The 55,921-nt window shown below is 72.7% G+C and carries 54 protein-coding genes and 1 pseudogene; 40 read left to right on the top strand and 15 right to left on the bottom strand.

Translation table 11 applies throughout. The features are described from left to right. Positions 1-237: 237 nt before the first annotated feature. The 4 genes from ABT300_RS08720 (at position 238) to ABT300_RS08705 (ending at position 3,090) form a co-directional block, all read left to right on the top strand. Entirely contained in the window at positions 238-705 is a 468-nt protein-coding gene (locus ABT300_RS08720; RefSeq protein ID WP_351673473.1) for a hypothetical protein, read from the top strand. Between the two features lie 7 nt (positions 706-712). Beyond that, complete coding sequence (locus ABT300_RS08715; RefSeq protein ID WP_351673471.1) at positions 713-931, top strand: hypothetical protein; 219 nt, start codon at positions 713-715, stop codon at positions 929-931. A 60-nt stretch (positions 932-991) separates the two neighbouring features. Further along, positions 992-2,536: an alpha/beta hydrolase gene (locus ABT300_RS08710; protein WP_351673469.1), complete on the top strand. Its 1,545-nt coding sequence runs from the start codon at positions 992-994 to the stop codon at positions 2,534-2,536. A 98-nt stretch (positions 2,537-2,634) separates the two neighbouring features. Then, positions 2,635-3,090 carry a hypothetical protein gene (locus ABT300_RS08705; RefSeq protein ID WP_351673467.1) on the top strand — a complete coding sequence of 152 codons (456 nt, stop codon included), beginning with the start codon at positions 2,635-2,637 and terminating at the stop codon, positions 3,088-3,090. Between the two features lie 73 nt (positions 3,091-3,163). On the opposite strand, the pseudogene ABT300_RS08700 reads toward ABT300_RS08705, so the two are convergent. Then, positions 3,164-3,613, bottom strand: a pseudogene (locus ABT300_RS08700) (aminotransferase class I/II-fold pyridoxal phosphate-dependent enzyme); the annotation flags it as partial. A 101-nt stretch (positions 3,614-3,714) separates the two neighbouring features. Between ABT300_RS08700 and ABT300_RS08695 the strand changes: the two are divergent. Next, positions 3,715-3,984 (top strand): type II toxin-antitoxin system Phd/YefM family antitoxin, encoded by a 270-nt coding sequence (locus ABT300_RS08695; RefSeq protein WP_005483715.1) that lies wholly within the window; start codon positions 3,715-3,717, stop codon positions 3,982-3,984. Then, a complete protein-coding gene (locus ABT300_RS08690) occupies positions 3,977-4,240 on the top strand; it encodes a type II toxin-antitoxin system RelE family toxin (protein WP_045558184.1) in 264 nt (87 codons plus the stop codon). Before ABT300_RS08695 ends, ABT300_RS08690 begins: the two co-directional genes overlap by 8 nt. 158 nt (positions 4,241-4,398) lie before the next feature. On the opposite strand, the gene ABT300_RS08685 is transcribed toward ABT300_RS08690, so the two are convergent. Then, complete coding sequence (locus ABT300_RS08685; protein WP_351673464.1) at positions 4,399-5,595, bottom strand: pyridoxal phosphate-dependent aminotransferase; 1,197 nt, start codon at positions 5,593-5,595, stop codon at positions 4,399-4,401. 140 nt (positions 5,596-5,735) lie between these two features. Between ABT300_RS08685 and ABT300_RS08680 the strand changes: the two genes are divergently transcribed. The 19 genes from ABT300_RS08680 to ABT300_RS08590 all read left to right on the top strand — a co-directional run bounded on the left by ABT300_RS08680 (position 5,736) and on the right by ABT300_RS08590 (position 26,524). Next, the gene (locus tag ABT300_RS08680; RefSeq protein WP_351673462.1) at positions 5,736-6,071 is read left to right on the top strand and encodes a hypothetical protein; all 336 of its coding nucleotides are present in this window, start codon (positions 5,736-5,738) and stop codon (positions 6,069-6,071) included. Between the two features lie 376 nt (positions 6,072-6,447). Beyond that, positions 6,448-6,984 carry a DUF2617 family protein gene (locus ABT300_RS08675; protein ID WP_351673460.1) on the top strand — a complete coding sequence of 179 codons (537 nt, stop codon included), beginning with the start codon at positions 6,448-6,450 and terminating at the stop codon, positions 6,982-6,984. 211 nt (positions 6,985-7,195) lie between these two features. Continuing rightward, positions 7,196-8,839, top strand: coding sequence for a polyamine aminopropyltransferase (locus ABT300_RS08670; protein ID WP_351673458.1), 1,644 nt, complete (start codon positions 7,196-7,198; stop codon positions 8,837-8,839). Between the two features lie 243 nt (positions 8,840-9,082). Further along, entirely contained in the window at positions 9,083-10,021 is a 939-nt protein-coding gene (locus ABT300_RS08665) for an SRPBCC domain-containing protein (protein WP_351673456.1), read from the top strand. 80 nt (positions 10,022-10,101) lie between these two features. Beyond that, positions 10,102-10,899 (top strand): aldose epimerase family protein, encoded by a 798-nt coding sequence (locus ABT300_RS08660; RefSeq protein ID WP_351673454.1) that lies wholly within the window; start codon positions 10,102-10,104, stop codon positions 10,897-10,899. A 10-nt stretch (positions 10,900-10,909) separates the two neighbouring features. After that, positions 10,910-11,482, top strand: a complete 573-nt coding sequence (pyrE, locus tag ABT300_RS08655) for an orotate phosphoribosyltransferase (protein ID WP_351673452.1) — start codon at positions 10,910-10,912, stop codon at positions 11,480-11,482. Positions 11,483-11,615: 133 nt separating this feature from the next. Next, positions 11,616-12,647, top strand: coding sequence for a class II fructose-bisphosphate aldolase (gene fbaA, locus ABT300_RS08650; RefSeq protein WP_256920821.1), 1,032 nt, complete (start codon positions 11,616-11,618; stop codon positions 12,645-12,647). Between the two features lie 124 nt (positions 12,648-12,771). Then, on the top strand, positions 12,772-14,238 hold the full coding sequence (locus ABT300_RS08645) for an MFS transporter (RefSeq protein WP_351673450.1): 1,467 nt from the start codon (positions 12,772-12,774) through the stop codon (positions 14,236-14,238). Between the two features lie 168 nt (positions 14,239-14,406). Further along, the gene (locus ABT300_RS08640) at positions 14,407-14,820 is read left to right on the top strand and encodes a DUF3151 domain-containing protein (protein ID WP_057577905.1); all 414 of its coding nucleotides are present in this window, start codon (positions 14,407-14,409) and stop codon (positions 14,818-14,820) included. Positions 14,821-14,990: 170 nt separating this feature from the next. Continuing rightward, positions 14,991-15,836, top strand: a complete 846-nt coding sequence (locus ABT300_RS08635; RefSeq protein WP_351673447.1) for a tryptophan 2,3-dioxygenase family protein — start codon at positions 14,991-14,993, stop codon at positions 15,834-15,836. Beyond that, positions 15,829-17,013 carry a kynureninase gene (gene kynU, locus ABT300_RS08630; RefSeq protein ID WP_351673445.1) on the top strand — a complete coding sequence of 395 codons (1,185 nt, stop codon included), beginning with the start codon at positions 15,829-15,831 and terminating at the stop codon, positions 17,011-17,013. The genes ABT300_RS08635 and kynU overlap by 8 nt, the downstream gene beginning before the upstream one ends. 238 nt (positions 17,014-17,251) lie before the next feature. Continuing rightward, positions 17,252-18,166, top strand: coding sequence for an alpha/beta hydrolase (locus tag ABT300_RS08625; RefSeq protein WP_351673443.1), 915 nt, complete (start codon positions 17,252-17,254; stop codon positions 18,164-18,166). Positions 18,167-18,494: 328 nt separating this feature from the next. After that, positions 18,495-19,565: an alpha/beta hydrolase gene (locus ABT300_RS08620; RefSeq protein ID WP_502977896.1), complete on the top strand. Its 1,071-nt coding sequence runs from the start codon at positions 18,495-18,497 to the stop codon at positions 19,563-19,565. Continuing rightward, positions 19,558-20,775: an acyltransferase family protein gene (locus ABT300_RS08615; RefSeq protein ID WP_351673441.1), complete on the top strand. Its 1,218-nt coding sequence runs from the start codon at positions 19,558-19,560 to the stop codon at positions 20,773-20,775. The genes ABT300_RS08620 and ABT300_RS08615 overlap by 8 nt, the downstream gene beginning before the upstream one ends. 10 nt (positions 20,776-20,785) lie before the next feature. After that, positions 20,786-22,261, top strand: coding sequence for a sensor histidine kinase (locus ABT300_RS08610; protein WP_351673439.1), 1,476 nt, complete (start codon positions 20,786-20,788; stop codon positions 22,259-22,261). After that, complete coding sequence (locus tag ABT300_RS08605; protein WP_351673437.1) at positions 22,258-22,935, top strand: response regulator; 678 nt, start codon at positions 22,258-22,260, stop codon at positions 22,933-22,935. Before ABT300_RS08610 ends, ABT300_RS08605 begins: the two co-directional genes overlap by 4 nt. Positions 22,936-23,061: 126 nt before the next feature. Further along, a complete protein-coding gene (locus tag ABT300_RS08600) occupies positions 23,062-24,453 on the top strand; it encodes a sensor histidine kinase (RefSeq protein WP_351673435.1) in 1,392 nt (463 codons plus the stop codon). Continuing rightward, positions 24,450-25,118 carry a response regulator gene (locus ABT300_RS08595; protein WP_351673433.1) on the top strand — a complete coding sequence of 223 codons (669 nt, stop codon included), beginning with the start codon at positions 24,450-24,452 and terminating at the stop codon, positions 25,116-25,118. Before ABT300_RS08600 ends, ABT300_RS08595 begins: the two co-directional genes overlap by 4 nt. A gap of 188 nt (positions 25,119-25,306) precedes the next feature. Beyond that, positions 25,307-26,524, top strand: a complete 1,218-nt coding sequence (locus ABT300_RS08590) for a cytochrome P450 (RefSeq protein ID WP_351673431.1) — start codon at positions 25,307-25,309, stop codon at positions 26,522-26,524. Here ABT300_RS08590 and ABT300_RS08585 read toward each other — a convergent pair. The 3 genes from ABT300_RS08585 to ABT300_RS08575 form a co-directional block, all read right to left on the bottom strand. Continuing rightward, positions 26,507-26,821, bottom strand: a complete 315-nt coding sequence (locus tag ABT300_RS08585; RefSeq protein ID WP_351673429.1) for a hypothetical protein — start codon at positions 26,819-26,821, stop codon at positions 26,507-26,509. The two genes, ABT300_RS08590 and ABT300_RS08585, sit on opposite strands and share 18 nt — an antisense overlap. 241 nt (positions 26,822-27,062) lie before the next feature. Then, positions 27,063-28,646, bottom strand: a complete 1,584-nt coding sequence (locus ABT300_RS08580) for an ABC transporter permease (RefSeq protein WP_351673427.1) — start codon at positions 28,644-28,646, stop codon at positions 27,063-27,065. Beyond that, positions 28,643-29,536 carry an ABC transporter ATP-binding protein gene (locus ABT300_RS08575; protein ID WP_351673425.1) on the bottom strand — a complete coding sequence of 298 codons (894 nt, stop codon included), beginning with the start codon at positions 29,534-29,536 and terminating at the stop codon, positions 28,643-28,645. The genes ABT300_RS08580 and ABT300_RS08575 overlap by 4 nt, the downstream gene beginning before the upstream one ends. 73 nt (positions 29,537-29,609) lie before the next feature. On the opposite strand from ABT300_RS08575, the gene ABT300_RS08570 reads away from it, so the two are divergent. Next, positions 29,610-30,110 carry a GbsR/MarR family transcriptional regulator gene (locus ABT300_RS08570; protein WP_351673423.1) on the top strand — a complete coding sequence of 167 codons (501 nt, stop codon included), beginning with the start codon at positions 29,610-29,612 and terminating at the stop codon, positions 30,108-30,110. Between the two features lie 135 nt (positions 30,111-30,245). Here the strand turns inward: ABT300_RS08570 and ABT300_RS08565 are convergent, their stop codons facing one another. Beyond that, positions 30,246-31,097: a diacylglycerol kinase family protein gene (locus tag ABT300_RS08565; RefSeq protein ID WP_351673421.1), complete on the bottom strand. Its 852-nt coding sequence runs from the start codon at positions 31,095-31,097 to the stop codon at positions 30,246-30,248. A 206-nt stretch (positions 31,098-31,303) separates the two neighbouring features. On the opposite strand from ABT300_RS08565, the gene ABT300_RS08560 reads away from it, so the two are divergent. Beyond that, the gene (locus ABT300_RS08560) at positions 31,304-32,587 is read left to right on the top strand and encodes an adenylosuccinate synthase (RefSeq protein ID WP_351673419.1); all 1,284 of its coding nucleotides are present in this window, start codon (positions 31,304-31,306) and stop codon (positions 32,585-32,587) included. 320 nt (positions 32,588-32,907) lie between these two features. After that, positions 32,908-33,201, top strand: coding sequence for a hypothetical protein (locus ABT300_RS08555; protein ID WP_351673417.1), 294 nt, complete (start codon positions 32,908-32,910; stop codon positions 33,199-33,201). Positions 33,202-33,214: 13 nt separating this feature from the next. On the opposite strand, the gene ABT300_RS08550 is transcribed toward ABT300_RS08555, so the two are convergent. The 4 genes from ABT300_RS08550 to ABT300_RS08535 all read right to left on the bottom strand — a co-directional run bounded on the left by ABT300_RS08550 (position 33,215) and on the right by ABT300_RS08535 (position 38,654). Next, on the bottom strand, positions 33,215-33,865 hold the full coding sequence (locus ABT300_RS08550) for a putative DNA-mimic protein (protein WP_057577891.1): 651 nt from the start codon (positions 33,863-33,865) through the stop codon (positions 33,215-33,217). Between the two features lie 56 nt (positions 33,866-33,921). Further along, positions 33,922-36,402, bottom strand: coding sequence for a glycosyltransferase (locus ABT300_RS08545; protein ID WP_502977895.1), 2,481 nt, complete (start codon positions 36,400-36,402; stop codon positions 33,922-33,924). Next, the gene (locus tag ABT300_RS08540; protein ID WP_351673413.1) at positions 36,399-37,100 is read right to left on the bottom strand and encodes a GntR family transcriptional regulator; all 702 of its coding nucleotides are present in this window, start codon (positions 37,098-37,100) and stop codon (positions 36,399-36,401) included. Before ABT300_RS08540 ends, ABT300_RS08545 begins: the two co-directional genes overlap by 4 nt. Positions 37,101-37,298: 198 nt before the next feature. Then, a complete protein-coding gene (locus ABT300_RS08535; RefSeq protein ID WP_351673411.1) occupies positions 37,299-38,654 on the bottom strand; it encodes an aspartate aminotransferase family protein in 1,356 nt (451 codons plus the stop codon). 210 nt (positions 38,655-38,864) lie between these two features. Between ABT300_RS08535 and ABT300_RS08530 the strand changes: the two genes are divergently transcribed. The 3 genes from ABT300_RS08530 (at position 38,865) to ABT300_RS08520 (ending at position 41,881) form a co-directional block, all read left to right on the top strand. Then, on the top strand, positions 38,865-39,476 hold the full coding sequence (locus ABT300_RS08530; protein WP_351673409.1) for a DJ-1/PfpI family protein: 612 nt from the start codon (positions 38,865-38,867) through the stop codon (positions 39,474-39,476). Then, positions 39,473-39,931 carry a MarR family winged helix-turn-helix transcriptional regulator gene (locus ABT300_RS08525; RefSeq protein ID WP_351673407.1) on the top strand — a complete coding sequence of 153 codons (459 nt, stop codon included), beginning with the start codon at positions 39,473-39,475 and terminating at the stop codon, positions 39,929-39,931. The genes ABT300_RS08530 and ABT300_RS08525 overlap by 4 nt, the downstream gene beginning before the upstream one ends. A 93-nt stretch (positions 39,932-40,024) precedes the next feature. Beyond that, entirely contained in the window at positions 40,025-41,881 is a 1,857-nt protein-coding gene (locus ABT300_RS08520; protein ID WP_351673405.1) for a serine/threonine-protein kinase, read from the top strand. A gap of 28 nt (positions 41,882-41,909) precedes the next feature. On the opposite strand, the gene ABT300_RS08515 is transcribed toward ABT300_RS08520, so the two are convergent. Then, on the bottom strand, positions 41,910-42,647 hold the full coding sequence (locus ABT300_RS08515) for an SLATT domain-containing protein (RefSeq protein WP_351673503.1): 738 nt from the start codon (positions 42,645-42,647) through the stop codon (positions 41,910-41,912). A 328-nt stretch (positions 42,648-42,975) separates the two neighbouring features. On the opposite strand from ABT300_RS08515, the gene ABT300_RS08510 reads away from it, so the two are divergent. The 3 genes from ABT300_RS08510 (at position 42,976) to ABT300_RS08500 (ending at position 44,654) form a co-directional block, all read left to right on the top strand. Then, a complete protein-coding gene (locus ABT300_RS08510; RefSeq protein ID WP_319275991.1) occupies positions 42,976-43,320 on the top strand; it encodes a YbaB/EbfC family nucleoid-associated protein in 345 nt (114 codons plus the stop codon). Positions 43,321-43,399: 79 nt separating this feature from the next. After that, complete coding sequence (recR, locus tag ABT300_RS08505) at positions 43,400-43,999, top strand: recombination mediator RecR (RefSeq protein WP_057577883.1); 600 nt, start codon at positions 43,400-43,402, stop codon at positions 43,997-43,999. Further along, a complete protein-coding gene (locus ABT300_RS08500; protein WP_351673403.1) occupies positions 43,992-44,654 on the top strand; it encodes a DUF5063 domain-containing protein in 663 nt (220 codons plus the stop codon). Before recR ends, ABT300_RS08500 begins: the two co-directional genes overlap by 8 nt. Before the next feature lie 105 nt (positions 44,655-44,759). Here ABT300_RS08500 and ABT300_RS08495 read toward each other — a convergent pair whose 3' ends face one another. Further along, positions 44,760-45,596, bottom strand: a complete 837-nt coding sequence (locus ABT300_RS08495) for a PhzF family phenazine biosynthesis protein (protein ID WP_351673401.1) — start codon at positions 45,594-45,596, stop codon at positions 44,760-44,762. 162 nt (positions 45,597-45,758) lie between these two features. On the opposite strand from ABT300_RS08495, the gene ABT300_RS08490 reads away from it, so the two are divergent. Beyond that, entirely contained in the window at positions 45,759-46,256 is a 498-nt protein-coding gene (locus ABT300_RS08490; protein WP_351673399.1) for an SgcJ/EcaC family oxidoreductase, read from the top strand. Between the two features lie 10 nt (positions 46,257-46,266). Here ABT300_RS08490 and ABT300_RS08485 read toward each other — a convergent pair whose 3' ends face one another. Together ABT300_RS08485 and ABT300_RS08480 are read right to left on the bottom strand one after the other, a co-directional pair. Then, entirely contained in the window at positions 46,267-47,619 is a 1,353-nt protein-coding gene (locus tag ABT300_RS08485) for a sensor histidine kinase (RefSeq protein WP_351673397.1), read from the bottom strand. Further along, positions 47,616-48,299 carry a response regulator transcription factor gene (locus ABT300_RS08480; protein ID WP_351673395.1) on the bottom strand — a complete coding sequence of 228 codons (684 nt, stop codon included), beginning with the start codon at positions 48,297-48,299 and terminating at the stop codon, positions 47,616-47,618. Before ABT300_RS08480 ends, ABT300_RS08485 begins: the two co-directional genes overlap by 4 nt. Before the next feature lie 192 nt (positions 48,300-48,491). Here ABT300_RS08480 and ABT300_RS08475 point away from each other — a divergent pair, with 192 nt between their 5' ends. The 4 genes from ABT300_RS08475 (at position 48,492) to ABT300_RS08460 (ending at position 53,069) form a co-directional block, all read left to right on the top strand. Continuing rightward, positions 48,492-49,769, top strand: coding sequence for an aspartate kinase (locus ABT300_RS08475; protein ID WP_351673393.1), 1,278 nt, complete (start codon positions 48,492-48,494; stop codon positions 49,767-49,769). Next, on the top strand, positions 49,769-50,827 hold the full coding sequence (locus tag ABT300_RS08470) for an aspartate-semialdehyde dehydrogenase (RefSeq protein ID WP_351673500.1): 1,059 nt from the start codon (positions 49,769-49,771) through the stop codon (positions 50,825-50,827). Before ABT300_RS08475 ends, ABT300_RS08470 begins: the two co-directional genes overlap by 1 nt. 389 nt (positions 50,828-51,216) lie before the next feature. Next, complete coding sequence (locus tag ABT300_RS08465) at positions 51,217-51,900, top strand: SigE family RNA polymerase sigma factor (RefSeq protein WP_351673391.1); 684 nt, start codon at positions 51,217-51,219, stop codon at positions 51,898-51,900. Between the two features lie 134 nt (positions 51,901-52,034). Beyond that, on the top strand, positions 52,035-53,069 hold the full coding sequence (locus ABT300_RS08460; RefSeq protein WP_351673389.1) for a hypothetical protein: 1,035 nt from the start codon (positions 52,035-52,037) through the stop codon (positions 53,067-53,069). Here ABT300_RS08460 and ABT300_RS08455 read toward each other — a convergent pair. Continuing rightward, positions 53,039-53,848 (bottom strand): SURF1 family protein, encoded by an 810-nt coding sequence (locus ABT300_RS08455; RefSeq protein WP_351673387.1) that lies wholly within the window; start codon positions 53,846-53,848, stop codon positions 53,039-53,041. The two genes, ABT300_RS08460 and ABT300_RS08455, sit on opposite strands and share 31 nt — an antisense overlap. Before the next feature lie 147 nt (positions 53,849-53,995). On the opposite strand from ABT300_RS08455, the gene ABT300_RS08450 reads away from it, so the two are divergent. Next, positions 53,996-55,810, top strand: coding sequence for a S9 family peptidase (locus ABT300_RS08450; RefSeq protein ID WP_351673385.1), 1,815 nt, complete (start codon positions 53,996-53,998; stop codon positions 55,808-55,810). The last annotated feature ends 111 nt before the right edge of the window (positions 55,811-55,921 follow it).

Here is a 55,921-nt window from a genome sequence, read left to right as displayed (position 1 = left end):
TCGGTCACTCGCGGCTGCACCCTCGACGTCCGTGCTGCCCCCACCGATTTCCCCATGTGGCAACCGGTTTCACGCCGCCTTTTTCGGATGAGTACGAGTACTCAGACGCCGTGGTGGCCGATACGGATGGGGCACGTGATGTAGGGGCGTTACGGTACTTCTCGATCCCGCGTTGCGGTCACAACAGATTCACGTCCGCTCGGCGGCGCACGATCAGGACGCGGGGAGGAACCACGCATGGCGTGGGATGAGTGGGAGCAGCTCAAGGCCGTAGCGGTCGAGCGGCAGGCCACGCAGATGCAGCTCAACCATGTGCCAGCCGACCTGGGAGGCGGCGGCACGAGTAACTCCGCTACTCCTGCTGGCAAGTTGAGGTCGGACAAGGCGGCATGGACCAAGGCGGGGGAGGACGTCGGGTCCTTGCGAGAGGACCTTGGCAAGGCGTCGGTGAAGATGGATTCGGGCCAGACGGGTCTCGGGAAGGGAACCGGGTGCCTGACCGCGGCGGCCCAGCAGGATGTGTACGAGTCCTGGAAGCGCTACGTCAAGGACGTGGGCGAGGTGTGTGACGGGCTTGCCGGTGTACTGGAGAAGGCGGGTAACGACCAGTTACGGACGGATCAGGCCATCGAGGCCGAGATCGCCAAGCTGAAGACCGAGTACTACGAGGACGCACCCTCCGGCGGTCAGGCCAAGGGGCGGTGACCCTGACGTGGACCACCTGACGCTCAAGGCGCTCACGCCGACCGAGTACACGGAGGCGGCTGACGGGTACCGCGCGATCAGCGGCTCGGCCGACGCCGCCATGGGCCGCATTGACAAACAGATCACCGCAGCCATGCGGAAGGCCAACGAGGGTGAGGCCGCGGGCGCGGCACTCAAGCAGCTGCGGAAGCTGTCGGAGAACTTTCATTACACCCATGTCGAGTGAGGCCTGATCACTGGAGCTCTCGACGGCTTCTCGTCCGAGATCACCGCCCCCAAACGGCGCTTGACTGAAGCACTGGACGATGCGGCAGCGCTGGCATACACCGTCAATGCGGACGGCGCCGTCGCATATCCCGCCGGCGGTAAGAACGAGCTCACCGGTGAGCCGATCCCTGGCGGGAAAGTCATGGGCAACAACGGCTTGATCACCGGAAACGACACAGGATTTCAAGCACCCGGGCTGGTGCCGAACAATCCGGAGTTCAAGAACCCGAACCCGCACCATGCCAAGGCCGTGGACATCGCCGACCGCATCGCCCACGCCGTACGGGAAGCGCAGGAGATCGACGATCGGTACAGCAGGGCGCTGAACAAGCTCAAGGCGGCGCCGGGGCTGAATGTCGACACCAAAACATGGGCGGACGTAGCATCAGATGTCGATGCTGTGAGCTCAGCGGCCAGCAAATACCTCCAGGATCATATCCCGTTGGACAAGTCGCCGGCCGACCGCAAAGAGTGGTGGGACAGCCTCAGCAATGAGGAGCGTGAGGAGTACAAGGCGGCCTTCCCAGAAATCATCGGCAACTTGGACGGGATCCCGTCCACGGTCCGTGACGAGGTCAACCGGGAGAACATCCACCTCCTCATAGCGCAGTTGGAGGGCCAGCCCGGAGAGGCGTCCAAAGAAAAACTCGAAGGACTGAAGGGCATACAGACGAAGCTCAATTCGGGAAGCCAGCCGCCCATGTTTCTTCTGGGTATCGGTCTCGAAGGAAACGGGAGGGCGATCGTCGCGTACGGGAACCCTGACACCTCGAAGAACGTGTCAGCCTACGTGCCTGGCCTGGGAACCAAGCTCGACGCCGGATTCGCCGACGGCACGGTGAAGCGAGCCTTCTCCACCGCGCAGGGCGCCCAGAAGTTCGATCCCTCCTCATCCGCGATCGTATGGCTCGGCTACGACGCGCCCCAATCGATCGACGTGATGACGACGGCCGACGCCGAGCGAGGCGCCCCCGCCTACAACAGTTTCATGAGTGGAATCTCGGCCACCAACGAGAACGCAGATCCCCATGTCACCGCCATCGGTCATTCCTACGGTTCGCGACTGGTGGGCGCCGCCACGCAGGAGGCGGGCGGGATCGCAGGCGCCGATGACATCATCCTCGTAGGAAGTCCCGGTGTCGGCGTGGACAAGGCGGAGGACCTCGGCGTGGGCAAGGAGCACGTCTGGGTGGGCGCGGCTGAGAATGACATCGTCACCAAGCTCCCTTCCTCGAAAGAGGCCACTGCAGGGACCATGGGGTTCTTCGGGGGCGGCCCGCTCGGCGCGTACCTGGCCGGCGACCTCGCCGACCAGGGTGACGACGACGTCTGGTTCGGCAAGGACCCGGCGAGCAAAGCGTTCGGGGCCAACCGGTTCCAGACCCTGCCCGGACCGGAGCTGGCGCAGCCTTCGTTCCCCGAGGTGTGGAACTCGACCCTGGATATCGAGGCTCACAGCAACTACTTCTCCCCGGAGGAAGGGAAGGACAAGGTTTCTGCGCGGAACATCGCTGCCATCGTCGCAGGGCAGCCGGGATACGTCGTGAGGGAGACGCCACGATGAGGGCGAGGGGTGCGGCGGCGGCTGCCGCGCTGGTGCTGGTTCTCTCCGGATGCGGCGCGGCAGGCGGCGCGTCGACGAGCAAGGAAAGTCGGTCGAAGATGAACCTGCAGGAGGCCGCTGACAGGGCTGACGCGATTCTGGACGAGGCGTTCGCGGCCATCAAGCCCCCAGTTCAGTGGACGCACCTGTACTCCATGCCGGGTGACTGCTACGTGGACCGTGACCGTTCCGTCATGACGGTCATCTCCGCCGAACGGCGCGGCAGCTTCCTCGGCGTCCTGGAGCGTCACTGGAAGAGCAGGGGTTACCAGCTCGTCGCCACGAGTCCGAACGGCCTGGCGGCGAATTTCGAGACTCAGGACGGGTACCAGCTGGAGGTTCTGATCGGGCCGAACGGCCAGGCCCATCTGAGCGTCACCACCCCGTGCGTGGAGAAGTCCGAGGTGGCTCAGCCGACGAGCAAGCCGAACGGCCCCGACTACTCGAGGGAGAAGCTGCCGGAGCCGAACGTGCGGTCCGCGTTCTGGTCGAGCACGACGCCCCTGTCCAGCTGACGGATGGGCGACGTCCGGAGGTCGGAACGACCGGGAGGTGCCCGCCCTCGACTCGCTCAGGCCTCCCTGTTCGTCAGCGTCGCCAGTGGGCGAATGCCTTGCGCAGCCGTTCCGTCGCGTCCGCCAGGACCTGCGTGCGCTTGCAGAAGGCGAAGCGGACGAACGGGGCGCCCGCGTCGCGGTGGTCGTAGAAGACCGCGTTGGGGATGGCGACGACGCCCGCGCGCTCGGGCAGGGCGCGGCAGAAGGCGACGCCGTCGGTCTCGCCGAGGGGGCGGATGTCGGTGGTGACGAAGTAGGTGCCGGTCGGTGCGAACACCCCGAAGCCCGCGTCCGTCAGCCCCGCGGCCAGCAGGTCCCGCTTGGCCCGCATGTCCTCGCGGAAGCCGTCGAAGTACGCGTCCGGCAGGCTCAGGGCCTCGGCGACCGCGTACTGGAAAGGGCCGGAGGACACGTACGTCAGGAACTGCTTGGCCGCGCGGACCGCCGACACGAGAGCGGGCGCCGCCGTGACCCAGGCGACTCCTCGTTCGCGCACTCATTCGCATGAGGGCCCACAGGGCTACACCCCCGAGCGACAGCGTGCTGTTGTGTACACATGGGACACTTGGTACCCTTGGGTGCATGACACAGCCCATGCCCATAGAGTCGATCCGTGATGTCCGGGCACACCTGGCCGAGGTCGTGGAGCGGGCCGACCGGGACGACGTACCTACCGTCATCACCCGGCGCGGCAAGCAGGTCGCCGCCGTGGTGTCCATCGAGGTGCTGCGCAAATACCAGGAGTGGGAAGAGCGCGAGATCAACCGGATCATCGACGAGCGCATGACCAACCCGGCACCCGGCATCCCGATCGAGGACATCATGAGGGAGACGCTGGCGCGCAGTGAGTGAGTACCGCACCGTCTTCCGAGCCGAGGCTCAGGCCGAACTCCGCAAGGTGCCGCGAGACATGGCCCTCCGCATTTTGGCCAAGTTGACCGAGCTGGAGAGCGACCCGATGGGGTTCAACACCACGGCCCTCGTCTCCCAGCCCGACCGGCGCCGCCTACGGGTAGGCGACTACCGCGTGATCTACACAATCGACAACGGCGAGCTGGTGGTGTGGGTCGTACACGTCGGGCATCGCTCCACCGTCTACGACACCTGAGCACTGAGAGCGGAGACCGCGCAGGAAGGGCGACGTGCAGTTTCGTGTCGCCGAAGCGCTCGCCGGCATTGTGGCCATGCGTCGCGATGGTGTCTGCTGACACGGGACTCCTCCGGTGCGGGGCTGAGGTACGCGGAGGAGCCCAGACCGTACGGCTGTTACGCGGCCAGCGACTTGAGCCGGGATGCCGCCTCCTCCAACACGCTGGTCCGTTTGCAGAAAGCAAATCGAACAAAGGGTGCGCCTTGCTCGCGGTGGTCGTAGAAGACCTCGTTCGGGATGGCGACCACCCCGCAGCGTTCCGGCAGGGCGCGGCAGAAGGCAGAGCCGTCGCTCTCGCCGAGGGGGCGGATGTCGGTGGTGACGAAGTAGGTGCCGGCGGGGCGGAAGACGGAGAAGCCCGCCTCCGTGAGGCCCGCCGCCAGCAGGTCCCGCTTGGCCAGCATGTCCGCGCGGAAGGCGTCGAAGTAGCTGTCGGGCAGCGCGAGGGCCTCGGCGACCGCGTACTGGAACGGCCCCGACGCCACGTACGTCAGGAACTGCTTGGCCGCGCGGACCGCTGAGACGAGAGCAGGCGCCGCCGTGACCCAGCCGACCTTCCAGCCGGTGAAGGAGAACGTCTTGCCGGCCGAGCCGATCGTGACCGTGCGCTCCCGCATCCCGGGCAGCGTCGCCGCCGGCACGTGTGCGGCCCCGTCGAAGACCAGGTGCTCGTAGACCTCGTCCGTGACGACGAGCAGGTCCCGTTCCACCGCCAGCTCGGCGATCGCGGTCAGCTCCTCGCGGGTGAGGACCGTGCCGGTCGGGTTGTGCGGGGTGTTGATCAGCAGCAGCCGCGTGCGGTCGGTCACCGCGCCGCGCAGCTCGTCCAGGTCGAGGCAGAAGCGCCCCTGCCCGGCGTCGGGGCGCAGCGTCACCGGCACGCGCGTGGCGCCGGCCATCGCGATGCAGGCCGCGTAGGAGTCGTAGTACGGCTCGAGGGCGATCACCTCGTCGCCGGGCTCGAGCAGGGCGAGCAGCGAGGCGGCGATGGCCTCCGTGGCGCCCGCCGTGACCAGGACCTCCGTGTCCGGGTCGAAGGAGAGGCCGTACCGTCGGCGCTGGTGGTCGGCGATCGCGGTGCGCAGCTCGGGCACGCCCGGGCCCGGCGGGTACTGGTTGCCGCGCCCGTCCCGCAGCGCCCGCACGGCCGCCTCCCGGACCTCCTCGGGGCCGTCCGTGTCGGGGAAGCCCTGGCCCAGGTTGATCGAGCCGGTCGTCGTGGCGAGGGCGGACATCTCGGCGAAGATCGTCGTCCCGAACTCGGCGAGACGGCGGTTGAGGAAGGGGCGCGCGGGAGAGGTCATGGCCGTCATCCTGCGCCGAAGCTCTGGAGTTCCTCAACTCCGCTTTGGTTGTGTGTCGGGGCGGGCATCCCCCGTTCACGCGGCGCTCGGGCGCCGCGCGAGGCGCCCACGGGGGGCCGCTTCGGGGGACAGGGAAGGAGGGTGACGCCATGTTCTTCGGCATCGTCCTGGCGGTGATCGTGATCGGTTTCGTGGTGGCCGTGGCGGCCAACGCGAGCAGGCGCAGCTCCGCGCGGTCCTATCGCGGCGGCAGGTCGCGCGGCAGCGGCTCCTCCAGCGGCTCCGGCAGCTGGTGGGCGGGCGGCGCGGCCGGCGGGAGCAGCGCCTCCTGCAGTTCCGGCAGTTCCGGCAGTTCCGGCGGGCACCACGGGGGCCATCACGGGGGGCACTCGTGCGGCGGCTCTTCCTCGTCCTGCGGCGGCAGCTCGTCCTGTGGCGGCGGATCGTCCTGCGGCGGGGGCGGCGGATGCGGCGGAGGCAGCTGACACGGGGCAGCTGAGCTCCCCGCGGGGGGAGCCGCATCCGGACCGCGGGGCCCGACCGACCACGGGCTCCGCGGTCACACCATGTGCCCGGGGCGGGAGCGAACGGCATGTGCCCGGCCCGCCTGGGCGTACGCCCTGGTTGAACAGTTGAGCTGTGGAGCCCCCCGAGGGATGGAAACCCCACGAAGTTGGGTAAAAACGCTGTGGCGGCACCACACTTCATGATTCCCTCTAAAACACCGACACAGCCCCTCACACCTTCGGGCGTCCCGAGCGGACGACCTCCCCAGACCGGGCTGGCCGGGACGGTTCCCGGTGTCGACCGGGGTGCGCCGGACCTTTCCTCCTTTTCTTTGCGTCTCCGCGGAGCCGATCCATGCTCACGACCCTGAACACCTCCTACACCGACACGCGCGCGGCCGATCTCGCCTGGGCCCTGGGGCGTGAACCGCTGCCCGCCCTCGCCACCCTCGACCTCGAACTGAACGGCGCCAAGCTTCAGTTGAGACTGCTCGGTGCGTCGCACCAGGTGCTGCTCGAAGAGGAGGAGGCCAGTTGTTCGGAGACGGTGGCCTGCATCCCCGGCAGCAGCACCCCGCTCCCGCTGGGCGTCGCCAAGCGGGTCGGCGGCTGGGAGTACGAGTTCGCGGCGCGCGTCGAGGAGCTCACGCCGGACCAGTTCGCGGGCCGCGCCCAGGAGCTTCTGGCGCTCGTCTCCGAGCATCCGCACGGTCTGGTCGGCGTCTTCCCCGGCAGCCCGCACGCCTTCACCGCCCTGCTCGCCCAGCGCCACGAGGGCCACGTCCACTGGCGCACCTGGCACGCGTATCCGCAGGACGGGCAGCTGGTCGCGACGAGAACGCGGGTGGGCGTGCGGGTGCCGGTGGGCAGCGAGACGCCGTCCGGCGGGTGACCCGTGGATCGGTGGGGCGGGGGCCGGCGAGGCGTGGTGGGCCGGTGGGGGCGGGCGGTGCGCGGGTGGGGCGAGCCCCGGGGGTCGAGGGCGGCGGGACGGGGCGGCGGCCGGACCCGACGGCGACTCAAACGTGTGACCGCCCGGACGCCCCGAGTTTCACACGTGTGGGTGACGAAGGGCGCCCATGCCGTGACGTAACGTCGCAGTCGTGATCGAACCGTACGCACCGGCGGCTCCGCCCGGCGCACCGCCGCCCTGGCGGGGTCCCCCGCGGCTCCCCGTCCGGCCGGACACCGGGCGGCTGCTGGTGCTCGCGTGCGTCTTCGTCTGCGCGGCCTGCGGTCTCGTCTACGAACTCGAACTCGTCGCCCTGGCCTCCTACTTGATGGGGGACTCCGTCACCCAGGCCTCCGTCGTGCTGTCGGTCATGGTCTTCGCGATGGGGCTGGGCTCCCTCGTCGCCAAACGGCTGCGCCGGTTCGCCGCGGCGGGCTTCGGCGCCCTGGAGGCGGCGCTCGCCCTGGTCGGCGGGTGCAGCGCCATGGCGCTGTACGCGGTGTTCGCCTGGACGGGCGACTGGGGCGGCCTGTGGGCCGACGGCTCCCGCATCCTCCTCGTGGCGTTCTCCCTCGCCATCGGCCTGCTCATCGGGGCCGAGGCGCCGCTCCTCATGGAGCTGATCCAGCGCATCCGGCGGCAGGACGCGGGCGGCGCGGTGGCGGACCTCTTCGCCGCGGACTACGTGGGCGCGCTGGTGGGCGGCCTCGCCTTCCCGTTCCTGCTCCTGCCGTTCCTCGGCCAGTTGACGAGCTCCCTGCTGGTGGGCGCGGTCAACGTGGTCGCCGGGGCCGCCCTGGTGCTGGGCCTGTTCCGACGCGACCTGACATGCCGGGCCCGCTGCCTCCTGCTCGTCGCCGACATCGCCGTCCTCGGCGTCCTCGCCTCCGCCGCCGTCCTCGTCGACGACTTCGAACGGGCGGCGCGGCAGGCGGTCTACGGGGGCGACGTGCGGGCGGCGGTGCAGACCGACGTCCAGGAGATCGTGCTGACCGGCGGCGCCGACGGCCGTCCCCTCGACCTCTATCTGGACGGCCGCCTGCGCTTCGCGGGCCGTGACGAGCGCAGGTATCACGAGGCCCTCGTCCAGCCGGCGATGAGCGGCCCGCACGCGCAGGTGCTGATCCTCGGCGGCGGCGACGGCCTGGCCGCCCGCGAGGCCCTCGGCCGTCCCGGCGTGCGCCGCGTCGACGTCGTCGCGCTCGACGCCGGTCTGGTCCGGCTGGCCCGCACCGACCGGGCCCTGGCGCGCCTCAACGACCACGCCTTCGGCGATCCGCGCGTCCGCGTGGCCGCCGGGGACGCCTTCCAGTGGCTGCGCGAGGCCCCTGCGGCGACGTACGACGTGGTCGTCGCGGATCTGCCCGACCCCGGCATCACGGCGAGCACCAAGCTCTACTCCCAGGAGTTCTACGGTCTCGCCCGCCGCGTGCTGGCCCCCGGCGGCCGCCTCGTGGTGCACGCCGGGCCGGTGGCGGGCCGGCCGCGGGTGTTCTGGACGGTGGAGGCGACGCTGCGCGCGGCCGGCCTGCACACCGCCCCCTACCAGGTGGACGGCCGCGGCGCCGGCCGTACCAGCGGTCCCGACCGCATCGCCGGCGACGACTCCCGGGCGCCCCGCGACTGGGGCTTCGTGCTGGCCGCCGCGGACGCCCGTCCGCCGATGCGCCTCGACGGGGGCGCACGCCCCCCGCGCACCCTGACCCAGGCGGCCCTGGCCGCGGACGCCCGGGCGGCCGAGGCGCACCGGGTGCCCGGAGTGCCGGCCTCGACGCTGGTGCATCCGCGGTACTGACGCCGGACCGTCGCGTCCCCGGCGGCGCCGGCGCGAACAGAGGGGACGACGTCACCGGCGGGAACGGCGTCGCGGCGGGGGTTCCGCGACGGATGCGTCCTCGGCGTCGAAGGGATCGGTCGCCGGAGGGGGCCGGCGCGGCGACGCGGCTCGGCGGGGGCGTAGCACGGCCCGGTCCCGGGGGAGGCCGGATCGTGGTTTCGCCGGGTGCGTTCGGGTCCCGCGTGGGTAGGCTCGGGACTTATGGAGCAAGAGGTGTTCGTTCCGGTTCCGGTCGAGCGACTGAGGGCGGCCCTCGCCGATCCCGCGCAGGTGGCCCGTGCGGTTCCCGGGCTCCAGCAGGACGCGGGCACCGAGCCCGTCGCGGGCCGGCTGAAGGTGCGGATCGCCGGCCACACCATCACCTACCGGGGGACGGCACGCGTCTCGCCGCGCGAGGACGGCGGCTACGCCGTGGAGGGCGACGGGACGGAGGCCCGCGGCAGCGGGTCGGTCAAGCTGAGCCTCGCCCTCCGGCTGCGGGAGGCCGACGCGGGCGCCACGCTCCGCTTCGAGGGGACGGCCTCGGCGGACGGCCGCGTCGCGGAACTGCCCTCCGAGGCGGTCGACTCGGCGGTGGCCCGGCTGCTCAGCCGTTTCGCGGCGAACCTCGCGGCGGCGGCCGCACCGGACGGGCAGCCCGACGCCGGGACGACCGCCGACGCCGGCCCCGCTGCCGCCGACGCCGAAAGCGACGCCGACGCGCGGGGTGCCGGCGCTGGCGCGCGGGATGCCGGTGCGCGCGATGCCGGTGCGTCCGACGACGTCGACGCTCCGGAGGCCGTGGACGACGAGGAGGCCGTGGACGACGGGGACGGCGTCGACGAACCCTTCGCTCCCGCTGACGACGTCGACGAATCCGACGTCCCCGCGGACCTCTTCGAGACGGCGGCGCTGCCCTCGGAGCTCGAGGACCTCACAGGCCCCCCGCAGCCGCCCGCCGAGGCCGCGCACGCGCGCCGCACGATGATCGGCCGCAGCGCCGAGGAGGTCGACCACGCTCCGCCGCGCGGGCGCTACGCGCCGGTCCCCGCCCCGCAGACCGTCATGCCGAACAGCGCGCTGCGGTGGGCCGCCCCGGCGGCGGCGCTGGTCGTGGCGTCGGCGATCGTGGTCGGCAGGGCGCTGCGCCGACGCGGGTAGGACCGGTCCGGGGCGCGGTGCGGACGGTCCGCGGGCCCTGCGTCTCGGGCGCCCCCGACCGCCCCAGTAGGGTCGGTCCCGTGAGTGACGAAGAGATCACGCTGACCGCGGGCGACGCGGAGGCGACCGTGCAGCCGGGCAACGGCGGCCGGGTCGGGGGCCTGCGCGTCGGAGGACTCGAACTGCTGCGCCAGGGCGAGCGGTTCGGCTGCTTCCCGATGGTCCCCTGGTGCGGCAGGATCCGCGACGGGTACTTCCGCAACGGCGCGACCGTCCACCGGATGCCGCTCAACGCCGCGCCGAACGCCATCCACGGCACCGCCCGCGACGGCGCCTGGAAGGTCGCCCGGCGCACGGCCGACGAGGTCGTGCTGACGTACCGACTGGTGGCGCCCTGGCCCTACCCCGGCCTGGTCACCCAGGTGGTCGCGCTGACCGAGGACGCGCTGACGATCCGGATGGCCGTGGAGACGTACGACTCCTCGTTCCCGGCGCAGATCGGGTGGCACCCCTGGTTCAACCGCAACCTGGGCGGCCAGGGCGCCCAGGACGTGCGGGTCGCCTTCGACCCGGCGTGGCAGGAGCAGCGCGGCGACGACCATCTGCCGACCGGCGAGCGCGTCGAGCCGAAGCCGGGCCCCTGGGACGACTGCTTCGGCATGCCCGGCGGCGTCGACGTCACCCTCACCTGGCCGGGCCAGTTGGAGCTGAAGGTGACCAGCCCCGAGAAGTGGGTCGTCGTCTACGACGAGCAGGAAGCGGCGGTGTGCGTGGAGCCGCAGACCGGCCCGCCGAACGGACTGAACACCCTCCCGCGCCTGGTCACGCCCCTGGAGCCGCTCGAGGCCGCGACGACCTGGTCCTGGTCGCGGCTCTAAGCTGAGGGGCATGACGGACGTCAACGGAACAACGCCGCCCGACGCACGCGGTGCGCTGCTGCAGCTGATCAAGGACAAGGCCGTGGTGCACGGCAAGGTCACCCTGTCGTCGGGGCTGGAGGCGGACTACTACGTCGACCTCCGCCGCGTCACCCTCGACGGGGAGGCCGCCCCGCTGGTCGGGCAGGTGCTGCTCGACCTCACCGCCGACCTCGACTTCGACGCGGTGGGCGGTCTGACCATGGGCGCCGACCCGGTGGCCGGCGCCATGCTGCACGCGGCCGCCGCCCGCGGCCGCAGGCTGGACGCCTTCGTCGTGCGCAAGGCGGCGAAGGCGCACGGGCTCCAGCGGCGCGTCGAGGGTCCGGAGATCAAGGGCCGCCGCGTCCTGGTCGTCGAGGACACCTCCACCACCGGCGGCTCGCCGCTGACCGCCGTGGAGGCCGTGCGCGAGGCGGGCGCCGAGGTGGTGGCGGTGGCGACCATCGTGGACCGGGCGACCGGAGCGGACGACAAGATCCGCGCGGGCGCGGGCGTGCCGTACCTGTTCGCCTTCTCGAAGGACGAGCTCGGCCTGGACTGACCCGCCCTGTGGACAGGGCCTGGACCATTCGCGCAGGTCTGGAAAGATGGGGCCGACGACGATGTCGAATCCCCAGGTCTAGGTCAGGGCCGTAGTACGCAGATCGCCAACCGCACAGTCAAGGAGCGGACAGATGCCCATCGCAACCCCCGAGGTCTACAACGAGATGCTCGACCGGGCGAAGGCAGGCAAGTTCGCCTACCCGGCCATCAACGTCACCTCGACGCAGACCCTGCACGCGGCGCTGCGCGGCTTCGCCGAGGCGGAGAGCGACGGCATCATCCAGATCTCCACGGGTGGCGCCGAGTTCCTGGGCGGCCAGTACAGCAAGGACATGGTGACGGGCTCCGTGGCCCTCGCCGAGTTCGCGCACATCGTCGCCGAGAAGTACCCGGTCACCGTCGCCCTGCACACGGACCACTGCCCGAAGGACAAGCTCGACGGGTACGTCCGTCCGCTGCTCGCGGTCTCCGAGGAGCGCGTGAAGGCCGGCCGCAACCCGCTGTTCCAGTCGCACATGTGGGACGGCTCCGCCGAGACCCTCGCCGACAACCTGGAGATCGCGCAGGAGCTGCTCGCCCGCGCCGCCGCCGCGAAGATCATCCTCGAGGTGGAGATCACCCCGACCGGCGGCGAGGAGGACGGCGTCTCGCACGAGATCAACGACTCCCTGTACACCACGGTCGACGACGCGGTGCGCACCGTCGAGGCGCTCGGCCTGGGCGAGAAGGGCCGCTACCTGCTGGCCGCGTCCTTCGGCAACGTCCACGGCGTGTACAAGCCGGGCAACGTCGTGCTCCGCCCCGACCTGCTCAAGGAGCTGAACGAGGGCGTCGCCGCGAAGTACGGCAAGCCGGCCGGCTCCCAGCCGTTCGACTTCGTCTTCCACGGCGGCTCCGGCTCCACCGCGGAGGAGATCGCGACCGCGCTGGACAACGGCGTCGTCAAGATGAACCTCGACACGGACACGCAGTACGCCTTCACGCGTCCGGTCGCCGACCACATGTTCAGGAACTACGACGGCGTCCTGAAGGTCGACGGCGAGGTCGGCTCCAAGAAGACCTACGACCCGCGCACCTGGGGCAAGCTGGCCGAGGCGGGCATGGCCGCGCGCGTCGTCGAGGCCACGCAGCACCTGCGCTCCGCGGGCCAGAAGATCAAGTAACCCCCTGCGGTCCCCCGACGGCCCCTCTGGGGTCCTCCTCGGGGGCCGCGCGGACCGGCGTCGCACCGGGCCCGGCGTGTCAGCATCCTGTCTGACACGCCGGGCCCGCTGTATACCTGGGGGCATGCCCGACGTCCGGCTGGCCTCACCCCGCGGCAGGTGGATCCTGCTCACCACCGTGCTCGGCTCCAGCATGGCCATGCTCGACTCGACCGTCGTCAACGTCGCGCTGCCGCGCATCGGCCGCGACCTGGACGCCGACCTCGCCTCCCTGCAGTGGACCGTCAACGCGTACATGGTGACGCTGGCCGGGCTGATCCTGCTCGGCGGCTCCCTCGGCGACCGCTACGGGCGGCGCAAGGTGTTCGTGGTCGGCGTGGTCTGGTTCGCCGCCGCCTCGCTGCTGTGCGGGCTGGCCCCGAACGCGGGCGTGCTGGTGGCCGCGCGGGCGCTGCAGGGCGTCGGCGGGGCCCTCCTCACGCCGGGCTCCCTCGCGCTCATCCAGGCATCCTTCCACGCCGACGACCGGGGACGGGCGGTGGGGCTGTGGTCCGGGTTCGGGGGCGTCGGCGCGGCCGTCGGGCCGTTCCTCGGCGGCTGGCTGGTGGACGGTCCGGGCTGGCGGTGGGTGTTCCTGCTGAACCTGCCGCTGGCCGCGGTGTGCGTGCCGGTGGCGCTGCGGCACGTTCCCGAGTCGCGGGACCGGGCCGCGCACGGCCGGTTCGACGTCCTCGGCGCGGTGCTCGGGGCGCTCGCCCTCGCGCTGGTGACGTACGCGCTGATCGAGGCCCCGGGCGGTTCGGCGGCCGTCGCGGCGGCGGCGGTGGCCGGGGTGGCGGCCGGGGCGGCCTTCGTCGTCGTGGAGCGGCGGCGGCCGGACCCGATGATGCCGACGGACGTCTTCGCGTCCCGCCAGTTCACCGCGGTCAACCTGGTCACGCTGTGCGTGTACGCGGCCTTCGGCGGCTTCTTCTTCCTCTCGGCGGTCCAGCTGCAGACGGTGGTCGGCTGGTCGGCCCTCGGCGCGGGCACGGCACTCCTGCCGACGACCGTGCTGATGCTGCTGCTGTCCGCGCGCTCCGGCGAGCTGGCGGAGCGGATCGGGCCGCGCCTGCCGCTCACCGTCGGGCCGCTGCTGTGCGCGGCCGGGATGCTGCTGATGCTGCGGGTCGGGCCGGACGCCTCCTATGTCGCGGACGTGCTGCCCGCGGTGCTCGTCCTGGGCATGGGCATGGTGACGCTGGTCGCCCCGCTGACCGCGACGGTGCTGGCCTCGGTGGACGTCAGCAGGGCCGGTCTCGCCAGCGGCGTCAACAACGCGGCGGCACGGGCGGCGGGCCTGGTCGCGGTCGCCGCGCTGCCCCTGCTGACGGGCATGGGACCGGAGACGTACCGTTCGGCGGACGCCTTCGACGCGGCGTTCGGGCAGGCGATGGTGATCTGCGCGGCGGCGCTGGCGGCGGGCTCGCTGACGGCGTTCCTCACCGTGCGGCGGCCGCCGCCGGACTGCCGCAGGCCGGAGTGCAGGACGCACGGCAGCGTCCTGGCCCCGCCGCTGGAGGGGCAGCGGTCGCGCAAGCGACTCGGGTAGGGGACACGGGTCCGGCGCACCGGGGGACACCGGTCCTGCCCAGTAGGGGATTCCGGTCCGGGGCCCCGGGGCAACCCGATCCGGCGCGCGGGCGTCTGGCGCGGCTGGAGATTCCGGTCCGGCGCGCGGGCGTCTGGCGCGGGGCGAGGAGTGGAGGAGACTGGAGCCATGTCGATTCACGAGAACCTCCTCGGGGGCCCGCCCCCGACCCACCTGCCCGACGACCCCGAGCCGCGCGAGCTCCTCGCGAACGGGACGGCGCCCGCCGACGTCGCCGCGAAGTACCCCACGTCCTCGCTGGCCTGGGCCCGGCTCGCCGACGACGCGTTCGAGCGGGGCAGTGTGGTGGAGTCGTACGCGTACGCCCGTACGGGGTACCACCGCGGCCTCGACAGCCTGCGCCGCAGCGGATGGAAGGGGCACGGACCGGTGCCCTGGGAGCACGAGCCGAACCGCGGCTTCCTGCGCGCCCTGCACGCCCTCGCCCGCGCCGCCCAGGCGATCGGCGAGCAGGAGGAGTACGAGCGCTGCTCGCAGTTCCTCAAGGACTCCTCCCCGACGGCCGCCCAGACCCTCGGATAGCCGTTCATCTGCGTATTCGTCCGTGTGCTCGGGCGTGGCCCGTCCGGTGTGACCGGACGGGCCTTGCGCTTTCGGGATGCCATTGCGCACTATGTGGCCGTGGGGACCGGGGCCCCCGTGTCGGTAACGGCAGGGGCGGACCGCTACCCGGAGTACAACAGGAGACAGCGATGTCCCAGCAGGCTCAGCCCTATGAGGCTTCGGAGCCCGAGACCCCGCATCTCGACTTCGCCGGCACGACGCCGTACGAGGACTACGTCAAGGCGGACGTGCTCACCCACCTCCAGCAGACCCTCTCCGACGATCCCGGAGAGATGGTCTTCCTGGTCACGACCCAGGTCATGGAGCTGTGGTTCACGGTCATCGTCCACGAGTGGGAGACCGCGGCCCAGGCGCTGCGCGAGGACCGGGTGCCGGTGGCGGTCGACGCGCTGAAGCGTTCGGTCCGTGAGCTGGAGGCGCTGAACGCCTCCTGGCGGCCGCTCGCCCAGCTGACCCCCGCCCAGTTCAACTCCTACCGCTCCGCGCTCGGCGAGGGTTCCGGCTTCCAGTCCGCGATGTACCGCCGCATGGAGTTCCTGCTCGGCGACAAGTCCGCGTCCATGCTGGTCCCGCACCGCGCCGCGCCGCGCGTGCACGCCGAGCTGGAGAAGGCGCTGCACGAGCCGAGCCTGTACGACGAGGTGCTGCGGCTGCTGGCCCGGCGCGGCCACGCGATCCCCGCCTCCGTCCTGGAGCGCGACGTCTCCGGGCGCTACGAGCCCTCGGCGGAGGTCGAGGCGGTCTGGACGGCCGTGTACGCGGGCGACGAGTCCGACGAGGTCGCCCGTCTGGGCGAGGCGCTGACCGACGTCGCCGAGCTGGTGTGGCGCTGGCGCAACGACCACCTCGTCGCCACCCGGCGCGCGATGGGCGCCAAGGCGGGCACCGGCGGTTCGGCCGGGGTGGCCTGGCTGGAGAAGCGCGCGCAGAAGAACGTCTTCCCCGAGCTGTGGACGGCGAGGTCCCATGTCTGACCTCGCCCGCACCGCACAGCAGCTGGACTCGGGCGACGAGCTGGCTTTCAAGCGCGCCCAGTTCGTGCTCGACGACGGCGTCTACCTGGACGGCAACTCGCTGGGCGCGCTCCCGCGGTCCGTCCCCGGCCGCGTCGAGGACGTCGTGCGCCGCCAGTGGGGCGCGCTGAGGATTCGTTCCTGGGACGAGAGCGGCTGGTGGACGGCGCCCGAGCGGATCGGCGACCGGATCGCCCCGCTGGTGGGGGCCGCGGCCGGGCAGATCGTGGTCGGCGACTCGACGAGCGTCAACGTCCTCAAGGCGCTGGTGGGCGCGGTGCGTCTGGTGGAGGACGCCCGCGACGAGATCCTCGTCGACGCCGCGACCTTCCCCACCGACGGCTACATCGCCGCGTCGGCGGCCCGGCTGACCGGCCGCACGCTGCGCGCGGTGCACCCGCAGGAGGTCCCGGAGGCGCTGTCCGGGCGCACGGCCGCCGTGCTGCTCAACCACGTCGACTACCGCACGGGCCGGCTGCACGACCTGCCCTCGCTCACCGCCGCCGTGCGCGCGGCGGGCGCGGTCTCGGTGTGGGACCTGTGCCACAGCGCGGGCGCCCTGCCGGTCGGCCTCGACGAGCACGGTGTGGACCTCGCGGTCGGCTGCACCTACAAGTACCTGAACGGCGGCCCCGGTTCGCCGGCCTACCTGTACGTCCGCCACGGTCTCCAGGACCGCTTCGACTCCCCGCTGCCGGGCTGGAACTCGCACGCCGAGCCCTTCGGGATGCGGGAGGCGTACGAGCCGGCGGCGGGCGCGGTCCGCGGGCGCGTCGGCACTCCCGACATCCTGTCGATGCTCGCGCTGGAGGCGGCCCTCGAGGTGTGGGACGGCGTGTCGATCACGGCGGTGCGCGCCAAGTCGCTGGCGCTGACGGACTTCTTCCTGGAGTGCGTCGCCGCCTACGTCCCCGAGGGACGGGTCGAAACGCTGACTCCGGTGCGTCACGAGGAGCGCGGCAGCCAGGTGGCGCTGCGCTGCGAGGACGCCGGCGACGTCATGAAGCGGCTGATCGAGCGCGGGGTCGTCGGCGACTTCCGCAGCCCGGACGTGCTCCGGTTCGGCTTCACCCCGCTGTACGTCGGGTTCGCGGACGTGGAGCGGGCGGCGCGGACGCTGGCGCGGGAGCTGGGCTGACCTGGCGGAGTGACCCGGTCGACTGAACCGGCCGGGTCCCCTGGGCGTACCTAGGGGTACGCCCAGGGGGTTTCCCGGCGGGCGGGCCTGCCGGGGTGACGGAACAGCAGAACCGTTTACCTCTCACCGTGCGTGACATCCGTGTGTCCGCGCACGTCACGGGCCTGATACCGTCCCGGCCAACGGCCGAATTCACTCCTGGTCCGCCAAATCTTCTTCGCCGCTGAGAGGTTGGAGCATGCCGGACGACGTTGTCGCAGCCCGGGCCGCCGCCGAGGAGGCGTCGGCCTTCGCGCATCCGCACGTCGAGCCCGACGTCACCGCGGCGTACGGCGACCACCCCGACCAGGTGATCGACTTCTACGTCCCGCGTGCGGAGGCCGGCCCGGGCGGTCCGGCTCCGCTCGTCGTCGTGCTGCACGGCGGGGCCTGGCGGGCGCCCTACGACCGGCGGCACATCACACCGTTCGCGGGCTATCTGGCGCGGCGTGGATTCGCGGTGGCCAACGTCGAGTACCGGCGCGGGGACGGGAGTTCGGAGCCGGACGCGGGTGCGGGTGGGGACGGGGGCATGGGCGGGGCGGCCGCGGTCGCCGGGCGCTGGCCCGACACCTTCGACGACGTGGCCGCCGCCCTCGACGCGCTTCCCGCACTGGCCCGGGAGGCAGTGCCGCAGGCCGACGCGCGCCGCACGGTGTTGACCGGCCACTCGGCCGGCGGCCATCTCGCACTGTGGGCTGCCGCCCGGCATCTGCTGCCCGCCGACGCGCCTTGGCGCACCGGTGACCCGACCTCGCTGCGGGGCGTCGTCGCCCTGGCCCCGATCGCCGACTTCGCGGTGGCCGGGAAGCTGGACGTGTGCGGTGGGGCCGCCTGTCAACTCCTCGGTGGCGATGAGCACTTCGAGGCCCGGCGGCCGTACGCCGACCCCGCGCTCCTGCTGCCCACCGGCGTCGCGACCACGCTGGTGCAGGGCCGTGCCGACGAGGTCGTCCCGCAGGCGGTCGCCGAGGCCTACGCTGATGCGGCGGCGAAGGCCGGCGAGGTGGTGGGCCTGACCCTTCTCGAGGACGTCGGTCACTTCCCGCTGATCGACCCGGCGGCGGACGCGTGCGCGGTGGTGGCGGAGGAGATCGCCCAACTCGCCTGGTGAGCACGTGAGTTCCGCGAGGTGTGCGGCGGTGTGCACCCCGTAGGTGTCGTACCCGTAGTACCTGAGAGCTACGTCGCAAGACAGCTCCCCGGTGGGACGCGAACGACCCGCCCCGATCCGTAACTTCCCATCCGGCAGGGCCCGATGACCGGGCGCACGGCGGGGGAGGGGCGGCATGGCGGAGCTGGGTGCGGGCGCACGGCGGCGCGGAGGAGTCCGGGCCGGGGCGGTGACGGCCCGGAGCGGCGTGACCGCGTCGGGCCGAGCGGCCGGGTCGCGCGGAGCGGCCGGATCTGGCGGAGTGGCTGCGTCGGGCGGATCGGGCGGCGTGAGTGCGTCGGGTGGAGCGGCCGGATCTGGCGGAGTGGCCGGGGCGGGTGCAAGGGGCTGGGGGCGGCGCTGGGTCCGTGCGCTGCTGGCCGTGCTCGTCACCGCCGCTGTGGTCGTCCCCCTCACCGCGGCCGCTGCCCGGCCGAGCATCCCGGCCCCGGCCCCCGCCGTCCTCCCCGCGGTGACGGCGGCGACGCTGGAGCGGACCTACGCCGCCCACCGGGCCAACGCCGCGCTGGCGTCCCGGATGGCCGCCGCCCACGGCGACCGTCACCGTGCGGCCGCCGACCGGGCGTTGGCCGCCCCGTCCCGCAACCTGCTGTCCTTCGACGGCCGCGGACTCGGCCGGGCGGTCGAGGTGTTCGGAGACCTCGCGCACGCCGACCGCGTCGCCGTCCTGGTGCCGGGCTCCGACACCTCCCTGGACACCTACGAGCGCTTCCACGCCCAGGCGGCTGCCCTGCACGACCGGCTCACCCGGCAGGCCCGGCAGGCCCGGCAGGGCGGCAGACCTGGGGCTGGGGCCGGGTCCGGGGCCGAGACCGGGGAGCGGACGGCGGTGGTGGCGTGGCTCGGCTACACGACCCCCGGCACGATCAGCGCCACCGTGCTCACCCCTGCCCGCGCGGAGGAGGCGGCCCCTCTCCTTCGCTCGTTCCTGACCGGGCTGGCCGCCGTCACCGGCCCGGCCGCCCGCGTCACCCTTCTGTGTCACTCGTACGGCACCGTCGTGTGCGGCCGCGCCGCGTCCCGCCTGGACGTGAGCGACCTCGTGCTGCTCGGCAGCCCCGGCACGGGCGCGGCCTCGGCCGCGGACCTGCACACCCGTGCGCGGGTCTGGGCGGCCCGCGGCGGCGACGACTGGGTGGCGGACGTCCCGCACGTCAGCGCCGACCTGTTCGGCGTGACCGTCGGCTTCGGGGCCGACCCGCTGTCCCCGTCGTTCGGAGCCCGCGTCTTCGCGGCCGGCCCGGGCGGCCACAGCGACTACTTCAGGCCGGGTTCGGTCTCGCTGGGCAACATCGCCCGGATCGTCCTCGGCGCGACCTCGGAGGTGACCCGTGCCTGACACCCGGAGGAAGCCGCGGACCCGGCACGCGCTGCGTCGCGCCGCCGCCCGCGTCGCCGGCGCGACGCCCCCGCAGCGCGACCGTGCCGTGGACGCGCTGCGGGCCCTCGCCATCCTCGGAGTCGTCCTCGGCCACTGGCTGGTCACGGCGCTCGTCGCCGACGGCGGCTCCCTGCGCGCCGCCAGCCCGCTGGCCGCCATGCCGTGGCTCGCCCCGGTGTCGTGGACGTTCCAGACGCTCGCCGTGTTCTTCATGGTGGGCGGCCATGTGGCCACCAGGAGCCTCGCCTCGGCGCGGGCCCGCGGCGAGGGCCACGGCAGGTGGCTGAAGGTCCGGCTGGGCCGCCTGTTCGTCCCCGTCACCGCGGTGGCGGCGGTGTGGACGGCGGCTGCGGCCGGCCTCCTGCTGGGCGGCGCGTCCTTCGTCACCGTGCACACCGTGGTCAAGCTGGCGCTGTCGCCGCTGTGGTTCCTGCTGGTCTACGCCGTGCTGACGGCGGCGACCCCGCTGCTGACCCGGCTGAACCCGCTGTGGCCGCTGGCCGTCGTCCTCCACGTGGACCTGGTGCGCTTCGGCCTCGGCGGCCCGGAGTGGCTCGGCTGGGTGAACATCGCCGCGGGCTGGCTGGTGCCGTACTGCCTGGGCGCGGCGTGGACCCGGGGCGAGCTGGAGCGCCCCCGCGCGGGCTGGACGCTGCTCGTCGGCGGTGCGGCGGGCACGGCGGTGCTCGTGCTGTGGGCCGGCTATCCGGCGTCGATGGTGGGCGTGCCCGGCGCGGCGGTGTCCAACCTCAACCCGCCGTCGCTGGCCGCCGTCGCCTTCGGCCTCGCCCAGTGCGGGCTGGCGCTGCTGCTGCGCGACCCGTTGCGGCGGGCCATGCGCCGGCCCCTGGCCTGGGCGGCGGTGGCCCTGGTCAACCTCTCCGCGATGACGGTCTTCCTCTGGCATCAGACGGCCATGATGGCGACGACCGCGACCGCCCTGACGGCGGGCCGTCTGCCCGGCCTGCACACTCTCCCCGACGGGCTGGACTGGGTCGCGGCCCGCCTGCTGTGGCTGCCGGTCTTCGCGCTGGCGCTGGCGGTGTGCTGGGCGGCCTTCCACGGCTTGGAGCAAGGGTCTCGACGGTCCCGCGACCGCCGCTCCAGGGTGGTCCGCGTCCACCACCGCTCCCGTCGGCCGGAGCCGAAGGCCGCCCGCAGTGCCTAGGGTTGGGCCCGTGAAGGGCAAGGGGAGCGACAGGGCGCCGGTCCGTGCCGACCGTCGTGTCGTCTCGCCGTCGGCGCGTCGGAGCCGCCTTCGCCGGCTGCGGCTGCCGGGGATCGTGGCGGTGTGCTGGTGCGCACTGGGCATCGCCCTGGCCGCCACGGACCAGATGGGCCGCTACGACCTGGGCACGGAGCTGAGCGTGCTGGTCGGGTTCGCGCAGGGCGCGGCCGTCGTCCTCGCCCTGTGGCAGCCGGGGGCCGCGTGGGCGCTGTCCCTGGCGGGCGAGGTCGTCGCCGCGGTGTCCGCCCGGCCCGCCCTGGTGGGTCATCCGCTGCCCGGTCCGTCCTGGCCGTGGACCACTGCCCAAGTCCTCGCGCACGCCATGGTGTTCTTCCTCCTGGCGCTGCGCGTCCGGGCCCGGGCGTCCGTCGCGGCCCTGGCCGCCACCGCCCTCACCACGTGGGTGATCCAGGGCGCGGTCGGCGGGGCCACCTACACCTCCACCGGCGTCACGGCCGTCGCGATCTTCGCGGCCGTCGTCCTCGTCGGCGCCGCCTTCCGCGGTCTCGGTGAGGCCCGCACCCAGCTCGTCGAACAGGAGACGATCACCGCCGAGGAACGCGCCCGCCGCACCCTCCTCGAGGAACGCAGCCGGATCGCCCGCGAACTGCACGACGTGGTCGCCCACCACATGTCGGTGATCTCCATCCAGGCCCAGGTCGCCCCGCTGCTGGTGGAGAACCCGTCCGAGGAGCTCAGGGAGAACCTCGCCGGCATCCGGCAGAACGCCCTGGAGGCGCTCACCGAACTGCGCAGAGTGCTCGGCGTGCTGCGCTCGGAGAACCCCGAGGACCCCTACGGCCTCGGCGCGTCCGGCGCCGGCGCCGCCCCGGACACCCCGCAGCCCACCCTCGACCGTCTCGACGCACTCCTGGAGAACACGCGCGCGGCCGGGCTGGACGTGGCCGCCGCCGTCACGGGAGAGGCGCCCGCCTACCCGCCGGGCGTGCAGCTGTCGGCGTACCGGATCGTGCAGGAGGCCCTCAGCAACGCGCTGCGGCACGCGCCGGGCTCCCATGTGCGGGTGTCGGTCACCCACGACGTCCGCGGCCTGTACCTGGAAGTGGTCAACTCCCGGCCCCGGGCTCCCGTACGGCCCTCGCCCGGCGCGGGCCACGGTCTGCTCGGGATGCGGGAACGGGCGGCGATGCTCGGCGGTCATGTCACCGCGCATCCCACCCTGCACGGCGGTTTCGCGGTGCTTGCGTATCTGCCGACGGAAGGCGCGGCGACCCGCCTCGGCGACCTCGCCGAGCTCGGCACGCCGGACGGCCTCGAACTCACCTTCCCCGGCGACGGGGACGACGGGCACGACAGCAGCCGTCGGGACGCACCGGACGACCCGGACGACCCTGACGACCCCGGCGGCTCCGGCAGGCCGGAAGGCCGGGGCGCTCCAACCCCGACACGAGAAGGAGACCGATGACGACCGGCGCCACCATCCGCGTACTGATCGCCGACGACCAGCAGATGGTCCGGCAGGGCTTCACCGTGCTGCTCGACGCGCACCCGGGGATCGAGGTCGTCGGACAGGCGGTGAACGGCTTCGACGCCGTGGCCAAGGTCGCCGAACTCGGGCCGGACGTCGTCCTCATGGACATCCGGATGCCCGATCTCGGCGGCATCGACGCGACGCACCGCATCACCGTCGAGCACCCGCACATCAAGGTGCTGGTGCTCACCACCTTCGACCTCGACGAGTACGTGTACGACGCGCTGCGGGCCGGCGCGTCCGGATTCCTGCTGAAGGACGCCTCCGCCGACCAGCTGGCCGAGGCGGTCCGGGTGGTGGCGGCCGGCGACGCCCTCCTCGCCCCGGTCATCACCCGCAAGCTGATCGCCGAGTTCTCCCGCCTCGACGACAGGCCGCGGGCTCCTCTGAAGGAGCGGGTCGGCGATCTCACGGAGCGCGAGACGGAGGTGCTCGCCCTCATCGCGCAGGGCCTGTCGAACGCCGAGATCGCGCGGCACCTCGTCGTCGCCGAGCAGACCGTGAAGACGCACGTGGGCCGCATCCTGGTGAAGCTGGGGCTGCGCGACCGCACCCAGGCGGCGGTGTTCGCCTACGAGTCGGGACTGGTCAGACCGTCCGGGTACTGAGGTCGCCCCGTACCCGCTCGGGCCGGTGGCGGCGGGCTCCCGGACCCGTAGTACTTGAGAGGGATCCGCCGGAACCCCTCTCACTGGTGACGACCGGGCGCCCTCGGTGCGCCTACCGTTTTCCTCGTGACCGAGACGACGCAGACGCACAGCACGCCCCCCGGCGACCCGGACGACTCCTTCGAGGCCTACCGGCCGCGCAGCCCGGAGTTCCGGGCGGCGGTGGACGCCCTGCGCGGCCTGCGGCGGGATCTCTTCGACGACGCCTTCGCCTACCGCCCGCTGCCCCGCAAGGAGGAGGTCGGCCGGCTCGCCCGCAGGTGGAAGGGCCGCAAGCGCGAGTACGCGGCCTGGTCGCGGCACGCGGTGGTCGCGGCGGGCGGCGCACTGGCGGCCCTGATCGCCTTCACGGACAACGGCGGCGGACTGCTGGGATTCCTGACCGGTCTGCTCGTCCTGGCGCCGGTGCTGATGACGCTGGTACGGCCGGTCGGCGCGTTCTGGCTGTCGCTGGCCTCGACGTCGGCGGTCGCCCTGCTGGGCACGACGTACGGGAACTGGCCGTGGCTGCCCGGCAGCTACGTCTCCCACCTGGTGGTCCTCACGGTCGTGGCGATACGCACCCGGCCGCGCACGGCGGCCTGGATGTGGCTGCTCACGGCGTTCTACGGCTTCTTCGCCGAGAGCCTCTTCGGCTGGGGCCACTACGTCACGAACATCGCGTCCATGCTGGTGTTCTCCGCGATCCTGCTGCTCGCCGTCACCGTGTGGCACATCCGGCGGCAGGCCCAGCAGGAGGTCACGGCCCAGCAGACGGTGACCGCGCACGAGCGGTCCCGGCGCACCCTCCTGGAGGAGCGCACCACGATCGCCCGTGAGCTGCACGACGTGGTCGCCCACCACATGTCGGTGGTCGCCATCCAGGCGGAGGCCGCCCCTTACCGGGTGGAGAACCCGCCGCCGGAGCTGGAGAAGGCCTTCGCGACCATCCGGGTGAACGCGGTGGCCGCGCTCACCGAGCTGCGCCGGGTGCTGGGCGTGGTCCGCGCCGAGGACTACGACGTCCCGGACGCCCCGCAGCCCACCCTCGCCGAGCTGGACGCCCTGATCGCCAATGTGCGGGAGGCCGGCCTGGACGTGGAGAAGGGGGTCACGGGGGCGGTGCGCGAGCTGCCGCAGGGGGTGGAGCTGTCGGCGTACCGGATCGTCCAGGAGGCGCTGAGCAACACGCTCCGCCACGCGCCCGGCGCGAGCGCCCGGGTGGAGGTCGGGTACGTTCTGGGCGGGCTCGGGCTGCGGATCGTCAACGGCGCTCCGCCCAACCCGACCCTGATCAAGCCCTCGCCCGGCGCCGGTCACGGCATCACCGGCATGCGGGAGCGGGTCACGATGCTGAACGGCGAGATGACGGCCGAGGCGACGCGCGAGGGAGGGTACGAGGTGACGGTGTTCCTGCCGGTGCCGGCGTCCACGGCGTCCGCCTCCGCCGCGCCCTCTCCGGGTGAGGGTGGGGCATGACGATCCGGGTTCTGATCGCCGACGACCAGATGATGGTCCGCGAGGGCTTCTCGGTCCTGCTGAACGCGATGCCGGACATCGAGGTGGTGGGCGAGGCGGTGAACGGCCGGGAGGCGGTGCACCGGGTCCGCGAGCTGGCGCCCGACGTGGTCCTGATGGACATCCGCATGCCCGAGCTGAACGGCATCGAGGCGACACGGGAGATCGTCGCCGCGGACGGCGCGGCGAAGGTCCTCGTCCTGACCACCTTCGACCTGGACGAGTACGTCTACCAGGCGCTGCGCGCGGGAGCCTCCGGCTTCCTCCTCAAGGACGCCTCGGCCCGCCAGCTGGCGGACGGCGTGCGGGTGGTGGCGGCCGGCGAGGCGCTGCTCGCCCCGTCCGTCACCAGACGTCTGATCACGGAGTTCTCCAAGCTCTCCGACACCCCCGGGTCGGTCCGCGCGGCCGTCCAGGCGTCCTACGGCGACCTGACCGAACGGGAGACGGAGGTCCTCGTCCTCATCGCCCAGGGCCTGTCGAACTCGGAGATCGCCGAGCGGCTCGTGGTGGCCGAGTCGACCATCAAGACGCACGTGAGCCGCATCCTGGTGAAGCTGGGGCTGCGCGACCGCACCCAGGCGGCGGTCTTCGCCTACGAGGCAAGACTGGTAACCCCGGGCTAGCCGCCCCAGGCCTCCGGGGTCTCCGGGCCTCCCGGCTCCCACCCTCCGGTTGCCGTTTGCTCGGACGGGGTGGGTCCGGGGGTGCGTGTGCGGGCGGGGGCGGGTGTTGGTGCGGTGGTCGTCGTGTTGAGGGGCGCGTGGCCAGGACCCCCTGGTCAGGACGCCGGTCCACGGGCTAGCGTCCGTCCATGGCAGCAGCTGACGACCTCTCCTTCGACCCCTGGGACCCCGCGTTCGTGGCGGACCCGTACCCGGCCTACGCCGAGCTGCGGGAGCGCGGGCGGGTGATCTGTTACGAGCCCACCGGTCAGTGGCTCGTACCGGGGCACGCGGACGTGTCGGCCCTGCTGCGGGACCGGCGGCTGGGGCGCACGTACCAGCACCGGTTCACGCACGAGGAGTTCGGGCGGACCGCGCCGCCCGCCGAGCAGGAGCCGTTCCACACGCTGAACGACCACGGGATGCTCGACCTGGAACCGCCGGACCACACCCGGATCCGGCGGCTGGTGTCGAAGGCGTTCACCCCGCGCACGGTGGAGCGGCTGAAGCCGTACGTGCACAGGCTGGCCGGCGAGCTGGTGGACGGGCTGGCGCGGGCGGGCGGCGGCGATCTGCTGAGCGACGTCGCCGAGCCGCTGCCGGTGGCCGTGATCGCGGAGATGCTGGGCATCCCGGAGGCGGACCGGGGGCCGCTGCGGCCCTGGTCGGCGGACATCTGCGGGATGTACGAGCTGAACCCGTCGCAGGAGACCGCTGCGAAGGCCGTGCGGGCCTCCGTCGAGTTCACCGCCTATCTGCGCGAGCTGATCGCCGAGCGGCGCAAGGAACCGGGGGACGATCTGATCTCCGGGCTCATCGCGGCGCACGACGAGGGCGACCGGCTCACCGAGCAGGAGATGATCTCGACGGCGGTGCTGCTGCTGAACGCCGGTCACGAGGCGACCGTCAACGCCACGGTCAACGGCTGGTGGGCGCTGTTCCGCAATCCGGACCAGCTGGCCGCGCTGCGCGCCGACCATTCGCTGGCGCCGTCCGCCGTCGAGGAGCTGATGCGGTACGACACCCCGCTGCAGCTGTTCGAGCGGTGGGTGCTCGACGACATCGAGATCGACGGGGTCACCGTGCCGCGGGGGGCCGAGATCGCGATGCTCTTCGGGTCGGCGAACCACGATCCGGCGGTGTTCGCCGACCCCGGCCGGCTCGACCTCACCCGGGCGGACAACCCGCACATCTCCTTCAGCGCGGGCATCCACTACTGCATCGGCGCGCCGCTGGCCCGCATCGAGCTCGCCGCGTCGATGACGGCCCTGCTGGAACGGGCTCCGACGCTGGCCCTGGCGGCGGAGCCGCGACGCAAGCCGAACTTCGTCATCCGGGGTCTGGAGGGCCTACCTGTCACCCTCTGACCGGTCGCGGGGCGAGCGTCCGCGACGCCGGTCGCGGGCGTTGCGGGCGTCGCGGCGGTCCTGCCGGTCGTGCAGCAGGCCGGAGACCGCCGCGTGGGCGAGGACCGGCAGGGCGGCTCCCGCGAGGAACACCAGCGGGAGCTCGGTGAACAGCACGCCGAGGTCCATGTCCTGCTGCTCGAAACCGCGGCCCAGGTGGATCCGGGTGCGGTCGGAGGAGAGCCACAGGGAGACGGCGGTCAGCGCGCCCGCCGCCGACATCACGCACCCGCCGCACCCCACCGCTCTTCGCCCCATGAACGGAGGGACGCCACCGGCTCCCGCCCGGTTCGCCGCCGGCAGGCCCCGCGGCCGCGGCGCAGCCCACGCCCCGGTCACAGCCACCCCCCCGCTCACAGCCATCCCCCCGGTCACAGCCACCGCCCCCGCTCACAGCCACCGACCTGGGCCACCGTCGCCACACGGCTCCGGACCCGGCCGCGATTCCGCCGCCGCCTTCCCCCTCCCGCGCGCGACGGCCGCCGCCGCGGTGGGGAGGTCATGTCGTCATGTCGCGTCGGCGCAGTCCCGCGAGGCCTGCGGCGGACAGGGCCGGCGCCGACAGCAGCAGGAGCAGCACAGGACCCCACTCCATCCGCCCGCCGGGCAGTTTCGGCAGGTGGGCGAAGGGCGAGAGGTCCAGGACCGCCGACGGCGCGTTCAGGGCCGGGCCGATCCAGCCGAGGAGAAGGATCGCGGCGGCCACGCCCCAGCCGGCCGGGGCCAGCCGCGGAGCCCATCCGTACAGGACGAGTGTCAGCGCGCCGACCGCCCACACCGCGGGCAGCTGCACCAGGCAGGCGCCCAGGACCGGGAGGGTCTGCCTGCCGTAGCCCGCGGCGAAGCCGAGGCCCGCCAGGAGCATGATGAGGGCCGCGCCGCCGAAGGCGATCGCCAGATGCCCGGACGCCCACCGCAGTCGTCCCACCGCGTTCGCGAGCACGGGTTCCGCCCGCCCCGAGGTCTCCTCGCCGTGCAGCCGGAGCACGGACGCGACGACGAAGAGGGACGCGATCAGCCCGAGCATGCCGATCATGGAGGCGAGGAACGCGTCCGTCAGCCCCGACTGACCGCCCATCCGCTCGATGATCTCGCGGGCCTTGTCGTTGTCGCCGACCAGGTCGGCGACGCCCTCGGTCAGGCTGCCGTAGACGACGCCGGCCAGGAGGAAGCCGATGCTCCAGCCCAGCACCCCGCCCCGCTGCAGCCGCCAGGCCAGGGCGAAGGCGCTGCCGAGCCGTCCGACGGGGGGCCCGGGCAGGGTCGGCAGGAAGCTCATGCCGACGTCCCGGCGGCCTGCCAGACCGTAGGCCAGCGCGCCCTGGGCGAGGATCGCCGCCGCGAACAGGCCCAGCACCCACCACCGTTCGTCCGTGAACGCCCGCAGGTTCTCCAGCCAGCCGAGCGGCGAGAGCCAGGTCAGCGGGGACGAGCCGTCGACCTCGGCCGAGTCGCCCGCCGCCCGCAGGACGAAGGCCGCGCCGAGGACCGCCGCCGTCAGCCCGCGCGCCAGCCGTGCGCTCTGCGTCAGCTGGGCGACGATCGCCGCCGTCGTCGCGAACAGCATGCCCGCCCCGGCCAGGCCGAGGCCGAACGCGACGGCGCCGGCCGCCCCGTGACCCGCGAGGCCCGCCGCGACGAGCAGACCCAGGGCGGCGTTGGCGACGGCCGCCGCGAGCAGGGCCGCCGTCAGCGAGGCGCGCCGCCCGACCATGCCGGAGGCGATCAGTTCCTGACGGCCGCTCTCCTCCTCGTCGCGGGTGTGCCGCACGACGATCAGCAGGCTCGTCACCGCGGCGAGGGCGGCCGCGTACACGCCGACCCGCCAGGCCGTCAGCGCGCCGACGGAGTCGTCGAAGACGGGGCCGATCAGGGCGCGGAGGGAGGAGTTGGCGTCCATCTGCCGCAGCAGGTCGGCCCGGGCGGCCGGGGTGTCGTAGAGGCTCTCGAGGCTGGTGGGCATGGACAGCACCATCAGGGTGTTCACGGCGACCCAGACGGGGATCAGCAGCCGGTCGCGGCGCAGCGCGAAACGCAGCAGCGGTCCGGTGCCGGTGAGTCGGGGGGCGACGAAGGTCGTCACTGGGCCGTCTCCTGGTAGTGCCGCAGGAACAGTTCCTCCAGCGTGGGCGGAGTCGACGTGAGCGACCGCACGCCCGACGCGGTCAACGACCGCAGCACGGCGTCGAGTCGGTCGGTGTCGACCTGGAGGCGGACCCGTCTGCCGTGCACCTCGAGACCGTGCACGCCCGGCAGGTGCGCCAACCCGTCGGGAGCGGCGGCCAGTTCGGCGCTCACGCTGGTGCGGGTCAGATGGCGCAGGTCGGCCAGGGAGCCGGTCTCCACGGTGCGGCCCTTGCGGATGATGCTGACGCGGTCGCACAGCTCCTCGACCTCGCTGAGGATGTGGGAGGACAGCAGGATCGTCCGGCCCCGGTCGCGTTCCTCCGTCACGCAGCGCTGGAAGACCTCCTCCATCAGGGGGTCCAGGCCGGACGTCGGCTCGTCCAGGATGAGGAGGTCGACGTCCGAGGCGAACGCGGCCACGAGGGCGACCTTCTGGCGGTTGCCCTTCGAGTAGGTGCGGCCCTTCTTGGTGGGGTCCAGCTCGAAGCGGTCGATGAGCTCGGCGCGGCGGGCCGCGTCGAGGCCGCCGCCGCGCAGCCGTCCGTACAGGTCGATGACCTCGCCGCCGGAGAGGTTGCGCCACAGGGTGACGTCGCCGGGCACGTAGGCGATGCGCCGGTGCGCCTCGACGGCGTCCTTCCACGGGTCGCGGCCGAGGATCTGCGCGGCGCCCGAGTCGGCCCGCAGCAGGCCCAGCAGGACGCGGATGGCGGTGGACTTGCCTGCGCCGTTCGGCCCGAGGAAGCCGTGCACCTCACCGGCCTCGACCTCCAGGTCGAGCCCGTCGAGCGCGTGGGTGCGGCCGAAGGACTTGTGCAGTCCGGACACCGTGATGGCCTTCGTCATGGTGTCGAACGTACGCTAGCTTCAGAAGTTTGTGAAGTTAAAAAAATGCGTGAACCGTCGATAGGATGGGGGCATGACCGAAACAGACGCGGGCGGGCGACGGGACGAGGAGGCTGTGTCCCGGTTCGTCGAGTCCTTCGCCGCGCAGCTCGTCGAGGCCGGGATGCAGCGCATGCCCGCCCGGGTCTTCGCCGCGCTCCTCTCCTCCGACGGGGGCGCGATGACCTCCGCCGAACTCGGCGGACAACTGAGGATCAGCCCCGCCGCCGTGTCCGGCGCGGTGCGTTATCTGGCCCAGCAGCACATGGTCTCCCGCGAGCGCGAGCCCGGTTCCCGGCGCGAGCGCTACCGCGTGCACAGCAACCAGTGGTACGAGGCGCTGACCAATCGCGAGTCCGTGCTCAAGCGGTGGGAGGCGTCCCTGCGTGAAGGCGTCGAGAGCCTCGGCGCCGACACCGCGGCCGGCCGCCGGATGTCCGAGACGCTCGCCTTCTTCGAGTTCGTCGACACCGAGATCGCCGCCATGATGGAGCGCTGGCGCCTGCACCGCGCACAGTTCTTCGGAGACGGCTGAGAATCCCTTCCCCGCAGGCCCCGGCCCCCGGGCCCCGTCAAGGCTCCCGGGGCCTCGTGCGTCGTGCGTCGCGGTTCCTGCGCCCTGCGTCCTGCGCCGCCCGGCTCACGGCGTCGTCGGCAGCGTCAGTCCGGCTCACGGCGTCGCCGGCAGGGTCAGCGCCAGCGCTCCCTCCCGCACGGTCCACGTCCGCCGCCGTACCGGCCCGGCGACCGCGGCGTCCGCCCGGTAGCGGAAGTCGGTCCCCGAGACGGTCACCGTCCTGCCGTACGTCTGCAGCACCGCCGCCTCCGCGCCCACCGACGAGGGTCGCACCACCACCTCGGCCGATCCCGAGACGCCGGGCGTCACCGACACCGCCTCCACCGGCTGGTCCAGGTCGACCAGGGTCGTCCCGTCGACCTCGACCCGCAGCCGCGCCGGGCCGGGCGGGAGCGGGGCGGCGACCGGCCGGGAGGTCCGGGAGGGCCGGACGGGGACGAGCGTGCGGACCAGCGACTGCAGCCAGGGCCGCCCCGAAGGGTCCGGCAGGACGCTGCCGGCCGCCGGCGGCGCGGGGATCCGCAGCGCCCCCAGCACCACCCCGTCGCTGTCGTCGACCAGCAGGTCCAGCCGCCGCTCGGCCCCGTCGAGGACGGCCCGCGCCGCCGCGACCGGGCCCGTGGGCACGCCCAGGGCGTGCGCGAGGCCCAGAGAGCCGCCCACCGGCACCACCGACAGCACGCATTCGGCCAGGGCCCGCTGTCGGTGCAGCAGGGCCACCGCCCGGGTCAGCGCACGGTCGTCGCCGATGACCACAGGCCGCCGCGAGCCCCGCCGGGCCAGCACCCGGGCGAATTCCTCCGGGTCCTCCGGAACGCACACCTTCGTACTGGCCGCACCCGCGCTGAGCACGTCTTTCGCGATCCGCACGGACTCCCCGTCCGCGCGCCGGGAGACCGGATCGATGATCACCAGCAGCTGATCGGACGTCGCGAAAGTCGCCACCTCGGTCCTGCCTCGCTTCCTCGGGTAGCATCTTTGTGCAAGAGCCCCTTGCGCTATTGCGCCAGGGGCTTCGTCTATTCCGGGGCATCCGGGTCCGACAACGGGCGACCAACGACGGTCGCTGCGCTCGCGGTGAACGCGGTGGAACGATCCACCGCGTACGCCCCTGACCTTGGACATGCCCCACCCGGAAGGGGTGTACGCGCGTGCCCGCACTTGTGCTGCTCGGTGCTCAGTGGGGTGACGAAGGCAAGGGAAAGGCCACCGACCTGCTCGGTGGCTCGGTGGACTATGTGGTGCGTTACCAGGGTGGCAACAACGCCGGCCACACGGTCGTCGTGGGCGACCAGAAGTACGCACTCCACCTGCTCCCTTCCGGAATCCTGTCTCCCGGCTGTACGCCGGTCATCGGTAACGGTGTCGTCGTCGACCCGTCGGTCCTGCTCTCCGAGCTGAGCGGTCTGAACGAGCGCGGCGTCGACACGTCGAAGCTGCTGATCAGCGGCAACGCGCACATCATCACTCCGTACAACGTGACTGTCGACAAGGTGACCGAACGCTTCCTCGGAAAGCGCAAGATCGGCACCACCGGCCGGGGCATCGGTCCGACTTATGCCGACAAGATCAACCGGGTCGGCATCCGGGTCCAGGACCTGTACGACGAGTCCATCCTGATGCAGAAGGTGGAGGCGGCGCTCGACGCCAAGAACCAGCTGCTGACCAAGCTGTACAACCGTCGTGCGATCGCCGTCGACCAGGTCGTCGAGGAACTGCTCGGCTACGCGGAGAAGCTCGCTCCGTACGTCACCGACACGGTTCTCGTCCTCAACCAGGCGCTGGAGGACGACAAGGTCGTCCTCTTCGAGGGCGGTCAGGGCACGCTCCTGGACATCGACCACGGCACGTACCCCTTCGTCACCTCGTCGAACCCGACCGCGGGCGGCGCCTGCACCGGCGCCGGCGTGGGCCCGACGAAGATCAGCCGGGTCATCGGCATCCTCAAGGCGTACACGACCCGCGTCGGCGCGGGCCCCTTCCCGACCGAGCTGCTCGACGAGGACGGCGAGGCGCTGCGCCGCATCGGCGGCGAGCGGGGCGTGACCACCGGCCGCGACCGCCGCTGCGGCTGGTTCGACGCGGTCATCGCCCGCTACGCGACCCGCGTGAACGGCCTGACGGACTTCTTCCTGACCAAGCTCGACGTCCTGACCGGCTGGGAGCAGATCCCGGTCTGCGTGGCGTACGAGATCGACGGCAAGCGGGTCGAGGAACTGCCGTACTCGCAGAGCGACTTCCACCACGCGAAGCCGATCTACGAGACGCTCCCCGGCTGGTCCGAGGACATCACCAAGGCGAAGTCGTTCTCCGACCTGCCGAAGAACGCCCAGGCGTACGTGAAGGCGCTGGAGGAGATGTCCGGCGCCCCGATCTCCGCCATCGGCGTGGGTCCGGGCCGGGACGAGACGATCCAGATCAACTCGTTCCTCTAGTCGCGGTCGGTCGCGGTCGCGCGGCCGGTCACGGTGGGAGCCGTCGGCTGCGACCGAACGCCGCCGGCTGCGACCGAACGCAGTCGGCCGCGGTGAACGCCGTCGGCGGTACGTCGGCTTGGGCCGGTCCTGGACACCCTCGACCGGCCCTCGGCCTGTTCGGGCAACTGCCCGTCCCCGGAGCCTTGCTGTGCCGCTCGGCACGCGGGTCGACCGTGCTGGGCACTTCGCCCTCCCTCGTGACAGCAGGGAGAAATGCCGCATACAGGTCTACTCTGAGGGTGACATCCGTGTGTGCCGACCAGAGGAAGGTGACTGCGATGCGCGTGATGCTCAAGGCGTGCATGGACACGGAGAAGGCGAACGAGGCGATCCGCAGCGGGACCCTGGGGAAGCTGATCCAGGAGTCGATGGAGCAGATCAAGCCCGAGGCGGCCTACTTCACCACCGACCACGGCAAGCGCACCGCCTACGTGTTCTTCGACATGCAGGACAGCGCTCAGATGCCCGTGCTCAGCGAGCCCTTCTTCCTCAACCTCGGGGCAGAGGTCACCTACACCCCGGTGATGAACGCGGAGGACGTCGAGAGGGGTCTGGCCCAGCTCGGCCGCTGACCGACCGGTCGGCTCAACTGAAGACGATCATCGACCCCTGCGCCAGACTCCGCGTGGCCGCCGCGTGCAGCCCGAGCCAGACGTGCCGCTCGCGGGCGAAGGGGCTGGGGTCGTACGGCGCCGGAACAGCCGGCTCCTCCAACTCGGTGGGGCCGGCGGGCGGTTGGGGGGCTGCCGGGGGATTGGCCGGATCGATGCCGATCGACGGGGCCACGAACTCCAGTTCCCTGAGCAGCGACTGCGCGGAGCCCAGCGGGCCGCCGCCCGCGAGGAGTTCGTCGTTCGACAGCGGCTGCGGGAAGTCCACCGGGACGTACGCGCCCGCGTGGTCGTAGTGCCACACCAGGTGGGACTGCTGGGCCGTCGCCTGGAACATCTCCAGCAGCTGCTCGTAGTCGCCGCCCAGCTCGTCCACCGGCGTCACCGGAAGCTGGCACACCTGGAGCAGGTAGACGCGGCGCAGGAAGTGCAGGGCGTCGTAGTCGAAGCCCGCGACCGGGGCGACCTCGCCGGACAGGCCCGGCATGTACTGGTACACCGGCACCGGCGGGAGTCCCGCCTCCGCGAGCACCTTGTTGTACTGGGCGAGTTCGTCCGCGAAGGGGTTGTCGGGGGTGTGGCACAACACGTCGACGAGCGGCACCAGCCACAGGTCACAGGCCAAAGAGAGCTCCTTCAGTACGTTGACCGGTCAGGGAAGACTAGTCGGTGCGGCACGCGTCAGCTCCCCTCGTGCAGATCCCATACCCACACTCCGGCCACCCGCCTCCCCGGCCGGCCGACCAGTTGGTCCACCGTCTCACGCAGCGGGTCCGCGTGCCGTCGAGGGACCAGCACCAGCGCGCCCGCCCGCCAGTACGCGAAGTCCTCGCGGGCCTCGGTGCGGGCCTGCGCGTCGACGACCGGGACCACGCCGGACTGGCGCACGTCGCGCAGCAGACTCGCCGTGAAGCGCAGCGGGACGCCGTAGACGCCGCTGCGGTCGCCGTCTCCGTAGGGTCCGTTGAAGTAGCCGCCGGGCATCCGGAAGCCGAGGCCGGTCGCCGTCTGCCAGTGCAGGGCCTCGGCGTCCTCCGGTTCGGCGAGCGGCACCGGGACCAGCGTCTCGCCGGGCCGGACGTAGGCCTTCCAGGCGCCGTCCGCGAAGAAGGCGGGCGTCCCGGCGCGCGGTTCGGACCTGAGCGGCGCCGGGACGAGGGGGAGCAGCGCGACGCAGACGGCGAGCAGCGCCGCGTACTGCGTGCCGAGCCGACGGGCGTGGGCCAGCCGGTCGACCGCCAGGGCGAGCAGCATGCCGAGCGCCGGGGCGCAGACCAGCGCGACCCGGCTCTCGATGACCGACTCGAAGAGCGGGAGGCCGGCCAGCGGGGCCCAGGGGCCGGGCACGGTGACGTCGGTGAGGGGAACCGCGATGCGCGGGCCGAGGGACAGCACCGCCGCGGCCACCGCCGTGCAGGCCAGTGCCTTGACGGCGGGCCGTCGCCAGAGCAGCGCGGTGATCGCGAACGCGAGCAGGACCAGCGGCCAGCCGTAGAAGGCGTTCTGCTCGGTGGGGTTGAGGGAGAGCGCGTCGGCGCGGTCGGCGTCGCCCGCGATCAGCGAGCGCCCGGCGAACGAGAGGAGTGCGCGCAGGGAGTTGGCTACGCCGGGCGCGGTGCCGTGGTCGATGCTCGTGTAACTCTGCGGCCCGGAGAACTGCCAGGCCAGCGGATAGAGGACGAGGGGCAGACAGACGGCCGCGGCGATCGCGAGGCCGTTCAGCAGCGGGCGGGCCGCCCTGCGCGCCACGTCGGGGCGCACGACGGCGTAGGCCACGGCGAACAGGAGCATGCCCAGGGCGGCGAGCAGCAGTGACTCCTGGCCCAGGAAGAACTGGTAGGCGGCCATCAGGCCGAGGACGACCGCGTCGCGGGTGGTCCGCTCGCCGGTCGTCAGCCGCAGGGCGCGCTCGATGATCGGCGGGATCATGAAGAGCACGACGAAGTTCGGGTGGGCGTTGGCGTGGCTGACCATCGGCGGGGCGAACGCGGCCAGCGCGGCCCCGGTGAAGGCGGCCGCCCGCTGCGTCACGAGCCGCCGCAGGATCAGCCGGTACCAGGCGACGGCCGTGGCGGCGAGGCCGAGCGTCATCACCAGGCTGAGCGTGACCGCGGGCCCGAACAGCAGGGTCACGGGCGTGAGCGGCACGGACAGGCCCGGCATCGTCGTGTTGGCCATCAGGTTCACGCCGTCGGGGAAGCCCTGGAGGTCGGTGAAGAGGGGGTTGCGCAGATGGGCGACGTTGTCGGCGGTCACCGCGAAGAACCACTCCCACTGGTTCTGGTCCTGGAGGGAGTCGGTCAGATAGCGGTGCGCCGGGTCGAAGAAGCGGCCGGAGAAGAGGACGACGGCCAGCGCGAGGAAGAGGACGGCGGCCAGGACGTCGGCGGGTCTCGGCGCGGGGAGACGCAGCCGGACGAGGTCGCGCAGGAAGCGGAGGTAGTCCGCCGGGCGGACCTTCGAGCCGGTCTGGTGCGACCAGTGCACGGGCATCTCGGCGACCGGCCAGCCCGCCCGCCGGAAGTGGCGCAGCACCTCCACGTCGATGGCCCAGCCGTCGAGGCGGGAGGCGGCGAAGGCGGTGCGGGCCTTGTCGCCGTCGAACAGCTTGAACCCGCACTGGGTGTCGTGCGTTCCGGGCAGCATCGTCCGGCGTATGAGCAGGTTGCCGGCCGCGCCGAGGAGTTCGCGCATCCGGTGCTGGCGGCTGCCGAGGGTCGCGCCGGGGACGGCCCGCGAGCCGATCGCCGCGGCGTGCCGGTCGGCGAGGGCCTGCTCCAGGCGGGCCAGCTCCTCGACGGGGGTGGCGAGGTCGGCGTCCGTGACCAGCACCCGGCGGCCCCGGCTGGCGGCGACGCCGAGCCGCAGGGCGTGGCCCTTGCCCCGGCGGCCCGTCCCGGAGCCGGTGACGAGCCGGACGCGCGGGTCGCGGCGGACGGTGACGAGCTCGCGGGTGGCGTCGGTGGAGCCGTCGTCGGCGACCACGATCTCCCAGCTGCTCCAGGGGCTCCCGGGGGCGTCCAGGTGGCGGCTGACCGCGTCCAGGGTGGGGCCGAGCCGTCGTTCCTCGTTGTAGGCGGGGACGACGACGGACAGCTCGACGGCCGGCGCCGCGGGCGGCGCGGCGGGCACGTGCACGGCAGGGGCGTCCGCCCGGCTCATCCCGCGGCCAGCCGCTCGATCAGGGCGATGGACTCGTCGTTGTACGCGGCGAGCATCCTGCGGGCGGCGACGGTGTCTCGGCGATACAGGGCGTCGACGAGTTCGGTGTGGCCGGACCACAGGAAGCCGCGCAGATCGGTCAGCCGGCGCAGGTGCTGCACCGTGCACACCCAGGACTGCACGCGCAGCCGGTGCAGGAAGTCGGCGAGGTAGGGGTTGCCGAAGAAGGCGCTCAGCTCGCGCCAGAAGCGCAGGTCGTAGCCGATGAGGACGGTGAGGTCGCCGGCGGCGGCGGCGCGCTGCGCCTCCTCGCCGCGTCGGCGCACCCCGGCGATGGCGGCCGCGGTCCGCGGCTCCTCGAAGTCGCGCTGGTCCTGGCGGCCGCCGTCGAGCGCGATGAACATGCCCTCGATGATCAGGTTGCGTGCCTCGATCATGCCGCGGTAGTCCTCGACGGAGAACTCGTGGACCCTGAAGCCCCGGTGCTGGTCGGCGTCGAGGAGACCTTGTGCCGAGAGGTCGACGAGGGCCTCGCGGACGGGGGTGGCGGAGACGCCGTACTGCTCGGCGATCTCCTTCACCGTGAACTCCTGCCCGGGCTGGAGCCGTCCGGACAGCACCTCGTCGCGAAGCGCGTCGGCGATCTGCTGGCGCAGGGTGCTGCGCGTCACCGCGCCGTTGCCGGTGCTGCCGGGCATGGTCGAGGCGTCTCCTCGTCGGGTGCGGAAAAGTGGCGTGCTCGTCGTTATGTACGAGCACGCCACCTTACGCGTTCGACGAAATCAAGCCCCTTCGAGGGAATCCCGCCGGTATCCCGCGCAATCCCGCGGGGTATCGCGGGTGTCGCGCCGGAGCGGCGCGGGTCCGGCGCGGGTCCGGCGCGGGGCCGGCCGCCCCTACTCGGTGAACTCGTCGGCCGCCGAGAGCGCCGTGTCGAGGGCGGCGAGGCCTTCCTTGACCTCCGACTCGCTGACGTTGAGCGGCGGCACGAAGTGCGTGCGGTTCATGTTCACGAACGGCCACACGCCGGCCTTCTTGGCCGCCGCGCCGAACGCGGCCATGGGCGCGTTGGCCTCGCCTGCCGCGTTGTAGGGCACCAGCGGTTCGCGGGTCTCGCGGTTCTTCACCAGTTCGACCGCCCAGAACATGCCGACCCCGCGCACCTCGCCGACGCTCGGGTGCCGCTCGGCCAGCGCGCGCAGCCCCGGCTCGACGAGGGAGGCGCCCAGGCGCTTCGCGTTCTCGACGACGCCCTCCTCGGCCATGACCTCGATCGTCGCGACGGCGGCCGCGCAGGCCAGCGGGTGTCCGGAGTACGTCAGACCGCCCGGGTAGGGCCGCTTGCCGAAGGTGTCCGCGACGGCGCCGGAGATGGCGACGCCGCCGAGCGGCACGTATCCGGAGTTCACGCCCTTGGCGAAGGTCATCAGGTCGGGCACGACGCCGGCGAGGTCGGCCGCGAACCACTCGCCGGTGCGTCCGAACCCGGCCATGACCTCGTCGAGGATGAAGACGATCCCGTGCCGGTCGCAGATCTCGCGGACGCCCGCGAGGTAGCCGGGCGGCGGGACCATGATGCCGGCGGTGCCCGGGATCGTCTCGAGGATGATCGAGGCGATCGTCGCCGGTCCCTCGAAGGCGATCGTCGTCTCGAGGTGCTCGAGGGCGCGCGCGGTCTCCTGCTCCTCGGTCTCGGCGTAGAAGCGGGAGCGGTACAGGAAGGGCGCCCAGAAGTGCACGACGCCGGCCGTCGCGGTGTCGGAGGCCCAGCGGCGGGGGTCGCCGGTGAGGTTCACCGCCTGCTGGGTGCCGCCGTGGTAGGAGCGGTAGGCGGAGAGCACCTTGGCGCGCCCGGTGTGCAGCCGGGCCATGCGCACGGCGTGCTCGACCGCGTCGGCCCCGCCGTTGGTGAAGAAGATCTTGTCCAGGTCGCCGGGGGTGCGCTCGGCGATCAGCCGGGCCGCCTCGGAGCGGGCCTCGATCGCGAAGGCGGGCGCGAACGTCGTCAGGCGTGCGGCCTGTTCCTGTATCGCGGCGACGACCTTCGGGTGCTGGTAGCCGATGTTCGTGTAGACGAGGCCGCTGGTGAGGTCGAGGTACCGGTTGCCGTCGTAGTCCCAGAAGTACGACCCCTCGGCGCCGGCCACGGCGAGCGGGTCGATGAGCTCCTGGGCGGACCAGGAGTGGAAGACGTGCGCGCGGTCGGCGGCCTTGACTGCGGCGCCGGTCCGGGGGTCGGTCTGAGGGGTCATGCAGTGAGCGTAAATGTCCGCGATGCGGAAGCGGTATCGGCGTCCTGTTCCGTCGGCGGGGCGATTCCGCGACAGGTTGTCGGGCGTGGGGGAGGGGAGGGGGCGGCGAGCGGGCGTGGAGGCTCGGATCGCATTGACAGCAGGCTGTCGAAATGACAGTCTGCTGTCATACACCTCGGATCGCCGAGGGGCCGACCCTCAGGAGGAGCCATGACCGGCAAGCCCGTGCATCTCGCCGTGTACGACACGTTCGCCGACTGGGAGACGGGGTTCGCGACGGCGTACCTCGCCCGCGGCGGCCATCTGATCCGCACGGTCGGCGCGTCCGCGGCGACGCCGGTGACCAGCATCGGCGGCCTGCGGGTCCTGCCCGACCTGGCGCTGGACGACGTACGGCCCGAGGACAGCTCCCTGCTGATCCTCCCGGGCGCCGACCTCTGGGACACCGCCGACGACCTCGCGCCCTTCGCCCGCAAGGCACGGGAGTTCCTCGCCGCCGGCACCCCCGTCGCCGCGATCTGCGGAGCCACCGCAGGGCTCGCCCGCGAGGGCCTGCTCGACGAGCGCGACCACACCAGCGCGGTCTCCTTCTACCTGGCCGCCACCGGCTACCGCGGCGGCCACCGGTACACCGAGGCGGACGCGGTGACGGACGGCGCCCTGATCACGGCCGGCCCGACCGAGCCGGTCGCCTTCGCCCGCGAGATCCTGCACCTCCTAGGGGTGTACGAAGGGGAGGTGCTGGACGCCTGGTACCGGCTCTTCCACGACTCCGACCCGCAGGCCTACGCCGTCCTGGAGAACGCGACGGCCGGCCGGTGAGCGCGCGGCGCCAGGAGCTGCTGAGCCGCAGCGCCCTCGGGGTCTTCCGGCTCAACGGCCAGTTCCTCGCCGTCGCGGAGGAGCTGGCCGGCCCGTCCGGGCTCTCCGCCGCACGCTGGCAGGTGCTCGGCGCGGTCCTCGGCGACCCGCTGCCGGTGTCCGGCATCGCCCGCGCGATGGGCATCACCCGGCAGAGCGTGCAGCGGATCGCCGACGTGCTGGTCGAGCACGGGCTCGCCGAGTACCGCCCCAACCCCGCCCACCGCCGCGCCAAGCTGCTCGCCCCCACCGAGGCGGGGCGGGCCGCGGTCGCCCGCATCGGACCGGGGCACGCGGCCTTCGCCGACCGGCTCGCCCAGGCGTACGGAGAGGCGGAGCTCGCCGAGGCAGTACGCGCCCTGGAACGCCTGTCCCAGGTGCTGGACGCACTGGAGCAGCCCGTTACGGAACCGTAGACATCGCACCGCACAACTCCCCGAACGGCCGGATTATTCTCGGCTGGATTGCACATGTCTCGATCACACATGTGCGGGAAAGGCGGCGCTGCGATGGAGAAGCTGGGCCAGGGAGACCCGCAGCGCATCGGCGGTTACCGGCTGCTCGCGCGGCTGGGCGCGGGCGGCATGGGGCAGGTGTACCTCGCCCGCTCGGACCGCGGGCGCACCGTAGCCGTGAAGCTGGTCCGGCCGGAGCTGGCGGCGCGCGAGGAGTTCCGGGCGCGGTTCCGGCAGGAGGTGCGCAACGCGCAGCGGGTCGGCGGTTTCTGGACCGCGCCCGTCCTCGACGCCGACACCGAGGCCGCGGTGCCCTGGGTCGCCACCGGCTATGTCGCCGGGCCGAGCCTGCAGCAGGTCGTGAGCCACGACCACGGGCCGCTGCCCGAACGGTCGGTGCGCATCCTCGCCGCCGGGCTCGCGCACGCGCTCACCAACATCCACGCCGCCGGCATCGTCCACCGTGACCTCAAGCCGTCCAACGTGATGGTCACCATCGAGGGGCCGCGCGTCATCGACTTCGGCGTCGCGCGGGCGCTGGAGGGCGTGACCGGCGACAGCCGGCTGACCCAGACCGGCGCGGTGATCGGCTCGCCCGGCTTCATGGCCCCCGAACAGCTGCGGGGCGCCCCGGTCACGCCCGCCAGCGACGTCTTCTGCCTCGGCTCGGTCATCACCTACGCCGCCACGGGCGCCCTGCCGTTCGGTTCCGCCGACAGCGGCGTGCCCGCCCTGATGTTCCGCATCGCGGAGAACGAGCCCGACCTCGCGGGCGTCCCCGAGGGCATCGCCGACCTGGTCCGCGGCTGTCTGCGCAAGGACCCGGGAGCCCGTCCCTCCCTCGACCGCGTCCTGGAGCTCACCGGCGTCGACGACACCGTCTCCGACGGCCGCTCCCGCGACCCCTGGCTGCCCGGCGCCCTGGTCGCCCAGCTCGGCCAGCACGCCGTGCGGCTGCTGGAAGTCGAGGACCCGCAGGGCGCGGACGCGTCGGCGAGCACCGCCCGATGGAGTCCCGCCCCCGCCTTCGAGGCCGCCCCGCAGCACTCCGGGCCGCGCGGCGACGCGCTCGCGCCCGACCCCCGGCCCACCCTGGTCGAGGGATCCGGCGGCGTGCCGCAGCAGGCGCATGTGTCCGGCGCGGGCCCCGCCCCGGCCCACCCGGCGTACGGCTTCCCGCCGCAGCACCCGCACCCGCAGCAGGCCGCGCCCCCCGTCCCCGGGTACGGCCACCACCCGGCGCCGGGCGTGCCGGCCCCCTACAACCCGTACGCGGCGGACGCCGGCGGCGCCCCGCCGTACGCCCCCTACGGGACGGACGAACCCGCCGGCCCCGAGGACCCGCCGGGCCGCAGCCGCCGCGCGACGGTCCTGCTCGTCCTGGTCGCCCTGGTGGTCGCGATCGCCGCCGGCGGCTCGGTGTACGCCTTCATGAACGGCGACGACGACAGCGCGGCGGGCCCGTCGCCCAGCCCGTCGGCCTCCCGCGCTGCGGACTCCTCCTCGCCGGACGGCACGTCCTCGTCCCCCTCCGGGTCGCCGTCCCCGTCCGCGTCAGCGTCGCAGGACGGCGATATCCCGTCGGCCTACCTCGGCGACTGGACCGCGACGATCAAGAACGAGACCGGCGCCAACAAGCGCCGGCTGACCATCTCGCAGGGCGAGGTGGGGGACACGGTGCTCGCCCTCGCCGCGGACGGCGACTCCTACCACTGCGAGTTCAGCGCCGCCCTCGCCCGGCGGCCCGGCGCCGTCGGCCCCCTGCAGATCGGCCCGTCCAAGGTCACCGCGGGCAAGCCCCTCTCCTCCTGCACCCCCGGCGCCGCCTCGGAGGTCACCCTCCTCCCCGACGGCAGCCTGCAACGGGTCAACACCGGCACCGGGGAGAAGCTGACGTACACCCGCGGCTGACGCACCCCGCGGCACGGAGCCGCCGGTGTCAGCGGGGCTCCGGCGGGCGCTGGCGGGGCATGTTCGGCCGGGCGTTCGCTCCCGGCGGCGAGGGGAACCTGCCCGGGCCGCCGCCCGCGTCCACCCGCCCGCCGACGGCGACCGCCGTCTGGATGCCCAGGGGCGCGGGACCGGTGCGGAACTCCACCATCCAGTCGGCCGTCTCCGTGCGCACCAGCTCGGTGACGTCCTCCGAGAAGCGGCGCAGCACCGCCAGGCACCGCTCGGCGGCCTCGCTCGCCGTGCCCTCGGCCGGGCCCAGCACCTCCCGCACGCTCTCCGAGGCCCAGTCGAACTGCAGCACCTGCAGCCTGCGCTGCACGGCCTGCGCGGTGGCCACGTCCCGCATCCAGCCCGAGGTCACCCCGAAGAACCGGTCCACCGCCAGGCACGCCACCGCCAGCAGCAGCGCCAGATACCCCCAGGGCGCGCCGCCGCCCGTCACCCGGGTCAGGTCCAGCAGGGGCAGCGCGGCCCCGCACACCGCACCGGCGGCCGCGCCGGTGCGCAGGGCCCTGGCGGCCCGCCGTTTCCACACCCGGTCGGCGAGATACCAGGCGGCGGTCTCCAGCGCCCCCCGCTCCACCCACCGGTACAGCTCCTCCAGCCGTTCGGCGGGCTCGCCCCAGTCCCCCAGCGGGAACGTCCGTCCGGTCAGGTCGCCCGGCCGCAGCCCGGCCGCGCCGCCCTCGCCCCGCCCGTCCTGAGGCGGTCCTTCGGGCTGCATCTCCGGCTGCTGAGCCACCCGCACTCCCTCCCGATCCCGACTGATCCGACCGATCGACCGATGCGGCCGCTCACGTTGCGTGACGCCCGCGACGTGCGTGATGCCCGATGCTGATGCGCCGGACCTTTCCTACCTCCCAATGGGTGGCGAAGAGGAAGGTTTCGCCTCTTTTACGCCTGGAAGTGGGCCTTGATCAGGTATAGAACTTCCGCACAACTCACTCGAAAGAGTGCTGGGGCGACACCCGCACAGACCACGTAGGCTCGTGCCGAGCGGCAGGAAACCGCTCGAAGGCATGCCCGACAGTCGTAGAACACAGGAGCTGATCGTGATTCCCGGTGGTGGCCAGCCCAACATGCAGCAGCTGCTCCAGCAGGCCCAGAAGATGCAGCAGGACCTGGCCCGCGCCCAGGAGGAGCTGGCGAACACGGAGGTCGACGGGCAGGCGGGCGGCGGACTGGTGAAGGCCACCGTGACCGGCTCCGGCGAGCTGCGCGGGCTGCGGATCGACCCGAAGGCGGTCGACCCGGAGGACACCGAGACCCTCGCCGACCTGATCGTCGCGGCCGTCCAGGCGGCCAACGAGAACGCGCAGACCCTGCAGCAGCAGAAGCTCGGCCCGCTGGCCCAGGGCCTGGGCGGCGGCAGCGGCATTCCGGGCCTGCCTTTCTGAAGCCCGTCCGCCTTACGCGGACCGGCCCCGGCCGACTACCGTACGTACCGCAAGGAACCCCAGGAAGGACGGCAGTCCGTTGTACGAAGGCGTGGTCCAGGACCTCATCGACGAGCTGGGGCGGCTGCCCGGCGTCGGTCCCAAGAGCGCGCAGCGGATCGCCTTCCACATCCTGCAGGCGGAGCCGACGGACGTGCGGCGGCTCGCGCACGCCCTCCTGGAGGTCAAGGCGAAGGTCCGCTTCTGCGCGACCTGCGGCAACGTGGCGCAGGAGGAGTTGTGCGGCATCTGCCGCGACCCGCGCCGCGACCCGAGCTGCATCTGCGTCGTGGAGGAGCCGAAGGACGTCGTCGCGATCGAGCGCACGCGTGAGTTCCGCGGCAAGTACCACGTCCTGGGCGGCGCCATCAGCCCGATCGAGGGGGTCGGCCCCGACGACCTGCGCATAAGGGAACTCCTCGCTCGGCTCGCCGACGGCACGGTCACGGAGCTGATCCTGGCCACCGACCCGAACCTGGAGGGCGAGGCCACCGCCACGTACCTCGCCCGCATGATCAAGCCCATGGGCCTGAAGGTCACCCGCCTGGCCAGCGGCCTCCCGGTGGGTGGCGACCTGGAATACGCGGACGAGGTCACCCTCGGCCGCGCCTTCGAGGGGAGACGACTCCTAGATGTCTGACGCCACGCTGCACGCGACCGGCCCGAACCCGGACGACTTCGCGGTCCAGATCGCGGACCAGGTGGAGAGCTTCCTGGTGGCCGTCACCGAGGTGGCCAAGGGCGACGAACCGGGCTCGGCGGTCCCCTTCCTCCTCCTGGAGGTCTCCCAGCTCCTGCTGGCCGGCGGCCGTCTCGGCGCGCACGAGGACATCGTCCCCGATGAGCGTTACGAGCCCGACCCGGGCTTCGAGCCGGACGTGGACGACCTCCGCGAGAACCTGGCCCGCCTGCTGGAGCCGGTCGACGTCTACTCCGAGGTCTTCGACCCCTACGAGCCCCGCAAGGCCCCCGTGCCGGCCCGGATCTCCGACGACCTCGCCGACGTCATCGCCGACCTGCGCCACGGCATGGTCCACTACCGCGCGGGCCGCATCACCGAGGCCCTGTGGTGGTGGCAGTTCTCCTACTTCTCCAACTGGGGCTCCACGGCGTCGGCGACGCTGCGCGCCCTGCACTCGGTCCTCGCCCACATCCGGCTGGACCAGCCCCTGGAGGAGCTGGACGGCCTCGACACCGACCAGTCCCCCCTGGGCGACGAGACGTTGGAGTTCGAGGCGGGCCGCGTGATGGCCCAGGAGATCGGCGGACAGCTGGGCGTGCGGCCCCACCCTTAGGGCCTGTCCCCGGTTTCCCGTCTGCCCCGCGACGCCCGGCACGGGTGCGCGAGGCGGACGGGCGGGCCCGCGAAGCGGTCGCCCCCGGGTGGAGGGGACGGCGTGTCAGAGGGGCACGGCCGTCCCCGTGACGCGGATCCCGCTGTCCCGTCCGGCCGGCACGAAGACCGTGAGGGTGCTCGGGCGGCCCATGTCGGCGCCCTGGTGGATCGTCAGCGTCGCGGGCGACGGGACGAGTCCGAGCTCGCGCAGGTATCCGCCGAAGGCGGCGGCCGCCGCGCCGGTGGCCGGGTCCTCGACGACCCCGCCGGGCGGGAACGGGTTGCGGGCGTGGAAGACGGTCGGGGACTCCCGCCACACCAGGTCGACGGTGGTCCAGTCCCGGCGGGCCATGAGGGCGGCCAGGGCGGGCATGTCGTAGTCGAGGGCGGCCAGCCGGCCGCGGTCGGCCGCGGCGACGACGGGATGCCGGGCCCCGGCGTAGGCGACGCGGGGCGGCAGGGCCGGGTCGAGCTCGTCGGCGGACCAGCGCAGCGCCGACAGCAGCGCCGCCAGATCGTCGTCGGCGAGGGGCTCGGTGTGCGGGGTGACGCTCACGAGGGTCGCCACCGTGCTGCCGTCGTCGGCCACGTCGGTGGTGACGGGGACCTTCCCGACGTTCGTGTGCAGGACCAGCGTGCCCGTCCCGTGCCGCTCGGCGTGGGCGACCGCCGTGGCGATCGTCGCGTGGCCGCAGAACGGCACCTCGGCGAGCGGGCTGAAGTACCGGACGGCCAGGCCGCCTTCGTCGGACGGCACGGCGAACGCCGTCTCGGAGTAGCCGACTTCGGCCGCCGTCGCCAGCATGGTCTTCTCGTCGATGCCGGTGGCGTCGAGCACCACGCCGGCGGGGTTGCCCCCGGCCGGGTCGGCGCTGAACGCGACATAGCGCAGAACCTCCATGGGGCGACCGTAGCGCAGCCGCTCGCGGGCCGTCCCGCCACCGGCTCCGGCCGAGAATTGGGAGGGTCTTAAACGTCCCCTGTACGGCAGCTGCACGGGCCCTAACCAGCCGGACGCGAGTCTTGAGTCATCCCAACAGCAGCAAGACGCACAGGAGTTGCGATGACCCGCAAGACCCGCATACGCGCCGCCCTCGTCACCGCCACCGCCGTCGTCACCGCGGCCACGGTGTCGGTCGGAGTCAGTGCGGCCGGCCCCGAGAAGCCCTCGAAGCCCAGCAAGAAGCAGATCGCCGCCCTGTTCGACGGCTGGAACGCCGCGCTGCAGACCCGTGACCCGCAGGTCGTGGCCGACCGCTACGCCAAGGACGCGGTCCTGCTGCCCACCCTCTCCAACAAGGTCCGCACCGACCGCGCCGGCATCGTGGACTACATGGAGCACTTCCTCCAGAACAAGCCGGTCGGCAAGAAGATCGAGACGCACATCAACGTCCTCGACGGCAACTCCGCCCTCGACAGCGGCGTGTACCAGTTCACGCTCACCGACCCCGCCACCGGCAAGAAGAACGTCGTCGAGGCCCGTTACACCTACGAGTACGAGAAGCGCGGCGGCAAGTGGCTGATCGTCAACCACCACTCGTCGGCGATGCCGGAGAGCTGACCGCCCCGGATCACCCCGCCCGCGGGGCCGCCCGGAGCGTGAAGCACACGCGCAGGCCGCCCCCGGGAGCGTCCTCGAGGCGGACCGTCCCGCCGTCGTCCGTCACCAGCTGTCTGACGACGGCGAGGCCGAGCCCGGACCCGGAGCGTCCGGTGAGGCCCTGACCGCGCCAGAAGCGGTCGAAGGCACGGGACTTCTCCGCGTCCGACATGCCCGGCCCCTCGTCCTCCACCGACATGAGCACTTCGCCCGCCGCGGACTCCAGCCGGACGGTGATCCCACCGCCGTCCGGCGACACCTCCAGGGCGTTCGAGAGCACGTTGTCCAGCACCTGGTCCAGGTGACCGGGGCTGGCCAGCACAGACGGCCGGCCGTCGACACCACTCCCCCTGAGCGCGATGGTGACTCCGCGCTCGTCGGCGGCCGGTCTCCACACCGTCAGCCGTTCGGTCACGATGTCCTTCAACGGCAGCGGCTCCGCAGCCGTCACCTTCGCCTCGGCGCGGGCCAGCACCAGCAGGCCGTTCACCAGCCGGCTCATGCGGACCACCTCCGCCGTGGCCTGCTCCACGTCCTCACGGACGAACTCGTCGTCCACCCCGTCCGCGATGTTGTCCAGCGACAGCCGCAGCGCCGTCAGCGGGGTCCGCAGCTGGTGCGAGGCGTCCGCGACGAAGATGCGCTGCGAGGCGACCAGGGTGTCCAGGCGCTCCGCGCCCTGGTTGAGGGTGCGCGCCAGGGTCTGGGTCTCCGGCGGTCCCGTCACCGGGGATCGCGCGGTGAGGTCGCCGTCGCTGAACCTGCTCGCCATCGAGTTGAGCGCGCGCAGCGGTGCGGTGATCCGGCGGGCCGCGTACGCGCCGATCGCGGCCGCCGCCCCGAGGACGAGGACGGCGAGCCCGGCGCGGAAGCCCCAGATGCTCCACAGCCGCCGGGTCATGTCCGAGGTGGAGTACACGATCCGCACGGCCGCCTCGCCCTGGGCGGGCACGGTGATCGTCAGCCGGTCGCCCCAGATGAAGTCCGAGCCCCAGTCGGTCGTCGGCTGGTCGTGCCGCACGGCCCGGGTCAGCGCCGGGCCCGGGGCGGGCGCCGGCAGGTCGGGGGTGCAGCTCTCGGTGGGGGTCACCTGGACGTCTCCGGGCGTCCCCTCGCCGTACGCCTCGGCCACCTCGGTCAGCGCTTCGCACGAGATGCGGTCGCCGTTGCCCAGCAGCAGCGCCATGGTGTCGGCCTCGCGCTTGACGGACAGCTCGGTGTCGTCGCGCAGCTGCTTGGTGAGCGTGAAGGCGACCGGCACCGTGAACAGCAGGATGGCGACCGCGACCAGCAGGATGTAGCTGCGGATGAGCTGGCGGTTCATGCGGACTCGGCGTCCTCGACGATCTCCAGCCGGAAGCCGACCCCGCGCACCGCCGCGATGGCCACCACCCCGGCGAACTTCCGCCGCAGCGCCGCCACGTGCACGTCCAGCGTCTTCGTGGGGCCGAACCAGTTCGCGTCCCAGACCGCTTCCATGATCTGTTCCCGCGACATCAGCGCCCCCGGCTCCTCGGTGAGGAAGGCGAGCAGGTCGTACTCCTTCGGCGCGAGCGGGATCTCCGCGCCGTCCACATGGACGCGGGCCGCCTTGCGGTCGATGGTCAGGCGCGCTCCGTAGCGGTCGACGGGGACCCCGGCGGCGGTGCGCGGCTGCACGCGCCGCATCACCGCGCGGATCCGGGCGATCACCTCGCGCACCCCGAACGGCTTGGACACGTAGTCGTCGGCGCCCAGCTCCAGTCCGACCACCCGGTCCGTCTCGTCGCTGCGGGCGCTGATCACGATGATCGGCACGCCTCCGCGCTCGCGCAGCGCCTTGCAGACGTCGAGGCCGTCGGTGTCGGGCAGCCCGAGGTCCAGCAGGACCACGTCGTAGGGACCGGGGTGGGCGAGGGCGGCGGCGCCGGTGCTCACCCAGTCGACCTCGAAGCCGTACCGCTTCAGTCCGCGTCGGAGCGACTCGGCGACCGGCTCGTCGTCTTCCACCAGGAGTACGTGCACGCTCGCACATTAGTCCTTGAAACTTAATTCACAGCTATCACCGGCGCGAGAGTGGGCAGGGACCACCACAGCGCCCGGCCGGCATCTCACCATGCGGTATCCCGGAGGTGGATTTCGGGCGCTCGTTAGACTGAGCCGACCGCAGTACAAGGGCGTATGTGCGGAAAGAGACAAACTGAGCGAGGAGCGCACGTGGGCCTTGTCGTGCAGAAGTACGGAGGCTCCTCCGTAGCCGATGCCGAGGGCATCAAGCGCGTCGCCAAGCGGATCGTGGAAGCGAAGAAGAACGGCCACCAGGTGGTCGTCGTCGTTTCCGCGATGGGCGACACGACGGACGAGCTGATCGATCTCGCCGAGCAGGTGTCACCGATGCCCAGCGGCCGGGAGTTCGACATGCTGCTGACCGCCGGAGAGCGGATCTCCATGGCCCTGCTGGCGATGGCGATCAAAAACCTGGGGCACAGCGCCCAGTCGTTCACCGGCAGCCAGGCAGGCGTCATCACCGACTCGGTCCACAACAAGGCCCGGATCATCGACGTCACGCCGGGCCGCATCCGGACGGCGCTGGACGAGGGCAACATCGCGATCGTCGCCGGGTTCCAGGGCGTCAGCCAGGACAAGAAGGACATCACCACGCTCGGGCGCGGCGGGTCCGACACCACGGCCGTCGCCCTCGCCGCCGCGCTCGACGCCGAGGTGTGCGAGATCTACACCGACGTGGACGGCGTGTTCACCGCCGACCCGCGTGTGGTGAAGAAGGCGCGGAAGATCGACTGGATCGCCTTCGAGGACATGCTGGAGCTCGCGGCCTCCGGCTCCAAGGTGCTGCTCCACCGCTGTGTGGAGTACGCCCGCCGCTACGACATCCCGATCCACGTCCGCTCGTCCTTCAGCGGGCACGAGGGCACGTGGGTCAGCAGTGCACCGATCGAGCAAGGGGACAAGCCGGTGGAGCAGGCCATCATCTCCGGTGTCGCGCACGACACCTCCGAGGCCAAGGTCACGGTCGTCGGCGTGCCGGACAAGCCGGGCGAGGCCGCCGCGATCTTCCGCACGATCTCCGACGCCGAGATCAACATCGACATGATCGTGCAGAACGTGTCCGCGGCCTCCACCGGGCTGACGGACATCTCCTTCACGCTGCCCAAGGCGGAGGGCCGCAAGGCCATCGACGCCCTGGAGAAGAACAAGTCCGGCATCGGCTTCGACTCGCTGCGCTACGACGACCAGATCGGCAAGATCTCCCTGGTCGGCGCGGGGATGAAGACCAACCCGGGCGTCACGGCCGACTTCTTCACGGCCCTGTCCGACGCGGGCGTCAACATCGAGCTCATCTCGACGTCCGAGATCCGCATCTCGGTCGTGACCCGCGCCGACGACGTCAACGAGGCCGTGCGCGCCGTGCACAGCGCCTTCGGACTCGACTCCGACAGCGACGAGGCCGTCGTCTACGGGGGCACCGGGCGTTGATCTCGGCAACGCGCCGACCGACGCTCGCGGTCGTGGGGGCGACCGGGGCGGTCGGCACGGTCATGCTGCGGATCCTGTCCCAGCGGGCCGACGTCTGGGGTGAGATCAGACTCGTCGCCTCGCCGCGCTCGGCCGGCCGCAAGCTGGCCGTGCGCGGCGAGGAGGTCGAGGTGCTGGCCCTGTCGGAGGAGGTCTTCGACGGGGTCGACGTCGCCATGTTCGACGTGCCCGACGAGGTCGCGGCGCAGTGGGCGCCCGTCGCCGCCGCCCGCGGCGCGGTCGTGGTGGACAACTCCGGCGCCTTCCGGATGGACCCGGAGGTGCCGCTGGTGGTGCCCGAGGTCAACGCGCACGCGGTGCGGGTCCGGCCGCGCGGGATCGTCGCCAACCCCAACTGCACCACCCTGTCGATGATCGTCGCCCTGGGCGCGCTGCACGCCGAGTACGGGCTGCGCGAGCTCGTGGCGTCCTCGTACCAGGCGGTCAGCGGGGCCGGCCGGGCCGGGGTGGAGACGCTGCGGGAGCAGATCGCCATGGTCGCCGGCACCGAGCTGGGCACCCACCCCGGCGACGTGCGGCGGGCCGTCGGCGACCGCACCGGGCCCTTCCCCGAGCCGGTGGCGCTGAACGTCGTCCCGTGGGCGGGGTCGCTGCGCGCGGACGGCTGGTCCTCCGAGGAGATGAAGGTGCGGGACGAGACCCGCAAGATCCTCGGCCTGCCCAAGCTGCCGGTGGCCGTGACCTGCGTCCGCGTGCCGGTCGTCACCGGGCACTCCGTCACCGTCCACGCCCGCTTCCAGGACGCGGTCACCGTCGAGGGCGCCCGCGAGATCATCGCGACGGCCCCCGGCGTCGTCCTCTTCGACAACCCGGCGGCGGGCGAGTTCCCCACCCCCGCCGACGTGGTCGGCACCGACCCGACCTGGGTGGGCCGGGTGCGGCGGGCCCTCGACGACCCGACGGCGCTGGAGCTGTTCGTGTGCGGGGACAACCTGCGCAAGGGGGCCGCGCTGAACACCGCCCAGATCGCGGAGCTGCTCGCGGCCGAGCTGTCCTGAGGCGGCGGAGCCGGCCTGCGGCACGGGCGTCGATCGCAGCCGCGCGCAATTGTAGGATCTTTCAAGCAATGTGAGCCGGTCGACGGTCCGAACCACTTGTATCGGCCACCTTGCGCATCCGAAGATTTCCTCCCCGCTCCGCGCAACCGTGCGCAGGGCGGGGAGCGTCTTTGCCGTCACCCTCAGGGGTGCGCAGACGTGTGAACGATCACAGCGTCCCCGGCGCGGTGGCCGCTTACGGGGACGCGTGGTCCGGGCGTGGGGACGCCCGTTCCTATGGGACACAGGGGAAGAGCGGGACACATGAGACGGGTACGCGTGACCTTGGCCGACGCGAACGTGACGCCGAACGCGTACAACCCCTCAGGGGGGACGTGCGTCCAACTGGCGTGGCAGAGGTACTCGAACTCCCTGTGGCGCCCCGCGGCGCGGCCCTGCGGCCGCCGCTCGGCGTCCTCCGCCCGCGTGCGTCCGGCACGGCCGGCGGCATGCCGGTGATCGCGCCCATGCCCGCAGCGCGGCCCACCCGCGTCCCCGGTCAGCGCGACGGCCTGGAAGAGGCCGAAGGCGCGGCGGTCGTCGGCACCACCGTCGACCACCTCACCGAGACCTACCGGGCGCACTACCGCTCGCTGCTCGGTCTCGCCGCCCTCCTCCTCGACGACACCGCCTCCTGCGAGGACGTCGTCCAGGAGGCCTTCATCCGCGTCCACTCCGCACGCAAACGCGTCCGCGAGCCCGAGAAGACCCTCGCCTACCTGCGCCAGACCGTCGTCAACCTCTCCCGCTCCGCGCTGCGCCGCCGCATCCTCGGCCTGAAGCTGCTGTCCAAGCCGATGCCGGACATGGCCAGCGCGGAGGAGGGCGCCTACGACCAGCTGGAGCGCGACTCGCTGATCAAGGCGATGAAGGGCCTGCAGCGCCGGCAGCGCGAGGTCCTCGTGCTGCGCTACTTCGCGGACATGACGGAGGCGCAGGTCGCCGAGACCCTCGGCATCTCCCTCGGCTCCGTCAAGGCGTACGGCTCGCGCGGCATCGCCGCCCTGCGCGTCGCCATGGAGGAGCCGGCGTGAGCGGGGGAGCCGAAGAGCGTGGACCCCACGGGGGCCACGACGAACAAGAGCGCGACGAGCCCCCCGCGCGGCGGCAGCCGACCGCCTCGCCGCGCACACACGAGCCGAAGCCATCGCACGCTGGGAACTCAACCGTGAACCACCACCTCGACGACCAGGGCCCCGAAGGGCTCGACTCGGACGAGCTGGCACTGCGCCGGATGCTCCACGACGTCGTCCAGGAGATGGAGCCGCGCGACGGCGCCCTGGACCACCTGCGGCGAGCCGTCCCCGTCCGCCGGGCCCGCAAGCGGCAGGCGGCCGTCGGCATGGCGGCCGCGGCCCTCTTCCTCGGCACCGCCGTCCCCGCCGTGCTCCATGTGTCGAACGCGGGCGGCTCCGACGCCAACCCTTCGATCGCCGGCCAGGCCTCACAGGCGCAGGGGGGCGCCGATCAGGGGAAGAACCCCGACGGCGGCTCCTCGGGCAAGGTCGGCGACTCCTCCGGCGGCACCGGTGAACAGGGCAAGGGCGGCGCCACCGACTCCGGCCAGGGCAAGGGCTCCTCGGGCACTGCCTCCAGCGGCGCCGGGCCCACCTTCTCGGCCCCGGCGACCGCGCCGCCCTGCACCCCGGCCCAGCTCGAGGGCGGCGCGCCCACCGTCGCCGTGCCCGACGCGGCGGGCATCGTGTACGGCGCCTTCCGCGTGCAGAACTCCTCCGCCGCCGGCTGCAGCGTCCGCGGCTCCGTCGCCCTGTCGTTCGACGTCCAGGGCGCCGCCGACGCCGCCAGGATCACCGTCGTGGAGCACGCCTCGGGCGACGCCGCGGCCGCCCTGCCCGACCCTTCCCTGTACGTTCCGCAGCTCACCCTCGCACCCGGCTCCGCCTACGAGGTGAAGTTCGCCTGGGCGCCCTCCGAGACCTGCCCCACCCCGGGCGGCTCCGGCGGCGACGGCGGCGGCTCCGCGTCCCCGTCGCCGACCCCCTCCGAACCGGCCGGCACCCCCGGCGACACGACCTCCGGCGCCTCGGCCCAGCTGTACACCGAGGACGGCACGGCCGGAGCCGCCGAAGGCAGCGTCGTCGTGTCCTACACGACCGGGGCCGGTGCGCCGACGCTCAAGGCGACGGTGCCGAACGCCTGCACCGGGACGATCTACCGGACGGGCGTGCTCGCCTCGTCCTGAACGGCCGGCGCGGCGACGTCCTCGGCAACGATCCCGAGGGCCGCGTCCCGGGCGAACTCCACCTCGCGGCGCAGCAGCCGGAACCACATGAAGACCACGAACCCGGCGAAGACGAACCACTCGCCGGTGTAGCCCAGGTTCTGGAAGGCCTTCAGGTCGAGCCCGCTGTTCGGGGCCGCGCTCACCGGCACCGTCGTCATCGGCGCGTCCGCCCGGGCGAGGGTGATCCAGGCGTCGTACAGGTCGTACGGCACCAGGTTGACCAGGGACGCGGCGCTGATCGCGGCGGTCTGCCCGGCCGGCAGGCCGCCCCGGGCGCTCACCCCGTTGTCGCCGGGCTGCTCGGAGGCCTGCAGCGCGCCGGTGACGGTGACCTCGCCGGCGGGCGCGGCCGGGGCCTTCGCGGCGTCGGCGGCGCCGGGCAGCCAGCCGCGCACCACGGGCAGCGCCTTTCCGGCGTCGGTGCGCAGCAGGGTCAGCACGTAGAAGCCGTCGCGGCCGTCCAGCTCCCGGCCCGGCACGAGCAGCTGGTCGCCGTAGCGTCCGCGGGCGGTGAGCTGCCTGCCGGAGGTCTCCTGGTCCACGGGAAGCAGCTCCGCCAGCGGACGCGCCGCCTCCGTGCGGGCCGAGGCGGCCTGCGCCTTCGCCTCGCGGTGACCGTCCACCCGCGACTCGAACCGGCTCAGCTGCCACGACCCCATGAACAGGCAGAAGGGGATGGCCAGCAGCACGAAGACGTTGATCCCCCACCAGCGGGGCGTCAGCAGGAACCGGTACACGCCGTCCACGGTACGGGGCGGACGCGGGCCCTCGCCGGGCGGGGGTGAGGCCCGAGGGTGCGAAACAGGTGGGAAGTCGGTGGGAAGTCCTGCACACGGTGACGACCGCGGCGTCTCATTGCCTGCGCGGACGGGCAATATGGGGCCATGACTGAGAGCAACGGGTCCGACGCACCCGAGCCGTACGAGGAGACGCCGGCCTGGGAGCAGCGGTTCCGCGCCGCGCGCGTCTCCCTGCCCGACTGGGCCGAGGACGCCCCCGACCACTCCCTTTTCGTGTCGAACGCGACCGGGACCTACGAGCTGTACGCCTGGGACCGCGCCACGGGCGAACAGCGCCAGGTGACCAACCGGGCCAACGGCACGACGGACGGCGTGCTCTCCCCGGACGGCGCGTGGATCTGGTGGTTCGACGACAAGGACGGCGACGAGTTCGGCGTCTGGCGCCGTCAGCGCTTCGAGGGCGGCGAGGACGAACTGGCCGCGCCGGGCCTGGACGCCTCCTACCCGGCCGGCCTGGCCCTCGGCCGCGACGGCCGCACGGCGGTCGTCGGGCGCTCCACGGACGAGGAGGGCACCACGATCCATGTCGCACGGGTCGGCGAGCCCCCCTTCGAGCTGTACCGCCACCGTGAGTCGGCGGGCGTCGGCGACCTCTCCCACGACGGCTCGCTGATCGCCCTGGAGCACACCGAGCACGGCGACGCGATGCACTCGGCGCTGCGCGTCCTGCGCCCGGACGGCGCCACGGTCGCCGAGCTGGACGACACCCGGGGCGGCGCCGAGGAGCTGGGCCTGGAGGTGCTGGGCTTCGCGCCGGTCGACGGCGACACCCGGCTGCTGATCGGCCACCAGCGCCGCGGCCGCTGGGAGCCCCTGGTCTGGGACGTGGCCACCGGTTCGCAGACGGACCTGGCCCTGGACCTGCCGGGCGACGTCAGCGCCGAGTGGTATCCCGACGGCTCGGGCCTGCTCGTCGCGCACAGCTTCGAGGCGCGCAGCGAGCTGTTCCGCTACGACCTGGCGAGCGCGCGGCTGGAGCGGATCCCGACCCCGCCCGGCACCGTCTCCGGGGCGACCGCCCGGCCGGACGGCAGCGTGGAGTACCTGTGGTCGTCGGCCGCGCAGCCGCCGGCCGTGCGCTCCACCGCCGGCGGCGTGGTCCTCGACCCGCCGGGCGCGAAGTCCCCGGGCTCGGTCCCGGTGCGGGACGTGTGGGTGGAGGGCCCCGGCGGCCGCATCCACGCCCTGGTGCAGCAGCCCGCCGGCGCGGAGGGCCCGCTGCCCACCGTCTTCGACATCCACGGCGGCCCGACCTGGCACGACAGCGACGCCTTCGCGGCCGCGCCGGCCGCCTGGGTGGACCACGGCTACGCGGTCGTGCGGATCAACTACCGCGGCTCCACGGGATACGGCCGGGCCTGGACGGACGCCCTGAAGCACCGGGTGGGCCTGATCGAGCTGGAGGACATCGAGGCGGTGCGGGAGTGGGCGGTGGGCTCGGGCCTGGCCGACCCCTCCCGGCTGATCCTCACCGGCGGGTCCTGGGGCGGCTACCTCACCCTGCTGGGTCTCGGCGTCCAGCCGGACGCGTGGACGCTGGGCATCGCGGCCGTCCCCGTCGCCGACTACGTCACGGCCTACCACGACGAGATGGAAGCCCTGAAGGCGATGGACCGCACGCTGCTCGGCGGCACCCCGGAGGAGGTCCCGGAACGCTTCGAGGCCTCGTCCCCGCTGACGTACGTCGACAAGGTGCGGGCCCCCGTCTACATCTCGGCCGGCGTGAACGACCCCCGCTGCCCCATCCGCCAGATCGACAACTACGTCGAGCGCCTCAAGGCCCGCGGAGCGGTGCACGAGGTGTACCGCTACGACGCCGGCCACGGCTCCCTGGTCGTCGACGAGCGCATCAAACAGGTACGCCTGGAACTGGAGTTCGCCGAAACCCACCTACGCTGACCACCCCCAGCCCCGGCCTTGAACCGAGCCTGAAATTCAGCCCCGGCGTTGAATCGAGCCTGAAATTCAGCCTCTCCGGCGTCTGAGGAGCGGGGGCCCGGGGGCGGAGCC

This window comes from Streptomyces sp. NPDC001027 (assembly GCF_040299045.1).
Classification (GTDB): domain Bacteria; phylum Actinomycetota; class Actinomycetes; order Streptomycetales; family Streptomycetaceae; genus Streptomyces.
This window is presented reverse-complemented; position numbering and strand designations above follow the sequence as displayed.

What these genes read in the sequence shown, in the direction of transcription:
- ABT300_RS08720 (WP_351673473.1), top strand. Translation starts at nt 238, where the DNA reads ATGGCGTGGGATGAGTGGGAGCAGCTCAAGGCCGTAGCGGTCGAGCGG.
- ABT300_RS08705 (WP_351673467.1), top strand. Translation starts at nt 2,635, where the DNA reads ATGAACCTGCAGGAGGCCGCTGACAGGGCTGACGCGATTCTGGACGAG.
- ABT300_RS08695 (WP_005483715.1), top strand. Translation starts at nt 3,715, where the DNA reads ATGACACAGCCCATGCCCATAGAGTCGATCCGTGATGTCCGGGCACAC.
- ABT300_RS08685 (WP_351673464.1), bottom strand. Translation starts at nt 5,595, where the DNA reads ATGACGGCCATGACCTCTCCCGCGCGCCCCTTCCTCAACCGCCGTCTC.
- ABT300_RS08680 (WP_351673462.1), top strand. Translation starts at nt 5,736, where the DNA reads ATGTTCTTCGGCATCGTCCTGGCGGTGATCGTGATCGGTTTCGTGGTG.
- ABT300_RS08675 (WP_351673460.1), top strand. Translation starts at nt 6,448, where the DNA reads ATGCTCACGACCCTGAACACCTCCTACACCGACACGCGCGCGGCCGAT.
- ABT300_RS08665 (WP_351673456.1), top strand. Translation starts at nt 9,083, where the DNA reads ATGGAGCAAGAGGTGTTCGTTCCGGTTCCGGTCGAGCGACTGAGGGCG.
- pyrE (WP_351673452.1), top strand. Translation starts at nt 10,910, where the DNA reads ATGACGGACGTCAACGGAACAACGCCGCCCGACGCACGCGGTGCGCTG.
- fbaA (WP_256920821.1), top strand. Translation starts at nt 11,616, where the DNA reads ATGCCCATCGCAACCCCCGAGGTCTACAACGAGATGCTCGACCGGGCG.
- ABT300_RS08645 (WP_351673450.1), top strand. Translation starts at nt 12,772, where the DNA reads ATGCCCGACGTCCGGCTGGCCTCACCCCGCGGCAGGTGGATCCTGCTC.
- ABT300_RS08640 (WP_057577905.1), top strand. Translation starts at nt 14,407, where the DNA reads ATGTCGATTCACGAGAACCTCCTCGGGGGCCCGCCCCCGACCCACCTG.
- ABT300_RS08635 (WP_351673447.1), top strand. Translation starts at nt 14,991, where the DNA reads ATGTCCCAGCAGGCTCAGCCCTATGAGGCTTCGGAGCCCGAGACCCCG.
- kynU (WP_351673445.1), top strand. Translation starts at nt 15,829, where the DNA reads ATGTCTGACCTCGCCCGCACCGCACAGCAGCTGGACTCGGGCGACGAG.
- ABT300_RS08625 (WP_351673443.1), top strand. Translation starts at nt 17,252, where the DNA reads ATGCCGGACGACGTTGTCGCAGCCCGGGCCGCCGCCGAGGAGGCGTCG.
- ABT300_RS08605 (WP_351673437.1), top strand. Translation starts at nt 22,258, where the DNA reads ATGACGACCGGCGCCACCATCCGCGTACTGATCGCCGACGACCAGCAG.
- ABT300_RS08595 (WP_351673433.1), top strand. Translation starts at nt 24,450, where the DNA reads ATGACGATCCGGGTTCTGATCGCCGACGACCAGATGATGGTCCGCGAG.
- ABT300_RS08590 (WP_351673431.1), top strand. Translation starts at nt 25,307, where the DNA reads ATGGCAGCAGCTGACGACCTCTCCTTCGACCCCTGGGACCCCGCGTTC.
- ABT300_RS08585 (WP_351673429.1), bottom strand. Translation starts at nt 26,821, where the DNA reads ATGGGGCGAAGAGCGGTGGGGTGCGGCGGGTGCGTGATGTCGGCGGCG.
- ABT300_RS08575 (WP_351673425.1), bottom strand. Translation starts at nt 29,536, where the DNA reads ATGACGAAGGCCATCACGGTGTCCGGACTGCACAAGTCCTTCGGCCGC.
- ABT300_RS08570 (WP_351673423.1), top strand. Translation starts at nt 29,610, where the DNA reads ATGACCGAAACAGACGCGGGCGGGCGACGGGACGAGGAGGCTGTGTCC.
- ABT300_RS08555 (WP_351673417.1), top strand. Translation starts at nt 32,908, where the DNA reads ATGCGCGTGATGCTCAAGGCGTGCATGGACACGGAGAAGGCGAACGAG.
- ABT300_RS08545 (WP_502977895.1), bottom strand. Translation starts at nt 36,402, where the DNA reads ATGAGCCGGGCGGACGCCCCTGCCGTGCACGTGCCCGCCGCGCCGCCC.
- ABT300_RS08540 (WP_351673413.1), bottom strand. Translation starts at nt 37,100, where the DNA reads ATGCCCGGCAGCACCGGCAACGGCGCGGTGACGCGCAGCACCCTGCGC.
- ABT300_RS08535 (WP_351673411.1), bottom strand. Translation starts at nt 38,654, where the DNA reads ATGACCCCTCAGACCGACCCCCGGACCGGCGCCGCAGTCAAGGCCGCC.
- ABT300_RS08530 (WP_351673409.1), top strand. Translation starts at nt 38,865, where the DNA reads ATGACCGGCAAGCCCGTGCATCTCGCCGTGTACGACACGTTCGCCGAC.
- ABT300_RS08520 (WP_351673405.1), top strand. Translation starts at nt 40,025, where the DNA reads ATGGAGAAGCTGGGCCAGGGAGACCCGCAGCGCATCGGCGGTTACCGG.
- ABT300_RS08515 (WP_351673503.1), bottom strand. Translation starts at nt 42,647, where the DNA reads ATGCAGCCCGAAGGACCGCCTCAGGACGGGCGGGGCGAGGGCGGCGCG.
- ABT300_RS08500 (WP_351673403.1), top strand. Translation starts at nt 43,992, where the DNA reads ATGTCTGACGCCACGCTGCACGCGACCGGCCCGAACCCGGACGACTTC.
- ABT300_RS08495 (WP_351673401.1), bottom strand. Translation starts at nt 45,596, where the DNA reads ATGGAGGTTCTGCGCTATGTCGCGTTCAGCGCCGACCCGGCCGGGGGC.
- ABT300_RS08490 (WP_351673399.1), top strand. Translation starts at nt 45,759, where the DNA reads ATGACCCGCAAGACCCGCATACGCGCCGCCCTCGTCACCGCCACCGCC.
- ABT300_RS08485 (WP_351673397.1), bottom strand. Translation starts at nt 47,619, where the DNA reads ATGAACCGCCAGCTCATCCGCAGCTACATCCTGCTGGTCGCGGTCGCC.
- ABT300_RS08450 (WP_351673385.1), top strand. Translation starts at nt 53,996, where the DNA reads ATGACTGAGAGCAACGGGTCCGACGCACCCGAGCCGTACGAGGAGACG.